At 36.0% G+C, this 55,523-nt stretch carries 58 protein-coding genes and 2 pseudogenes (1 of these 60 running past the window's edge); 34 read left to right on the forward strand and 26 right to left on the reverse strand.

Annotation, left to right across the window (positions count from 1 at the left end; translation table 11 throughout):
* Window positions 1-278, reverse strand: partial view of a M56 family metallopeptidase gene (locus tag BM361_RS11615; protein WP_074978960.1) — the start only. 2,119 nt of this gene lie to the left of the window's left edge; only the first 278 of its 2,397 coding nucleotides appear in the window; it begins with the start codon at window positions 276-278; the stop codon falls past the left edge of the window.
* Window positions 278-637, reverse strand: a complete 360-nt coding sequence (locus BM361_RS11620) for a BlaI/MecI/CopY family transcriptional regulator (RefSeq protein ID WP_074978962.1) — start codon at window positions 635-637, stop codon at window positions 278-280. Before BM361_RS11620 ends, BM361_RS11615 begins: the two co-directional genes overlap by 1 nt.
* A gap of 176 nt (window positions 638-813) precedes the next feature.
* On the opposite strand from BM361_RS11620, the gene BM361_RS11625 reads away from it, so the two are divergent.
* Window positions 814-1,740, forward strand: a complete 927-nt coding sequence (locus tag BM361_RS11625) for a calcium/sodium antiporter (RefSeq protein ID WP_074978964.1) — start codon at window positions 814-816, stop codon at window positions 1,738-1,740.
* Window positions 1,741-2,272: 532 nt separating this feature from the next.
* Here BM361_RS11625 and BM361_RS11630 read toward each other — a convergent pair.
* Complete coding sequence (locus BM361_RS11630) at window positions 2,273-2,536, reverse strand: hypothetical protein (protein ID WP_038261007.1); 264 nt, start codon at window positions 2,534-2,536, stop codon at window positions 2,273-2,275.
* Window positions 2,537-2,720: 184 nt separating this feature from the next.
* Between BM361_RS11630 and BM361_RS11635 the strand changes: the two genes are divergently transcribed.
* Window positions 2,721-4,079 carry an FAD-dependent oxidoreductase gene (locus BM361_RS11635; RefSeq protein WP_074978966.1) on the forward strand — a complete coding sequence of 453 codons (1,359 nt, stop codon included), beginning with the start codon at window positions 2,721-2,723 and terminating at the stop codon, window positions 4,077-4,079.
* 83 nt (window positions 4,080-4,162) lie between these two features.
* Here BM361_RS11635 and BM361_RS11640 read toward each other — a convergent pair whose 3' ends face one another.
* Entirely contained in the window at window positions 4,163-4,942 is a 780-nt protein-coding gene (locus BM361_RS11640) for a zinc ribbon domain-containing protein (RefSeq protein ID WP_038261012.1), read from the reverse strand.
* 5 nt (window positions 4,943-4,947) lie between these two features.
* Window positions 4,948-6,063 (reverse strand): Nif3-like dinuclear metal center hexameric protein, encoded by a 1,116-nt coding sequence (locus BM361_RS11645; RefSeq protein WP_074978968.1) that lies wholly within the window; start codon window positions 6,061-6,063, stop codon window positions 4,948-4,950.
* 45 nt (window positions 6,064-6,108) lie between these two features.
* On the opposite strand from BM361_RS11645, the gene lpxK reads away from it, so the two are divergent.
* Window positions 6,109-7,113: a tetraacyldisaccharide 4'-kinase gene (gene lpxK, locus BM361_RS11650; protein ID WP_074978969.1), complete on the forward strand. Its 1,005-nt coding sequence runs from the start codon at window positions 6,109-6,111 to the stop codon at window positions 7,111-7,113.
* Between the two features lie 91 nt (window positions 7,114-7,204).
* Here the strand turns inward: lpxK and BM361_RS11655 are convergent, their stop codons facing one another.
* From BM361_RS11655 to BM361_RS11705, 11 genes are all read right to left on the reverse strand, one after another.
* Window positions 7,205-9,406 (reverse strand): tetratricopeptide repeat-containing hybrid sensor histidine kinase/response regulator, encoded by a 2,202-nt coding sequence (locus tag BM361_RS11655; RefSeq protein WP_074978971.1) that lies wholly within the window; start codon window positions 9,404-9,406, stop codon window positions 7,205-7,207.
* Window positions 9,407-9,432: 26 nt separating this feature from the next.
* The gene (gap, locus tag BM361_RS11660; RefSeq protein WP_074978973.1) at window positions 9,433-10,434 is read right to left on the reverse strand and encodes a type I glyceraldehyde-3-phosphate dehydrogenase; all 1,002 of its coding nucleotides are present in this window, start codon (window positions 10,432-10,434) and stop codon (window positions 9,433-9,435) included.
* Between the two features lie 55 nt (window positions 10,435-10,489).
* Window positions 10,490-11,365: a lipoyl synthase gene (lipA, locus tag BM361_RS11665; RefSeq protein WP_074978974.1), complete on the reverse strand. Its 876-nt coding sequence runs from the start codon at window positions 11,363-11,365 to the stop codon at window positions 10,490-10,492.
* Window positions 11,366-11,414: 49 nt separating this feature from the next.
* Window positions 11,415-12,629, reverse strand: a complete 1,215-nt coding sequence (locus BM361_RS11670) for an Nramp family divalent metal transporter (RefSeq protein WP_175496579.1) — start codon at window positions 12,627-12,629, stop codon at window positions 11,415-11,417.
* A complete protein-coding gene (locus tag BM361_RS11675; protein WP_038261031.1) occupies window positions 12,629-13,192 on the reverse strand; it encodes an RNA polymerase sigma factor in 564 nt (187 codons plus the stop codon). The genes BM361_RS11670 and BM361_RS11675 overlap by 1 nt, the downstream gene beginning before the upstream one ends.
* Window positions 13,183-14,292 (reverse strand): glycosyltransferase, encoded by a 1,110-nt coding sequence (locus BM361_RS11680; protein ID WP_074978978.1) that lies wholly within the window; start codon window positions 14,290-14,292, stop codon window positions 13,183-13,185. The genes BM361_RS11675 and BM361_RS11680 overlap by 10 nt, the downstream gene beginning before the upstream one ends.
* Window positions 14,293-14,313: 21 nt before the next feature.
* A complete protein-coding gene (locus BM361_RS11685) occupies window positions 14,314-14,514 on the reverse strand; it encodes a hypothetical protein (protein ID WP_038261036.1) in 201 nt (66 codons plus the stop codon).
* A gap of 137 nt (window positions 14,515-14,651) precedes the next feature.
* On the reverse strand, window positions 14,652-15,428 hold the full coding sequence (locus BM361_RS11690; protein ID WP_038261040.1) for an anti-sigma factor domain-containing protein: 777 nt from the start codon (window positions 15,426-15,428) through the stop codon (window positions 14,652-14,654).
* Window positions 15,428-15,994, reverse strand: a complete 567-nt coding sequence (locus tag BM361_RS11695) for an RNA polymerase sigma factor (RefSeq protein WP_038261042.1) — start codon at window positions 15,992-15,994, stop codon at window positions 15,428-15,430. Before BM361_RS11695 ends, BM361_RS11690 begins: the two co-directional genes overlap by 1 nt.
* 113 nt (window positions 15,995-16,107) lie before the next feature.
* Entirely contained in the window at window positions 16,108-17,121 is a 1,014-nt protein-coding gene (gene murB, locus BM361_RS11700; protein WP_074978980.1) for a UDP-N-acetylmuramate dehydrogenase, read from the reverse strand.
* A complete protein-coding gene (locus tag BM361_RS11705) occupies window positions 17,121-18,311 on the reverse strand; it encodes a pyridoxal phosphate-dependent aminotransferase (protein ID WP_038261066.1) in 1,191 nt (396 codons plus the stop codon). The genes murB and BM361_RS11705 overlap by 1 nt, the downstream gene beginning before the upstream one ends.
* Window positions 18,312-18,463: 152 nt before the next feature.
* Between BM361_RS11705 and BM361_RS11710 the strand changes: the two genes are divergently transcribed.
* The 3 genes from BM361_RS11710 (at window position 18,464) to BM361_RS11720 (ending at window position 22,917) form a co-directional block, all read left to right on the forward strand.
* A complete protein-coding gene (locus BM361_RS11710; RefSeq protein ID WP_083425935.1) occupies window positions 18,464-19,789 on the forward strand; it encodes a PDZ domain-containing protein in 1,326 nt (441 codons plus the stop codon).
* 80 nt (window positions 19,790-19,869) lie between these two features.
* Window positions 19,870-21,729, forward strand: a complete 1,860-nt coding sequence (locus BM361_RS11715; protein WP_074978982.1) for a glutamate-cysteine ligase family protein — start codon at window positions 19,870-19,872, stop codon at window positions 21,727-21,729.
* Between the two features lie 12 nt (window positions 21,730-21,741).
* The gene (locus BM361_RS11720) at window positions 21,742-22,917 is read left to right on the forward strand and encodes a succinylglutamate desuccinylase/aspartoacylase domain-containing protein (RefSeq protein WP_074978983.1); all 1,176 of its coding nucleotides are present in this window, start codon (window positions 21,742-21,744) and stop codon (window positions 22,915-22,917) included.
* 185 nt (window positions 22,918-23,102) lie between these two features.
* Here BM361_RS11720 and BM361_RS11725 read toward each other — a convergent pair whose 3' ends face one another.
* Entirely contained in the window at window positions 23,103-23,492 is a 390-nt protein-coding gene (locus BM361_RS11725) for a DUF1573 domain-containing protein (RefSeq protein ID WP_038261783.1), read from the reverse strand.
* A gap of 132 nt (window positions 23,493-23,624) precedes the next feature.
* Here BM361_RS11725 and BM361_RS11730 point away from each other — a divergent pair, with 132 nt between their 5' ends.
* Window positions 23,625-26,261: a valine--tRNA ligase gene (locus tag BM361_RS11730; protein WP_074978985.1), complete on the forward strand. Its 2,637-nt coding sequence runs from the start codon at window positions 23,625-23,627 to the stop codon at window positions 26,259-26,261.
* Window positions 26,262-26,294: 33 nt separating this feature from the next.
* On the opposite strand, the gene BM361_RS11735 is transcribed toward BM361_RS11730, so the two are convergent.
* The 6 genes from BM361_RS11735 to rsfS all read right to left on the reverse strand — a co-directional run bounded on the left by BM361_RS11735 (window position 26,295) and on the right by rsfS (window position 31,119).
* Complete coding sequence (locus BM361_RS11735; RefSeq protein ID WP_074978987.1) at window positions 26,295-26,555, reverse strand: acyl-CoA-binding protein; 261 nt, start codon at window positions 26,553-26,555, stop codon at window positions 26,295-26,297.
* Between the two features lie 5 nt (window positions 26,556-26,560).
* A complete protein-coding gene (locus BM361_RS11740; protein WP_038261108.1) occupies window positions 26,561-27,208 on the reverse strand; it encodes a phosphatidylserine decarboxylase family protein in 648 nt (215 codons plus the stop codon).
* On the reverse strand, window positions 27,198-28,016 hold the full coding sequence (locus BM361_RS11745; RefSeq protein WP_038261112.1) for a phosphatidate cytidylyltransferase: 819 nt from the start codon (window positions 28,014-28,016) through the stop codon (window positions 27,198-27,200). The genes BM361_RS11740 and BM361_RS11745 overlap by 11 nt, the downstream gene beginning before the upstream one ends.
* Before the next feature lies 1 nt (window position 28,017).
* Window positions 28,018-28,626, reverse strand: a complete 609-nt coding sequence (locus BM361_RS11750) for an LUD domain-containing protein (RefSeq protein WP_038261114.1) — start codon at window positions 28,624-28,626, stop codon at window positions 28,018-28,020.
* A 93-nt stretch (window positions 28,627-28,719) separates the two neighbouring features.
* Window positions 28,720-30,729 (reverse strand): ATP-dependent zinc metalloprotease FtsH, encoded by a 2,010-nt coding sequence (gene ftsH / locus BM361_RS11755; RefSeq protein ID WP_074978988.1) that lies wholly within the window; start codon window positions 30,727-30,729, stop codon window positions 28,720-28,722.
* A gap of 21 nt (window positions 30,730-30,750) precedes the next feature.
* Complete coding sequence (rsfS, locus tag BM361_RS11760; protein WP_038261121.1) at window positions 30,751-31,119, reverse strand: ribosome silencing factor; 369 nt, start codon at window positions 31,117-31,119, stop codon at window positions 30,751-30,753.
* 196 nt (window positions 31,120-31,315) lie between these two features.
* On the opposite strand from rsfS, the gene BM361_RS11765 reads away from it, so the two are divergent.
* The gene (locus BM361_RS11765; RefSeq protein ID WP_074978990.1) at window positions 31,316-32,047 is read left to right on the forward strand and encodes a biotin--[acetyl-CoA-carboxylase] ligase; all 732 of its coding nucleotides are present in this window, start codon (window positions 31,316-31,318) and stop codon (window positions 32,045-32,047) included.
* On the opposite strand, the gene BM361_RS11770 is transcribed toward BM361_RS11765, so the two are convergent.
* Together BM361_RS11770 and pyrE are read right to left on the reverse strand one after the other, a co-directional pair.
* The gene (locus BM361_RS11770) at window positions 32,044-32,436 is read right to left on the reverse strand and encodes a hypothetical protein (protein ID WP_038261127.1); all 393 of its coding nucleotides are present in this window, start codon (window positions 32,434-32,436) and stop codon (window positions 32,044-32,046) included. The two genes, BM361_RS11765 and BM361_RS11770, sit on opposite strands and share 4 nt — an antisense overlap.
* Window positions 32,433-33,086: an orotate phosphoribosyltransferase gene (gene pyrE / locus BM361_RS11775; RefSeq protein ID WP_038261130.1), complete on the reverse strand. Its 654-nt coding sequence runs from the start codon at window positions 33,084-33,086 to the stop codon at window positions 32,433-32,435. Before pyrE ends, BM361_RS11770 begins: the two co-directional genes overlap by 4 nt.
* A 7-nt stretch (window positions 33,087-33,093) precedes the next feature.
* On the opposite strand from pyrE, the gene BM361_RS11780 reads away from it, so the two are divergent.
* Window positions 33,094-33,720, forward strand: a complete 627-nt coding sequence (locus BM361_RS11780; protein WP_074979067.1) for an NUDIX hydrolase — start codon at window positions 33,094-33,096, stop codon at window positions 33,718-33,720.
* Here BM361_RS11780 and BM361_RS11785 read toward each other — a convergent pair.
* Window positions 33,688-35,427, reverse strand: coding sequence for a M14 family metallopeptidase (locus tag BM361_RS11785; protein WP_074978992.1), 1,740 nt, complete (start codon window positions 35,425-35,427; stop codon window positions 33,688-33,690). The two genes, BM361_RS11780 and BM361_RS11785, sit on opposite strands and share 33 nt — an antisense overlap.
* A gap of 295 nt (window positions 35,428-35,722) precedes the next feature.
* Here BM361_RS11785 and BM361_RS11790 point away from each other — a divergent pair, with 295 nt between their 5' ends.
* From BM361_RS11790 to BM361_RS11910, 25 genes and pseudogenes are all read left to right on the forward strand, one after another.
* Window positions 35,723-36,484, forward strand: a complete 762-nt coding sequence (locus BM361_RS11790; RefSeq protein ID WP_074978994.1) for a hypothetical protein — start codon at window positions 35,723-35,725, stop codon at window positions 36,482-36,484.
* Between the two features lie 227 nt (window positions 36,485-36,711).
* Window positions 36,712-39,018 carry a glycosyl hydrolase family 95 catalytic domain-containing protein gene (locus tag BM361_RS11795; RefSeq protein ID WP_074978995.1) on the forward strand — a complete coding sequence of 769 codons (2,307 nt, stop codon included), beginning with the start codon at window positions 36,712-36,714 and terminating at the stop codon, window positions 39,016-39,018.
* Window positions 39,019-39,336: 318 nt separating this feature from the next.
* Window positions 39,337-39,552, forward strand: a complete 216-nt coding sequence (locus BM361_RS11800; RefSeq protein WP_394364645.1) for a hypothetical protein — start codon at window positions 39,337-39,339, stop codon at window positions 39,550-39,552.
* A gap of 191 nt (window positions 39,553-39,743) precedes the next feature.
* Window positions 39,744-40,343, forward strand: coding sequence for a hypothetical protein (locus BM361_RS11805; RefSeq protein ID WP_074978997.1), 600 nt, complete (start codon window positions 39,744-39,746; stop codon window positions 40,341-40,343).
* 91 nt (window positions 40,344-40,434) lie between these two features.
* Complete coding sequence (locus BM361_RS11810; protein ID WP_074978998.1) at window positions 40,435-41,091, forward strand: hypothetical protein; 657 nt, start codon at window positions 40,435-40,437, stop codon at window positions 41,089-41,091.
* Window positions 41,092-41,460: 369 nt separating this feature from the next.
* Complete coding sequence (locus tag BM361_RS11815; RefSeq protein WP_074978999.1) at window positions 41,461-41,784, forward strand: ArsR/SmtB family transcription factor; 324 nt, start codon at window positions 41,461-41,463, stop codon at window positions 41,782-41,784.
* A 3-nt stretch (window positions 41,785-41,787) separates the two neighbouring features.
* Window positions 41,788-42,255, forward strand: coding sequence for an SRPBCC domain-containing protein (locus BM361_RS11820; RefSeq protein ID WP_074979001.1), 468 nt, complete (start codon window positions 41,788-41,790; stop codon window positions 42,253-42,255).
* Window positions 42,256-42,258: 3 nt separating this feature from the next.
* Window positions 42,259-42,660 (forward strand): DoxX family protein, encoded by a 402-nt coding sequence (locus BM361_RS11825; protein WP_074979003.1) that lies wholly within the window; start codon window positions 42,259-42,261, stop codon window positions 42,658-42,660.
* Entirely contained in the window at window positions 42,653-43,117 is a 465-nt protein-coding gene (locus BM361_RS11830; protein ID WP_074979005.1) for a phage tail protein, read from the forward strand. The genes BM361_RS11825 and BM361_RS11830 overlap by 8 nt, the downstream gene beginning before the upstream one ends.
* Before the next feature lie 21 nt (window positions 43,118-43,138).
* The gene (locus BM361_RS11835) at window positions 43,139-43,510 is read left to right on the forward strand and encodes a VOC family protein (RefSeq protein WP_074979007.1); all 372 of its coding nucleotides are present in this window, start codon (window positions 43,139-43,141) and stop codon (window positions 43,508-43,510) included.
* 266 nt (window positions 43,511-43,776) lie between these two features.
* Window positions 43,777-43,893: pseudogene (locus BM361_RS11840) on the forward strand (tyrosine-type recombinase/integrase); the annotation flags it as partial.
* 142 nt (window positions 43,894-44,035) lie between these two features.
* A complete protein-coding gene (locus tag BM361_RS11845) occupies window positions 44,036-44,518 on the forward strand; it encodes a hypothetical protein (protein WP_074979009.1) in 483 nt (160 codons plus the stop codon).
* Between the two features lie 410 nt (window positions 44,519-44,928).
* On the forward strand, window positions 44,929-45,219 hold the full coding sequence (locus BM361_RS11855) for a hypothetical protein (RefSeq protein WP_074979013.1): 291 nt from the start codon (window positions 44,929-44,931) through the stop codon (window positions 45,217-45,219).
* Window positions 45,220-45,429: 210 nt separating this feature from the next.
* The gene (locus BM361_RS11860; RefSeq protein WP_074979015.1) at window positions 45,430-46,152 is read left to right on the forward strand and encodes a hypothetical protein; all 723 of its coding nucleotides are present in this window, start codon (window positions 45,430-45,432) and stop codon (window positions 46,150-46,152) included.
* A gap of 213 nt (window positions 46,153-46,365) precedes the next feature.
* Window positions 46,366-46,842 carry a hypothetical protein gene (locus tag BM361_RS11865; RefSeq protein WP_074979018.1) on the forward strand — a complete coding sequence of 159 codons (477 nt, stop codon included), beginning with the start codon at window positions 46,366-46,368 and terminating at the stop codon, window positions 46,840-46,842.
* Window positions 46,843-46,949: 107 nt separating this feature from the next.
* Window positions 46,950-47,288 carry a hypothetical protein gene (locus BM361_RS11870; protein ID WP_074979019.1) on the forward strand — a complete coding sequence of 113 codons (339 nt, stop codon included), beginning with the start codon at window positions 46,950-46,952 and terminating at the stop codon, window positions 47,286-47,288.
* Window positions 47,289-47,499: 211 nt separating this feature from the next.
* Window positions 47,500-47,634 (forward strand): annotated as a pseudogene (locus BM361_RS17260) (hypothetical protein); the annotation flags it as partial.
* A gap of 387 nt (window positions 47,635-48,021) precedes the next feature.
* Window positions 48,022-48,309 (forward strand): hypothetical protein, encoded by a 288-nt coding sequence (locus BM361_RS11875; protein ID WP_074979021.1) that lies wholly within the window; start codon window positions 48,022-48,024, stop codon window positions 48,307-48,309.
* 266 nt (window positions 48,310-48,575) lie between these two features.
* Window positions 48,576-49,892, forward strand: a complete 1,317-nt coding sequence (locus BM361_RS11880) for a TlpA family protein disulfide reductase (protein WP_074979023.1) — start codon at window positions 48,576-48,578, stop codon at window positions 49,890-49,892.
* Between the two features lie 158 nt (window positions 49,893-50,050).
* Window positions 50,051-50,641 carry a hypothetical protein gene (locus tag BM361_RS11885; RefSeq protein ID WP_074979024.1) on the forward strand — a complete coding sequence of 197 codons (591 nt, stop codon included), beginning with the start codon at window positions 50,051-50,053 and terminating at the stop codon, window positions 50,639-50,641.
* A 286-nt stretch (window positions 50,642-50,927) separates the two neighbouring features.
* Window positions 50,928-51,305, forward strand: coding sequence for a hypothetical protein (locus BM361_RS11890; RefSeq protein WP_074979026.1), 378 nt, complete (start codon window positions 50,928-50,930; stop codon window positions 51,303-51,305).
* A gap of 382 nt (window positions 51,306-51,687) precedes the next feature.
* Entirely contained in the window at window positions 51,688-52,389 is a 702-nt protein-coding gene (locus tag BM361_RS11895; RefSeq protein WP_074979028.1) for a hypothetical protein, read from the forward strand.
* Window positions 52,390-52,404: 15 nt separating this feature from the next.
* On the forward strand, window positions 52,405-53,316 hold the full coding sequence (locus BM361_RS11900) for a hypothetical protein (protein WP_074979030.1): 912 nt from the start codon (window positions 52,405-52,407) through the stop codon (window positions 53,314-53,316).
* Window positions 53,317-53,343: 27 nt separating this feature from the next.
* A complete protein-coding gene (locus BM361_RS11905) occupies window positions 53,344-53,955 on the forward strand; it encodes a hypothetical protein (RefSeq protein ID WP_074979033.1) in 612 nt (203 codons plus the stop codon).
* A 219-nt stretch (window positions 53,956-54,174) separates the two neighbouring features.
* A complete protein-coding gene (locus BM361_RS11910; protein WP_074979036.1) occupies window positions 54,175-55,170 on the forward strand; it encodes a dienelactone hydrolase family protein in 996 nt (331 codons plus the stop codon).
* Window positions 55,171-55,523 lie beyond the last annotated feature (353 nt).

Below are 55,523 nucleotides of genomic sequence, written 5' to 3' on the forward strand. Positions count from 1 at the left end.
ATAACCTCATATGGGGTTAATGAACTTTCTTCTGGAAGTTGCAAGGGCTGCGTTCCATGTGTGGTTGCTAAAACTGGGTCTACTATAGTAGGGGCATCAATATAAACTATTTCAGTAACGATCCAAAGTGGCAGAAATAATGCAACCAGAATGCCTGTTAATAAGAAGGCACGGTTGAGATTCAGAAAGGTGCTCTTTTGCAATAGAACACGATAACTAGCATAAAAAACTGCTAATAGGAGTGCGCTTTTGGACAGGTATATGTAAAAATCAGGCATTACTTCTTCCTTTCTATTTCGTTAATGATCTCCTTTAACTCTTCTACACTTATTTTTCTTTCATTCGCAAAAAAGGAGACTAAGCTTTTATATGAATTGTTGAAGTAGTCGCTCATGGCATTGCTCATGAATTTCTTCCTGTAATCTTCCTTCTTTACAACAGGAAAATATTGAAAGGTATTGCCATAGGCATTATGAGAAACATATCCCTTTTCTTCCAGATTCCTGATGATGGTTGAAAGCGTATTGTAATGAGGCTTGTTTTCTGTGAATTCAGCTAAAATGTCTTTAACAAAAGCTTTTTCAAGCTTCCAAAGCATTTTCATGACTTCTTCTTCTTTATTGGTGAGTTTCTGCATTGCCCGGCATTTTATAATTCCTTGTTTCCAAAGAATAATGGATTGATGTGTTCAAATGTATAACTAAAAAAATAGTTACGCAACTATAAAACTAGTTATTTAACTAAATAAATAGTTTTTATTCTGGATACATACAATGAAAACTTACTCCTATCTTCGCATAAATTTAAAAATACATGAATATACTTTTAATTGTTGGGGGGTTAGTATTGTTGATATTAGGGGGTAATTGGTTGTTGAAAGCTGCCGTTGCTCTTTCGTTAAAATTAGAAATACCAAAGATTGTGATCGGTATGACGGTGGTGTCGTTTGCAACATCCGCCCCGGAGTTAATTGTGAGTGTAAATGCTGCTCTTGAAGGTTTCCCTGATATCGCAATGGGTAATGTTATAGGGTCTAATATAGCCAATTTAGGATTGGTTTTGGGAATAACAGTCATGTTAACCACGATCGATGTAGAGCGAAGTTTTTACAAAACCGACTGGCCTGTAATGATGTTAGCGTCAATACTATTGTACCTGTTTGTGTTTTATGATGATGTTTTAAGCAGGGTAGAAGGGGTTATCCTTTTTACCGCTTTAATTGCATTTTTAGTATACCTGTTGAAGTTTCAGAAGCCTGCGGTGGTTGATGATTATGCTGAGGATGATGAGCCTTTAGAACTTTATAAGGTTGTGTTGTTTTTGGTGTTGGGTGGTGTAGCCCTTTGGGGTGGTTCAGAATCTTTAATTAGAGGAGCAGTTGGAATGGCAGAATCCTTTGGCGTTAGTAAAAGGGTCATTGCTATTACCGTGGTATCAATTGGAACCAGCATACCTGAATTAGCTGCATCAGTTATTGCGGTTATGAAACGGGAGAAAGCCATTTCTTTAGGGAACCTGATAGGGTCGAATGTATTTAATATCCTGGCGGTTTTAGGAATTACCTCTATGGTCCACCCTATTACCGTAGATAAAGCTTTTTCAAGTGATTTGTACTGGATGCTGGCATTTGCTTTTGTGGTGCTTCCTTTGGTATTTCTTCCTAAAGGTTTGCGCCTAGGGTGGCGAGATGGTTTGGTTTTATTGGGGAGCTATGTGTTCTTTGTCTACCTAACCATATAACGCCGGGACTAAATATTCTTTGAACAAGAAGAAGCCTTCTGTTGTAAACACGCTCGTCAGATGTTTTTCGGTCCATATAGAAGACAATATTCAGGCTTAGTATTCCTTAGATGAAATACATTAATAACTGCTTTAAGGTACTCTAGGCCCGGTGCAAAGGTATGGATACAGTATAGATAGAGTATGGATACAGTATGGTTGAAGTAAAGATAAAAGGATGGACAGCTTCAATACTTACAACATACAGAAAGCCCCCTAAAACATCGAAATATTAAAGGGGGCACTCAAACCTAAACCTACTTTATGAATATAAAATTACCTGCTATTTCTATAAAAACCCTTTGAAGTGATCCAAAGGGTTTTTGGAGAGGGTTATATAAAAACGCTTTAAAAAAGCGGTAATTTTCTAAAACTATTACAATTTATATACGGTGGCTTATAGGTCGTTGGACCACAGAGGAAGTGTTAAACTTTTATTAAAGAAAAAGAGGTCAATTAATGACCTCTTTAAGCGCTGTATTTTGTTGGTGTATTACTCCATTGCAGGAGGGTTTACTTTTTTATCTAATGCGTTAATTCGTTCTTGATATTCATTAATGGCTTCTCTTACCATATCAACATTGTCGGAGGCTCTTTGATGAGCGTCTTCCATAACTTTTTCGAGCTTAGGATCTGGGTGTTGGAAGAGGTCAGTGATTACATGATTGATCTTGTCAATACTACTTTCCTGCGTGTTTTTGATGTCTTCTAACTTTGAAATAATCTTACGCATTCTATTTAATTTCTCTGCACTCATAATGTATAAGTTTTTTTATAATATACGATTTTTTTAGCAAATGGTTAGATGTCAATTGTTTAAGGTTGTTCGCGTAATGGTTGTCTTGTGGGGTTTTAATAGCTAATAAATTATAAATCGCTACCTTTGCTAGGTACTCGTTCTGACGCTGATCATAACGAGACTTTTTATATAAAAACCAGAGATGCAGACACCCAAAAAGATTGCCATTGTTGGTAGTGGATTAGTAGGAAGCCTTTTAGCTATTTATTTAAGAAATAGAGGACATGTTGTAGATGTATATGATCGAAGGCCTGATATAAGAAAGGTAGAATTTTCCGGACGCTCCATTAACCTGGCAATGTCTCCAAGAGGCTGGAGAGCCCTGGAAGCTGTGGGGATTGATGAGGAGATTAAAAAAATTGCTATTCCGATGGATAAGAGAGCAATCCATACTCCTGATAAGCCTATGTATTATCAGTATTATGGAAAGGAAGGTGAGGCAATCTATTCTATTTCCCGTGGTGTTTTAAATCGAAGAATGATTGATCTTGCCGAAGCTGCAGGAGCTCGGTTTATTTTTAATAGTAAGGTATGGGATGTCTCCCTTTCAGAAGCTACCGTTCAGGTAGGCGAATCGGAAAAAGGGGAGTGGACTCCAAATAAATATGATCTTGTTTTTGGTGCTGATGGAGCGTTTTCTCGCGTTCGTCATAAAATGCAACGTCAGAGTATGTTTAATTATAGTCAGCATTTTTTAGATGTTGGCTATAAAGAATTAACCATCCCAAAAAATGACGACGGTACGCATAAACTCAATAAGAACTCTTTGCACATCTGGCCGAGAGGTAATTTCATGTTTATAGCCTTACCTAATTTAGATGGAAGTTTTACATGTACACTGTTTCTGCCGTTTAAAGGTGAGAATTCGTTTGAAGTATTAAATTCCGAAGCCAAAGTAGCTTCGTTTTTTAAAGAGTTTTTCCCTGATGTGGTTGATGTGATCCCAAATCTGGTTGAGGACTTCTTTAAAAACCCTACAAGCTTCTTGGTGACTACAAAATGTTATCCGTGGACTTATAAAGATAAAGTGGCTTTGATTGGAGATGCCGCCCATGCGATCGTTCCATTTTATGGTCAGGGAATGAATGCTGGGTTTGAAGATATTACTGTGCTGAATGATTTGATGAATTTGCATAATGATGATTGGAGCCAGATATTTAAATCCTATCAAGAAGCCAGAAAACCAAATGCAGATGCTATAGCTACATTGAGTTACAGGAACTTTATGGAAATGAGTAATAAAACGGCTGATGAAAATTTCATTCTAAGAAAGAAGATAGAAGCGTGGTTCTATGATAAACATCCTGAGTTATGGGTGCCCTTATATACGCGAGTTACATTTTCTGAACGATCGTACGCTGAAGCTTTAGAGTTTGGAGATTTTCAGAAAGAAATCATGGATGAGGTAATGGAATTGGAAGGGATTGAGGAAGACTGGAAGAATGAAGAGGTGGAGCAGTATATACTGAATAAGTTAAAGGAGAAAGAACATTTAGTTTGATAAAATTAAATGAATGTTTTATCCATTAAAAAAGCCACTAGAAATAGTGGCTTTTTTAATTGTATATGAATTTCTACACTATCTTAGATAGTAGCAAAAATACTTTCCATTTTTTCTTTTTCTTCCTCAGCTAAAGCAGGGTCAACAAGAATTCGACCACTATGCTCGTCGGTAATGATTTTTTTGCGAGAAGCAATTTCCATTTGAACCTGAGGTGGAATAGTAAAGAACGAACCTGCAGATGCTCCTCTTTCGATTGAAACTACTGCAAGACCATTTTTAACACTTCCTCTGATTCTTTTGTAAGCATTAAGTAATCGGTCTTCAATTAAGTTTTCAAACTCTTCACTTTTCTTGATAAGCGCTTCTTCTTCTTTTTCAGTTTCAGCTAAAATATCATCTAATTCACTTTTCTTGTGTTTTAGATGGCTTTCACGTTCATTAAGACGTTCTTTAGTTTGCTTAATTACTTCTTTCTTTTGTTCAATTTGAGCTTTGAACTCCTTGATGTGCTTTTCAGCTAATTGAATTTCTAATTCCTGAAACTCAACCTCTTTAGATAAAGAGTTATACTCTCTGTTATTTCGAACATTTTTTTGTTGTTCTGAGTACTTTTTGATTAAGCTTTTGGCTTCTTCGATCAGGTTTTTCTTGTTGCTGATCTCAGTGTTGAGGTTTTCAAGTTCTGAATTCAACTTTTCGATTCGGGTTTTTAACCCCTCAACTTCATCTTCAAGATCTTCTACCTCTAGTGGAAGTTCACCGCGTACATTTCTGATTTCATCTATTCGAGAATCAACTAATTGAAGGTCAAATAGTGTGCGTAATTTTTCTTCTACTGTTACTTCTTTTTTGGTTGCCATATGTTTTAAAAATACTTGACAGGATTCGTATTGCAATCTGAAATTATGATCTTACCTAAGGGTAAGGCAGGTGCAAAATTAGGAATTTTTTCCGTAAGATACTCAAATAAAAGATTTTTTGTGTACTGTTCGGTTTCATAATGACCAATATCGGCTATTATGATTTTATCCTCAGCTCTAAAAAAGTCGTGATATTTTACATCGCCTGTGATATAGATATCTGCTCCGTGTTTCTTAGCTGCTTCTATTCCAAAGGCGCCACTTCCCCCTAAAACGGCCACTTTTTTAATTTTATTACCCAATAATTTGGAATGTCGTATGCATTCGGTGTTCATTTTCTTTTTGAGTTCGTTTAAAAATGTAACCTCTTCGAGTGGCGTTTCAAGCTCTCCTATCATACCGATACCAATATGTTGATTTAGGTTCTCCAGCTTAGTTATTTCGTAGGCAACTTCTTCATATGGGTGGGTTTTAAATAATGCTTTCAAAATTTTTCCTTCACTATGTTTGGAATAGGTTACCCCGATCTGGGTTTCAGGCTCATAATGAGTTACACCTTTGGTTCCAATAACGGGATTTGAATTTTCATTTCCTTTAAATGATCCTTTTCCTTCAACATTAAAACTGCAGTTATCGTAGTTGCCTATGCTTCCTGCTCCGGCTTCAAATAATGCCTGACGAAGTTTTTCAGCATCTGCGGTAGGTACAAAAGTAGTTAGCTTTTTTATGGTGCTTTTTTGAGGAATTAATACACTTCTGTTTTTTAGACCTAATCGTTGGCATATTTTAGCATTAACTCCTTCAAAATGATTGTCAAGAGCTGTATGAATGGCATAAATAGCTATATCGTTTTTAATAGCTTTAAGAACCGTGCGTTCTACGTAATTGGAACCATTGATTTTTTTTAATCCGCTGAAAACTATTGGATGGAAGCTGAGGATGAAGTTGCAATCCTTTTCGATAGCTTCGTCCACGACAGCCTCCAGGGTGTCAAGTGTTATAAGAATTCCCTTGAGTTCTGCCTGGGCGTCTCCAACCAATAAACCGACGTTATCAAAGTCTTCAGCATAGGATAATGGAGCATATTCTTCAATATTATTAATAAGGTCTTGTATAATCATCTATTCCATTTTTTTTCAAAGATAAAATATTATACTTTCGCCTTCATGTGGCAATTTCGAAAAATACTTTTGCCTTTTTCATGGCTTTACGGATGGGTGATCCGATTAAGACATCTATTATACGATAAAGGATTCATAAAAGCAAAATCATATAGCATCCCTATTATATGTATAGGGAATTTAAGCGTTGGTGGTACGGGAAAGACTCCAATGACTGAGTACTTTATTAATTTGTTGAAGACTGATTTTAATATCGCCGTATTGAGCAGGGGTTATAAAAGGAAATCTAAAGGGTTTCTGCTTGCAGATCAAAAGACCACTGTAGAGATGCTTGGTGATGAACCGTTTCAATATTATACAAAGTTTAAGGGGGTTCATGTTGCCGTGGATGCTGATAGACAACATGGGATAGAAACGCTTCAAAAACTTTGTAATCCTGATTGTGTGATTCTTGATGATGCTTTCCAGCATCGCAAGGTTGTTGCTGGAATGAATATATTGCTTACCACATATAATGACTTGTATGTCGATGATTTATTATTGCCAGCAGGAAATTTAAGAGATGTGGTTAACAGGGCTGATAACGCGGATGTTATTGTTGTAACTAAATGTCCGGAAAAGTTGTCTAAAGAAGATAAGGATCTGGTGACAAAACGAATTGGTCTATGTCAACATCAGAAGATCTATTTTTCTAAAATAGTTTATTCTACCCTGATTTATTCAGAGCGAGAGCGTCATTCACTGGCTTTTCTCAAAGGGAAAACTTTTACCTTGGTTACCGGAATTGCGAACCCTCAACCTTTAACTTCTTATCTCGAGAGCTTAGGTCTTGTTTTTGAACATATCGACTATCCTGATCATCATCATTTTTCTGAAAAGGAGATAGGCATTTTAAAGGAGCGATCGCTTATACTGACTACTGAGAAAGACTATGTGCGCTTAAAAGGTCGGGTAGATAATTTGTTTTTCCTTCCAATTCACAATGAGTTTTTATTTGAAGAAGGGGGAGATTTTGATCATGAGGTGTTGAATTACATAAAAAAAGCGTAACAATATTGTTACGCTTTTCTTTTCTAGCTAACCAATTCAAATTATTCTTTGAGAACAAATCTGAAAAAGATAGCATCAAGTATTGTGCCAATTATAGGTTTACCTTGATGTTTTTTACCACATTGTGAGCAATTTTCTTGTAGAAGACTTCTGGTTTGAATGGTTTTGTGATGACATCATTACAACCTGCTTCATAAAAATCATCTTTACTTTCATCCAGGGATATTGCGGTAAGGGCAATGATTGGGATAGTTTTATTAAACTTTCTTATTTCCTGCGTAGCTTTCAATCCACTAATACCCGGCATGTGTATATCCATTAATATAGCATCGTATGAGCCTTTCTTGGCCTTTTCGATAGCCTGGTACCCATCACTCGCTATGTCGCACTTCATGCTTTTTTTCGCTAGCATCTTTTGAGTAATTACCTGATTGATCTTATTGTCTTCAACTACCAGGATATTCAGATTTGCGTAGAGCTCTTCCTGAACTTTGGTTGGAGCTTTAATCAATTCTTTTATTTCATTATCCGGTAATTCGAAGGTAATATCAAATAAGAATGTGCTCCCTTTACCTATTTCACTATTTACGGTAATTTGACTATTGTATAGTGTTAATAGGCTTTTTACAATAGTTAATCCAAGTCCTGTACCACCATATTTTCGGTTGATTTGCTCAGACCCTTGAGAGAAACTATCAAATATATTCTTTTGCATCTCTTCTGAAATACCAATACCTTCATCCTGAACTTCAAAATGGATCGTTGTTTCGGAGTTTGAGGTGTTTAATATTTTGGCTGAAAGGGTAACACTACCATTCTCAGTAAACTTTAAAGCATTGCCTACAAGGTTAATGAAGATTTGAGATAATTTCAGCGGATCTCCTATAATCATTTCCGGAATTTTCTCATCGATATCCAGAACGATCTTATTATTTCTTTCTTTTGCCGGTTGCTGCAGCGAATCAACGACCTTGGATAGTACCTGTCTGAAATCGAACGGATACTTATCTAAGGATAGTTTGTTAGCTTCGATCTTATTAATTTGGAGGATATCATTAATAAAATTTAAAAGATATTCACCAGAATATTTTAATGACTTTAAATGCTCTTTTTGACTTTCTTTAGGGTCTTCTTCCAGTAGCAGGTGGGTTAATCCTGTAACAGCATATAGTGGCGTGCGTAATTCGTGACTAACCGTTGAAAGAAATTGAGCTTTGGCCTGCATAGCTCTTTCTGCAGAATCTTTGGCTACCTGTAGCTCTAAATTCTTTTTAAGCAACAGATCATTTGTTTTAAACTTGATCTGATTATTTCTGTAAAGGGATATAGTCAATAATGAGATAATAATTAACAAGGCAGAGCTCAAAACTGAAGTGAGTTTAGAGATGTTTACGGTTTGTTCTTGTTTAACGGCATCTTTTTTCAGCTGATCATTCAGTCTGGTTAAAAATTCAAGTTGACTATTTTTAGCTTCTTGAGTTTGAGAGGTCAGAATTTTGTTTGAAAAATAGGTGCTATTAATAGCTTCTGCCTGTTTTAGATATTCCAGGGCTAATTCGTACTTTCTTTCTTTTTCGAAGAGTTCTGAAGCTAGTTTGCTTGCTTCATACTTTAATTTCATAAAGCCTCTTTCGTTTACGATTGTGAGTAGCCGTGTTAAATGTAGTTCTGTGTTTTCAAGATAATTTTTATGGAGATCTATTCTGGCAAGATGTATTAAAATCTTGGCCGTGAGATATTCTTTTTCCGGACCTGTTTGATATGGTAATAATTTTTGAAAATTTCGCTTCGCCCTATTTAGATTATCTAAATGCAGGTACATGATCCCTTCATTTAGAATCACTAAATCGTTTGTGGCAGCATCTCTTCTTGGAATATTCTTTTTGGCCTCCTCAATTAGTTGAAGGGCTTGAATCTCTTGTCCTTCCTGAGCTAAATATATGGCCTCATAACTTTTAGAAATGGCTTCACCTTTTTTATATTCATAGAAATTCAAGGCTCTCTTCGCCGTTTCGATGTATACCTTTACTTTGTCAAATTGTTCGTAATCAAGATAGAGCTCGGTGTAGAGATTGCAAATGTTAATCAAGGATTCGGAATCGTCTGCAGATGTAGCCGTTTCATAGGCATCACTTAGCGCCTTTATGGCCTTATTAAACTCTCCTTTGTTTTTATACTTATAAAAGCTGAAGTCTGAACTGTTGATGGTGTCTGAAGCAATATTGCCAGCATGAACCAAGCCCATCAGGGGCAGAATTAGAAATGCGGTAATATGTAGCAAAATTTGCTTCATTGGTAAGGTTTGTTCTGTAAATATAACTAATTCTTATTTATGTAATTAATTAAATCTACGATTCTGTTGCTATAACCGTATTCATTATCGTACCAACCGATAATTTTTACCATCTTTCCGATTACTGAAGTCATTTGTGCGTCAAATATACATGAGTGTGGGTTTCCTATAACGTCTACGGATACAATTGGGTCCTCAGTATAGCTTAAAATGCCTTTTAAATTACCTTCTGAAGCCTTTTTAAAAGCCTGATTGATTTCTTTAATAGTCACATCTCTTTTAACATTAAAGGTGATATCGGTAAGAGAACCATCAGGTACAGGAACCCTGATTCCGCATCCGCCAATTGCATCGCTAATTTCAGGAAATATTTTGGTGAGCGCTTTTGCGGCCCCTGTCGTAGTAGGTACTATAGATTGATTAGCCCCCCTTGCACGGCGAAGGTCTTTATGGGGTTGATCGTGTAAGCTTTGGTCTGTGGTATACGAATGTACAGTTGTGATATAAGCTTGTTCAATGCCGCATAACTCTTGAATAATCCTTATCATCGGAGCTGCATTATTCGTAGTACAGGAAGCGTTTGAAATGATACGCTCTGAGCCATCTAAAATGTTTTCATTTATGCCCATTACAATCATTTTAATGTCATCATCAATTGGCGGTACTGAAAGAATTACCTTCTTGGCTCCATTTTTAATATGATATTCTAATTCCTTTCGCTCTTTAAATTTGCCTGAGCTTTCAATTACAACATCAACATTGTAGGCATCCCAGTTTAGGTCTTCAATTTTATTGATCTGGGTTAAGGGGAACAGGACGTCGTTTACGATAATTCCTTTTTCGTTATAATCAACCTCTTTATCAAGTACTCCATGAACGCTGTCGTATTTAACAAGGTGACTTAGGGTTCTGCTGTCTGCTAAATCATTAATTGCAACGATATTAATATTGGGTTGATCAAGGAGAAGTCTGAATAAAGTTCTGCCAATTCTCCCAAATCCATTGATTGCTACATTAATTTCTTTCATATTCTTAATTAAAAAATCCCGCCTTAGCGGGATAAAAGTAATTAATTACATTTTTTTATTCGATGTGTTTGTGCGCTTTGTAAGAGGAGCGTACCAAAGCTCCACTCTCTACATGGCGGAAACCAAGTTCTAAACCTATTTCTTCGTACTTCTTAAATTGGTCAGGAGTAATGAATTGATTTACCGGCAGGTGTTTTTTCGAAGGTTGTAAATATTGACCAATGGTAACGATATCTACATTCGCTGCTCTCAAATCATGTAAAGTTTGAATGACTTCATCTTCTTTTTCTCCCAGACCTAACATGATTCCTGATTTGGTTCTGTTGATCCCTTGGTTTTTTAAATATTTAAGGACTTCAAGGCTACGATCGTATTTTGCTTGAATTCTAACCTCACGGGTTAGCCTTCGAACCGTTTCCATATTATGAGAAACTACTTCCGGAGCCACTTCTACGATACGGTCGAGATGTTTTTCAATTCCCTGAAAATCCGGAATTAAGGTCTCTAACGTAGTATTCGGGTTCATTCTGCGAATAGCCTTTACTGTTTCGGCCCAGATTATAGATCCCATATCTTTAAGATCATCTCTGTCGACAGAAGTAATAACAGCATGTTTGATATTCATTAACTTTATAGACCGCGCTACTTTTTCGGGTTCTGCCCAATCTACCGTTTCGGGCCTGCCTGTTTTTACCCCGCAAAACCCACACGATCGAGTACATACATTACCTAAAATCATAAAGGTTGCTGTTCCTTCACCCCAGCATTCCCCCATATTAGGGCAACTTCCAGAGGTGCAAATGGTATGCAGGTTATATTTGTCTACAAGTCCTCTTAGTTCTGTATATTTTTTTCCGGTTGGAAGTTTAACACGCAGCCATTTAGGTTTGCCTTTTGGAGGTGCTACACTTTCAGCTGTATTTATACTCATAGTGAAAATTTTGAGCTACAAAGATACAAACTAAACTTTGAATAAAGTCTTAAAGCGTTGTTAGATACCAAATGCTAAATACTAATAAAAATATAATGCCGAGATAACTTATAATTTTCAGAGGAATGCTCGGTTGCCATTCTTTTGGCGTGTGTTTAGAAGAGATTAATGCAAAGTTCATTATGGCGTAGAATGGGGCGGTAATAAAAGATAATATAGTGGCGATTTCTATAAGAGTTTTCATTTCCGATAAGAAAAACAATAGAATTGATATCGTGCCTACAACCAGTAATATAATCCAGAAAAGGTAGGCATTCTTATGTTGCTTGTTGGTTATGAGTTCGCTACATCTTACCATTGATCTCGGCGAAGCATCTAAGGTGGTCAATGTGGTGCTAAACATGGTTGTAAATGCTGCTATGGCAATGATTAGATAGCTGTAGCCTCCGAGATTCTCGGTGTAAAGATTAATGAGTTGGGAGGCAAATTGAGAGGCTCCGGATGCAAAGGAGTTCCCCGTGTCATGCATAACCAATGCTCCTAAACTTATAAAAAAGAGCCCCAGAAAAATGGTACTGGTATAGCCAATGTTAAAATCGAATAGAGACCTTTTGGTGTCATAACTCTGTGTTATTTTCTTTTTTTCCAAGACCCATAGAGATTGCCAGATTGATACGTCCAGGGGAGCTGGCATCCATCCCATAAATGCAATTAAAAATGTGAGACCGATAAGGTCAGTTGGGATTACTTGCTTAAAGCTATACGGTTCATGATAATTATAAATGGCAACAATTACGGCCATAATGGTACTAATGGAAAGAGTACAGACAATAATTTTCATCAAATTATCCAAAAGTTTATACTTCCCCAGGAGTAAAATGGATAAACAAATCAGGGTTATGATGATGCTCCAAATGACAGGATTAGGAGTGATTCCGAATAAGTTAGCGGCCAAACCTGCTGTAACTATGGTAACTGCAGTTTGAATGGTAAACATGGTGGCAAATGTTATAATGAAGTAAGCTATTAATGCCCATTTACCTATTTTTTTATAACCATCTAAAAGCGTTTCTCCGGTGGCCATTGCATATCTTGGACCATATTGAAAGAAGGGATATTTAAATAAGTGGACTAATAGCAGGGCCCAAACAAGTGTAAAGCCATAATCAGCACCTGCACGGGTAGATTGAACTAAGTGAGATACCCCGATAGCAGCTCCCGCAAATAGAAGTCCGGGTCCGAGTTTTTGTAAAAAAGATCGCATTATTTATTAGTGATAATTTCAGCGAGGAGTTTTTTAGCTCTTAGCAGCTTTACTTTAATATTGTTGAGAGGTTCGTCTAGTTTTTGTGCTATTTCTTCATAAGTGAGTTCCTGAAAATATCTTAAATTAATGACTTCCTGGTAATGAGGTTTAAGTTTTTTAATGTACCTGAGAAGTTTGCTTAAGTTCTGTTCACGAATAAGGATATCTTCTGCACTTGGCGTATCATCAGCGATGTTGTACATCTCGTCATCATTTTCATGAGAGCTATGATGGATGATGCGTGATTTTTGCTTCCTTAGGAGGTCTATATGGATGTTTTTGCCTATGGTGATTAACCAGGTTTTAAATTTGTAAGAATCATCGAAAGATTCAATTTTATCAAAAGCTCTAGAAAAGGTTCTGATGGTAATGTCTTCAGCATCATTTTCGTTCTTTGTTCTAAGAAGTAAAAAGCCGTAGACATCATTCCAGAATGTATCTAATAAGAAGTTAAACGCTTTTTGGTTTCCTTGTTTGGCTTTTAGGATATTTTCCCGGATAATTTCAGAATTTATCTCCAATTGGTAGGTTTTGAAATAATGTTAGATATAAATATAAGAAATTGAAAAAATATCAAAAGGATTTCATAAAAAGGAAGTGCCCAAAGTAACGAAGTTTCTTCTAGTTTTTTAGCTATAGGGATGTAAATACTGTATACAATAATCCAACGGAGTAAGATTAAGCCAATAACCACGGGGATCTTATATTGTAGAATGATAAGTAATATGGCTAATGGAATGAAAAGTAATTGGGATGTGTAATAGATGTTTATAAGAGCTCTGTGTTTGCTCTTGTATTTTTTAATTAAGGCGTATTCTGATTTTTTATGATCAATCCAGGTTTCGAAGGAGTCTGTCGATATGGACTCTGTGAAACTATCCTTGCTGTAGATCAACGAGGTGTTTTTTGAGGTTGCTGCCTGATTTATAAATAATTGATCTTCGCCATTGCTGATATCAATATGATTTATAAATCCACTATTGTTGAAAAATTCATCTTTATGATAGGCTAGGTTCTTACCATTTCCAGAAACGGGGATACCGCTTAAAAGGTAAGAAAATCTGTGGGTGGTAGCTACCAGGTTTTCAAAGCGAATGAATGCATTTAATAATGATTTTTTTATCTTTTTAAATGCGCTATAACCTAGAATTATGGTTTTTTCGGCATCAAATTTTGAGGCGATTTCTAATAACCAATGATCCGAATCAGGTTTGCAGTTGATTTCAGTAAATACCAAATGATTGTATTTGGCTGCTTTTATACCAAGTGTTAATGCGTATTTTTTCTTGCCCCAGAATGCTTCATTGTTTTTAACATTAACAATTTTAATTTGTGGGTACTTATCAGCAAATGACTCCATGATGTCTAATGAATCATCATATGAGTCGTAGTTGATTAATACGAGCTCAAACTCAGGATAATTTTGTGATAGAATGTAAGGTAGATTTTCCTTAAGATCTTCAGCCTGATTCTTGATGAATATAATTATGGATATAGCAGGTACTGATTCTTTTTTAGCAGCTGTTTCTTTGTGAAAAGCAAATCTTCTAAAGAAGAATAAAAGATAAAATATTTGAATTGCAATGACTGCTACAAAGGCGTAGAGTAGTGGTGCTGGCATATGTAACTTGTAACGTTACGGTTAGTTAAGTTGTTCTTTTTTACAATCTTGCTCTTCAGGCAATTTACCGCAAAAACCACAGGCTTCACCTTCTTTGTTTAAGAAAGGGGACTGGCTTGCGCAGGTGCCGGCAAATTTACCGTCTTTTTTAGCCCATATTTTAATGGCGATTCCTGCAAATGCAAGGCCTAATAATACTATGCTTATAAGTACAAGTTTCATGACAATTAATCTTTGATGCAAAACTACAAAAATTAACTATAAACGAGCGTTAAAAACTAGCAAGAATGGTTAGAAGTGCATTTCGTAAAAATAAAAAATCCCGAAGTAATTCGGGATTTTTTTATGTTATAGTGAGATTAGTCTAAATCAATACTTGCTACCATATTTTCTGCGGTAGCTTCTCCGGTAAACCCTTTTGGTACCATATAGATTTTATATCCTTTGATGCCTTCCTGGTAAGGTAGGGAAAGTAACTTCTGATCTGCTTTCTCTAAAGTACCTAAGTGTACTAAAACTCCATCTACATTAGCCCACATTTGGAACTCCTTTTCTTCTGATAGATTGGGAAGGGAAACGATATTAATGGCCGACAATTTTTCTTCGGGGTTAATATAGGCTACAGTTTTTAATTGTTTAGCTCTCTCGTTTCCACTAAGTACATATTTTTTTGTTTCAGGATTGTTGAGAACAGCATAATTGCTTTTCATGTCCTGAAGCTTAGAGTTCGTGGCAACAATTTCATTCTTTAAATTAGAAATTTGACTCGCTACACTATTCTTCTCGGTAGACAACAATCTGTTTTGGTTCCATAAAAGAACTGTAGTGGCGGCGAAAGCAATAGCAGCAACACTCGCAGCAACATAATACCAAGGCATGCCTCTTTTAGACGAATGATGGTTATCTTCTTTCTCTATAATCTCAAGAACCTTGCTTTTAATGTCAACCGGGATCGGTTTAGCATGTGCCTTAGCATAGATTTCCAGATTCTCTTGTAACTCATTATATCGTTCGGCAACTTCCGGATGCGTTTCAATATAGTGCTCAATTCGAGTTTCCTCTAAAGTGGTTATATCACCTAGAAGATACTTTTCTAGTAAATCACTTTCTAATAATATTTTTACATCTTTTTTCATTACAACATAGCATAAAATAATACAGATATCAACGGACCATAAATCTTTCGCAACTCCCTTAAGCCTATTTTTAGCCGGGATTTAATCGTTCCTAGAGGAATGTCTAGTTCATCACTTGCCTCCTGTTGGGTCATACCTTCAAAGAAAAGAGCCTCGAGTACGATTTTGTATTTATCTTCAAGAGAATCTAAATGGTCTTTAAGGTCTAAATGTTCAGGTGTAATGCTCTCAATTCCTACCTTATATACGTTCGATTTATCCATTTGGATTTCTTGATCCGTTTTTAGGTTCCTGCTTCTGATTTTGTCTATAGCAGTATTGCGGGTTATCCTAAAGAGCCAGGTGAAAAGTTTCGATTTGTCTTCATCATACGTGTGTATTTTTTTCCAAATCTTAATGAGGCTTTCTTGAAGTACGTCTTGAGCAAGTTCTTCATTCTTAGTTACTTTAAGCGCAATTCCATAGAGCGTTTCACCATAGTTGTCATATAGTAAACTCATTCCTTCTTCATTCTTGTCCTTTAGTAGCTGAATGATTTGTGTCTCTAATAAACTTCGTTTGGCCATTAAAACTTTTTTAAGTTGAATGCAGTTTTTACTAACGTCCTTTAATCTTTTTTAAGTATAAACTACACGATATCATTTTCTAACAGAAGCCGGCTGCTAATATATGATTTTTACTAAATTATATTAACCTCTTGTTCAAGTGTAATACCAAAACGTTCTTTTACAGTGCTAATAATGGTATTGGCAAGATTTAGTATTTCTTTGCCTGTTGCATTTCCGTGGTTTACCAGTACAAGAGCCTGATTTTTATGTACACCGGCATCTCCAAACCTTTTTCCTTTAAAACCAGCTTGCTCTATGAGCCATCCAGCAGGAATTTTCACCTGATTCTCTGAAACTACATAATGAGGGGCCTCGGGATGTTTGGATATGAAGTTGTTGAATTCAACATCGGTGATAACCGGATTCTTAAAGAAACTTCCACTGTTTCCAATTTTATCCGGATCCGGAAGTTTACTTTGTCTAATACTTATAACTGCCTTTGAAATGTCCTGGATACTTGGTTTAGAAATCCCCTTTTCATTTAAAGTGTTTTGAATGGCGCCGTATTCAGTATGCAGTTGATGTGCTGAAGTTGTAAGTTTAAGGGAAAGACTTGTTATTATATATTGTCCTTTGTGACTTGTTTTAAAAATAGAATTTCGATATCCGAACCGGCAATCTTCCAGGGAGAATGTCTTTATTTCCTGCGTATCGATATGAATTGCACGACAGCTATGAAAAACATCCTTAAGTTCAACTCCGTAAGCTCCTATGTTCTGGATGGGCGCACTCCCAACATTACCAGGAATTAATGATAGATTTTCAATTCCTCCAAAGTCGTTTTCAAGTGTCCATAATACAAACTGATGCCAGTTCTCTCCAGCATTGGCTTTAATCAACGCATGTCCATTCTTGTTTTCCAGAATGGAAATTCCCTTAAGATTAACCTGAATGACCAAGGCGTCTATGTCTTTTGTAAGTAGCATATTACTACCACCACCCAGAATAAACTTTTTAGGATAATTGTTGTTTTTAAGAATAGTGATAAGCTCTTCCTCTGAAGATACCGATACAAAATGTTTGGCATTGACATCAATGCCAAACGTATTGTATGGTTTTAAGGATATGTTTTTTAATATTTCCATTAAGCGTTGTACGCTTTTAATGCTTCATTTAAAATTTGAGCTGCTTTTACAAGGTTTTCTTTTTTAAGTACATAGGCAATACGCACTTGATTCAAACCTACATTGTCGGAAGAATAAAAACCAGCTGCCGGAGCAACCATTATGGTTTCTCCATTAAGGTCAAACTTCTCCAAAAGCCACTGTGCAAAATCATCGGCATTTTCTACAGGTAGTTCAGCTATACAGTAAAAAGCTCCTTTAGGTTTGGCCACTTTTACGCCTTCTATTTTTTGAAGCTCAGAGATCAATAAATCTCTCCTTTCGACATATTCTTCAATTACTTCGTCAAAATAGCTTTGTGGTGTGTCTAACGCTGCTTCACTGGCAATCTGAGCAAAGGTAGGAGGAGAAAGTCTAGCTTGTGCAAACTTCATTGCAGTTTGCATTACTTTTTTATTTCTTGAAACCAAACAACCAATTCTGGCACCACACATGCTGTATCTTTTAGATACAGAGTCGATCATTATAGCATAATCTTCTAATCCTTCTTCCTGAAGAATAGAGTAGTGTTCTGCTCCATCATAAGCGAACTCTCTGTATACTTCATCTGCTATGATGAACAGATTGTGTTTTATTGCAATTTGAGCTAATTTTTTTATTTCCTCTTTGGAATAAAGATATCCAGTCGGGTTGCCCGGATTGCAAATTAAAATTGCTTTGGTTTTATCGCTGATTAATTTTTCGAATTCCTCAATTGGGGGAAGAGCGAAGTTGTTTTCTATTGAAGAGATTACAGGGACAACGTTTAGTCCTGAAGCAGTCGCAAATCCATTATAATTCGCATAGAATGGTTCAGGAATAATAATTTCATCACCATAATCGGCAACAGTTCCTAAAGTGAACAGAAGTGCTTCAGAACCACCAGTGGTAATGATTATTTCATTAGCATCTACCTCAATACCTCTGTTTTTGTAGTAGTTTGCTAATTTGGTTCTGTATTCTTCAGAGCCTTCACTTCGGCTATATTCCAACACCTCTATTTCGGCATTTCGAACAGCATTTAAAGCTACCTCAGGCGTTTTAATATCGGGTTGTCCAATATTAAGATGATATACTTTAGTACCTCTTTTCTTTGCGTCTTCAGCATAGGGTACTAATTTTCTAATTGGCGATTCTGGCATTTTCATGCCTTTGTTAGAAATGTTTGGCATAGATTAAAATTTAGCAGTGCAAAATTGCAAAATATATTTTAAAAGTTGTTCTAAAACGTTATCGTATTCTCTTTAAATAATGTTAATGTAAAAGTATTAATGAATATAATTTTTTAACTTATTGTCTGATTAATAGGTAAAACCTGAATTCATTGAGGAAATTAGCTTCTTTTTGTTTGATCAGTTTATTTGTAATACAAGGGGTTTGTGCCCAAACTGGTTTTCGATTTAAAAATGGGGCCTCTGAGGAGACCATTAAGTTTGAGTTAATCAATAATTTAATAATTTTTCCCCTTAAGGTTAATAACGTAGAGTTGTCTTTTATATTAGATACGGGGGTAAGCAGTCCTATTTTGTTTAATATTTATCAAAGTGATTCCTTGCAAATAAGAAATGTAGAAGAAATCACCTTAAAAGGTTTGGGTGAAGGAGATCCTATTAAGGCATTTAAGTCTTCTAAAAATGTATTTGCAACCGCTGAAACGTATAATCCCAATCAAGATTTCTATGTTGTTATCGATGCGGCGATTAACTTTTCTCCTCGATTAGGAGTGCCTGTTCACGGGATAATAGGGTATGATTTTTTCAGGGATTTTGTGGTGGAAATAAATTATGCTTCGGAAAAGATTAAGTTATTTAAGCCAGATGATTATAATTATAGAAATTGTACCCGATGTAATTCCATTGATATCAGTTTGTTAAGGAAAAAACCTTATTTGAATGCTAAAGTTGGATTGGAGGGTAAAGAAATTCCAGTACGTCTTTTGATCGATAGTGGCAGTAGTGATGCCTTATGGCTTTTTCCAAACAAAGAAATGGGAATCAAAGTTCCTGTAAAGAATTTTGAAGATTTTTTGGGACGGGGTTTAAGTGGGAGTGTATACGGAAACAAGGCTAAAACCGATTACTTTGAAGTTGGAGATTACCAATTAGCGTCTACTAATGTGGCGTTTCCAAGTGAAGAATCGATTCAGCATTTAACCAATCCTGGAACTAGAAATGGCAGTGTAGGTGGGGAAATACTCAAGAGGTTTAATGTTGTTTTTGATTATCCAAATAGGAAAGTGACCATTAAGAAAAATAAACATTTCAATGATGATTTTCGCTTTAATTTAAGTGGAATAGAATTAATGCATAATGGCTTACGACCGGTTGAGGTTAAGGCTCGAAAATATGAGGGCGTGGTGAAGGAGGAGGATCCAACGGGTGCCATAAAAATACTATTGGATGACAGTACACGATTTGAATTGCATCCTTCTATTGAAATTGCTGAAATAAGAGAAAAGAGTCTGGCTGACGAGGTTGGATTAAAAGTAGGGGATGTTATTATATCGGTTAACGGAGATTCTGTTTATGACAAGTCGCTTCAGGAGATATCAGGTATGTTAAATGAAAAGGTAGGTAAAAAGATAAGATTGGTTATCGACAGGAATGGGATTGAATTAAAGTTTTCTTTTGAGTTGGTAGATGTTTTATAAGGTTTGTAAAGGGTAAACCACTGATAATTATCATTTTATATTGACGAGTTGCTTTATAACTTTCTGTATTTAAGAAAGGGATGGGTGAACACGTGGTAAAAAAGCTGCTTAGTGCGGATGATCGAATGATCTACACGCATCAGCTCCTAAACGATATAGCCGCCTTAGAAAAAATGTATCAGGAAGATCTTTTTGAAAAGGGAGTTATGAGAATTGGAGCCGAGCAAGAATTGTGTTTAATTAACAAGCGGTGGTATCCATCGGCTACAGCTATCGAGCTTTTAAAAGCACTTAATGATGAGCATTATACCACTGAACTGGCCTTGTATAACCTTGAGGTTAACCTGGATCCTCTTGAGCTAACCGGAGATTGCTTTTCAGTAATGAAAAAGCACCTGCATTATTTTCTGGAGAAAATTTCGAGGGTTGCTGATAAAATGGACTTAAAAATTATTCTTACGGGTATTCTGCCCACAATAGACACAAGATTTCTCACTCAAGATTATATGACACCGGAATTGCGGTATATGGCCATTAATGAGTCTTTCAGGGCACTTAGGAGGGATGATTTTAAGATGCATATCAAAGGGGTGGATGAGGTTGATATAATGCATAAGACGACGCTCTTTGAGGGGTGTAACACAAGTTTTCAATCACATCTTCAAGTAGAGGCCTCCGATTTTGTCAACCGATATAATTGGGCTCAGGCAATTGCCGGGCCAGTGATGGCCATTTGCGTGAACTCGCCTTTATTGTTAGGGAAGGAGTTATGGGATGAGACCAGGATAGCATTGTTTGCTCAAAGTGTTGATACACGTGCTACCTCATTCAAATTGAATGAAAGAGAGGCTCGTGTAAGTTTTGGTGAGGGTTGGGTAAAGGGCAATGCTGTCGACTTGTTCAAGCAGGATGTAGTGCGTTACCGAAGTATTCTTTCTACCGATTTTAAATCAAATAGTCTACAGGAGCTCGAGCGTGGTAAAATTCCGAAGCTTAAAGCTCTTGGTTTACATAATGGTACGATATATAGATGGAACAGGGCTTGTTACGGGGTGACTAACGGTAAGCCACATTTAAGAATTGAAAACAGGTATATTCCTTCCGGCCCTAGTGTTACTGATGAAATTGCCAATATGTTGTTTTGGGTAGGGTTGATGGTAGGCCAACCAAAAAGGTATGAGGCAATAGATGAATTGATGGATTTTAAGGATGTGAAAAATAATTTTATTTGTGCTGCGCGATATGGTATGGGGAGTCAGATGTATTGGGAAGGGCGCTTTATTCCGACTGACGAATTAATAAGTCAGGTTTTAATTCCTATGGCCGGCAAAGGTCTGGAAATGATGAAGGTTGATAAGAAGGATATAGATTTCTATTTGAACGTTATTGATCGAAGGACGCAAACCCATACAGGAGCCCGATGGATCAGAAATACTTATAGAAGGTTGCTCGTAGATTATAAAAGAGTTGATGCCACCAGGGATTTAGTTAGATCGCTGTATGAAAATCAAGTAAGAGATATTCCTGTTTGTGATTGGAAAGAGGTGGTTAGTGACCGGACTTTGTATTTGGAAGAAGATAAAAGAGTCTATCAGTATATGAATCGAAATGTTGTAACGGTTCATGTTAAAGATAATGCTAAACTGGTTGGTAAATTGATGCTATGGCGGAATATTCATCATATGCCGGTTATTGATGACACAGGGGAATTAAAAGGTTTGATAACCTGGACGGATATCGATGCAATAAAACACGAGGAAGTTGAGGTTCCTATTGAAAAGCATATGAAAACCGCTATTATAACTATCGGGCCGTCAGATTTAATGCATGAGGCCAAGCAGCTGATGGAGGATAGAGAAATTGGTTGCCTTCCGGTGGTGGAGGATGATACGTTGGTAGGGATAATAACCAGAAATGATATTAAAGATATCAATAATTGAGATTTACATGAGATGATCAATTCTACTTTAGATCGGGTATTGTTGAGAATAGAAGGGGAAGTTTCTGAGCCTTCCGTAATCTTCTTTTGTGGAATTCATGGAAATGAACCTGCAGGAGTGCTGGCTATACAAGATTTAAAGGAACGTTTGATTAAGATGTCTTTGAAGGGGTCGCTTTATGTTTTTAGAGGCAACATCAAGGCATTTCAAGAAGGGGTTCGTTATATCGATAAAGACTTAAATAGATTATGGAGTCGTCCGTGGATTGATAAAATGTGCAAGGGGGTTCTTAGGGGAGCGGCTGAATTTGAAGAGCAGCGAGCTCTTTATGAAGAAATAAAAAATATAATTAATACGAAGACGGGTCCGCTCTTTTTTGTGGACTTTCATACAACCTCAAGTAAAACCTTGCCATTTATAACCATTGATGACGCTATAATAAACAGGCGATTTTCAAAATTATTTCCTGTACCCACGGTGCTTGGGATAGAAGAGTATCTAAATGGGCCGCTATTAAGTTTTATCAATCAACTGGGTTTTTTATCGATTGGATTTGAATCAGGGGAGCATCATGATGCTGAAGCGGTATTAAATGCAAAGGCATTTATGTTATTGACGTTATGTTATTCAGGACTCGTGGACCCTAATGATTTGGAGGATTTTAATGATCATTTTAATCGGTTAAAGAAAGCTTCGGATGGTAAAGCTCATTTTTATGAGGTGATTGAGCGCTATACGATTAAAGAGAATGAGATGTTTGTTATGGAGCCCGGATTTAAAAGTTTTCAAGAGGTGAATAAAGGCGAGCTTTTAGCTAAGTGTAACGGGGAGCCTGTTTTAGCGAAGAATAATACTATGCTATTTATGCCATTGTATCAACCACAGGGAAATGACGGGTATTTTTTAATCAGGAGAATTTCAAGTTTTTTTCTTCGATTATCTACTTATTTGCGGGGGAACCGATTGGATAGTGTTTTGGTTTATTTACCTGGGGTTACCTGGAATTCTTTAAAGAAAGATGCTTTAAAGGTCAATTTGAGGGTGGCCAGATTCTTAGCAAGACCCATTTTTCATTTGTTAGGTTACAGGCATTATGAAGAGGAGGGGGCGTATTTAATTATGTACAATCGAGAGCGGACTACCAGAACTCACAGGTATAATGACTTAAAATGGTTCCAAGCCAAATAGCAGGAGTTTGTTTTGTCGGACTTTGTAGTTTAAGGAAATAGGAGGCAGGTTGTTTTTATAAAACTACTGCGTATGGTACAGGTCTTTTATATATATGGTGAGAAGCATATATTTTTTAGAAATACGTGCCGAAATCTAGATTTTATACAAAAAAAAACCGCTTCAATTGAAGCGGCTTTTTTTTGTTATTTTGAACTGTCTCCCGTGGTTACCGTTCCTTTTATTTTAAGGGCTACTGATTTCTTATCAGCATTTGTTATTACGGTAATGGTCTTTCTTATTGGACCGGGACGATTCGTGTCGTACTTCACTTCTATTTTTCCTGTTTTTCCAGGAGCAATAGGTTCTTTAGGCCATGAAGGCACTGTACAACCACAGCTCGAGTAGGCTTTACTAATTACCAATGGGGCATCACCGGTATTTGTAAACTCAAAAACTCTTACACCATTGCTACCTTTTGCAATTTTTCCGTAGTCAATGGTTTCTTCCTTGAATTCAATTTTAGCTTTTTTGTCTTGAGCTGTCACAGCAAAGCTAATAAGCCCAACAAACAAAAACATGACTAATTTTTTCATCATATTTGGTTTTATGGTGAAACGTAAAAGTAAATACTTTTCTGTCAATGTGCAAAATAAATGAAAACCTTTTTATAATCATGAGGTTATAATTACTTTTGCACTCTTAGTATTACAAAAAGCATTCCAAATATGAGTATTCCGTCTAAATATGACGCTAACAGCGCCGAAAATAAGTGGTATGATTACTGGATGAAACACAATTATTTTCATTCAGAACCCGATGAAAGAGAGCCTTATACTATTGTGATTCCTCCACCCAATGTAACAGGGGTTTTGCATATGGGGCATATGTTAAATAATACCATTCAGGATGTCCTTATAAGAAGGGCACGATTAAAGGGAATGAATGCTTGTTGGGTACCTGGTACTGATCACGCTTCTATTGCTACCGAGGCTAAGGTGGTAGCCAGGTTAAAGGAGAAGGGGATTAATAAAAAAGATATTACCAGAGAGGAGTTTTTAAAACATGCCTGGGACTGGACTCATGAGTACGGTGGCGTTATCCTAGATCAGCTTAAAAAGCTTGGATGTTCTTGTGATTGGGACAGAACTAAGTTCACTATGGATGAGGATATGTCTGCTTCAGTAATTAAGGTTTTTGTCGATCTTTATAAAAAGGGACTGATATATCGTGGTTATCGAATGGTTAATTGGGATCCTGAGGCAAAAACAACGCTTTCTGACGAGGAGGTTATTTATGAGGAAAGACAAGGTCATTTATATTATTTGTCATATCCGATCGAGGGATCTGATGAAAAGGTGACTATTGCTACAACCAGACCAGAGACCATTCTTGGTGATACGGCTATTTGTATCAATCCGAATGATGAGCGATACACTCATTTAAAAGGTAAGAAAGCTATCGTTCCGATCTGTAATCGCGTAATTCCAATCATTGAGGATGAGTATGTAGATGTTGAATTTGGTACGGGTTGTTTGAAAGTTACTCCTGCACATGATGAAAACGATAAAAATTTAGGTGACAAGCACGATTTAGAGGTGGTTGATATTTTTAATGAAGATGCTACGCTAAATAGTTACGGATTGCACTACGAAGGAAAGGATCGTTTTGTGGTTCGTAAAGAGATTGTAAAAGAACTAGAGGAAAAGGGGTTTTTAGTGAAGACTGAAAACCATTTGAATAAAGTGGGTACATCGGAGCGTACCAAAGCGGTAATTGAACCTCGTTTATCGGATCAGTGGTTTCTGAAGATGGAGGCTTTGGCTAAGCCTGCATTGGAAGCTGTTCTTGGAGATGAAAAGGAAATCAATTTATTTCCGAAGAAGTTTGAAAACACCTACCGTCACTGGATGGAAAATATAAGAGATTGGAATATTTCACGTCAGTTATGGTGGGGGCAACAAATTCCGGCGTATTATTATGGTGATGGCAAGGAGGATTTCGTAGTTGCAGAAACTATTGAGGAGGCGCTTAAATTAGCCCAGGACAAAACTGGGAATGCTGCTTTAAAAGCGGATGATCTCAGACAAGATGAAGATGCCCTTGATACCTGGTTCTCTTCCTGGTTATGGCCAATGAGTGTTTTTGGCGGGGTGTTGAATCCGGAGAATGAGGAGTATAAGTATTATTATCCAACCAGCGATTTGGTGACCGGACCGGATATCTTGTTTTTCTGGGTTGCCAGAATGATTATGGCGGGATATGAATTTGAAGGAAAAAAGCCTTTTACCAATGTATACCTGACAGGACTTGTACGTGATAAGCAACGAAGAAAAATGTCAAAGTCTTTGGGGAACTCTCCTGATGCGCTTGAGTTGATTAAGGATTTTGGAGCAGACGGTGTACGTGTTGGATTGTTGTTAAGTTCGGCTGCCGGTAATGATTTGTTGTTTGATGAGTCTCTTTGTCAGCAAGGAAAGAATTTTGCCAATAAAATCTGGAATGCCTTCAGGTTGGTTAAAGGTTGGGAGGTGTCTGAAGCGATTGAGCAGCCAGAGGCTTCGAAGGTGGCGATAGAATGGTATCAGGCTAAATTCAACCAGACGCTGAATGAAATAGAAGATCATTTTAGTAAATATAGGATCTCAGATGCTTTAATGGCAACTTATAAACTGGTTTGGGATGATTTCTGCAGCTGGTTGTTAGAAATGGTGAAACCTGCTTATCAGAAGCCAATAGATGCTCAAACGTTTAGAAGTGTCATTAAGTTTTTAGAGGATAACCTTCGCATTTTGCATCCGTTTATGCCGTTCTTGACGGAGGAAATATGGCAACATATTGAAGAGCGTTCGGAAGATCAGGCTTTAATTATTGCTGAATGGCCGAAACAGGAGGCTGTAAATGTTGATCTCATCAATGAATTTGCTTTTGCGGCAGAGGTGGTTTCCGGAATCAGAACGATCAGGAAGGAGAAGAATATTCCTTTTAAGGATGAATTGGCCTTATCGGTTTTAAATAATGAAAAGGTATCAGCTAAGTTTGATGCTGTTATTGCAAAACTAGGAAACATTGAGGCGTTAAGCTATGTTGAGGATAAGGTTGAAGGTGCCTTGTCTTTTAGAATAAAATCTAATGAATATTTCATTCCTGTGAGTGGTGCTATTAATGTGGAGGAGGAAATAGAGAAATTAGAAACAGAGTTAAAGTATACGGAAGGATTTCTTAAATCTGTCAGAGGTAAATTATCTAACGATAACTTTGTTAATGGAGCACCGGAGAAGGTTGTTGCCATGGAGCGCAAGAAAGAAGCCGATGCGGTTGCGAAGATTGCAACTATTAAAGAGAGTTTAGCTTCCTTGAAATAATAGAAAAGCCGCTTTAAAGCGGCTTTTTTTATATTATAAATTAAAATAATCGTTTACCAGATTGATGTATTTTTCTTTTGCCTCTCTTACGCTAATCCCCCTGGTTTGAAAGAGTGCATTCGCTTTAAACGCATTAATGAGGGCTTTTCTGCTACTGGGTGGATCAATATTGTGTGTCGCTTTTTTATAATACGCATAGAGGCGTAACAGGAAGTCGGCCGGAAAAGGCTCTTCACAACTATTCACCACATTAACGGCTTCTTGAAAAGCGATATCTAATTCTTCATCAGTCATATTCGTTACGAGGCTATTACGTCAATTCCTCCTTTTACTTTTTGTCCTACTTTTACCTTAATATCGGCAGTTAGCGGTAAAAAAAGATCTACTCTTGATCCAAATTTTATAAAACCTGCGTCTTCCCCTTGAGTTACCTGATCTCCCACTTTAGCATAGTTAACAATTCGTTTTGCTAAGGCTCCTGCAATTTGTCTGTATAAAACTTCGCCATATGAAGGGTTTTCCACAACTATGGTGGTTCTTTCGTTTTCTTCAGAGGCTTTTGGGTGCCATGCGACCAGGTATTTACCCGGATGGTATTTGCTGAACTTAACGATTCCGCTCAGTGCGTATCTGGTTACATGCACATTTACCGGAGACATAAAGATAGAAACCTGAATGCGTTTATCTTTGAAGTATTCATTTTCCATTACTTCTTCAACCACGACAACCTTTCCGTCTACCGGGGCAATTATATTTGCATCATTAACCTCAGTTTGACGTTTAGGGTTTCTAAAAAACTGCAGGATTAGAATGAGCAGAATAATCGCTGCTAACTGGATAACGATTCTAACCCAGTCTATACTCGCATAGTATTCGGCAAGTAGTGATACGACTACAGCAAAGAAGAATGTAATAAAAATGATCTTGAAACCTTCTTTATGAAACATGGTTGAAAATTAATAAAGTTAAATATGCAAAAGGAGCAGCAAATAATAAACTGTCTAATCTGTCGAGAAGACCTCCATGGCCCGGTAAAATAGCTCCACTATCTTTTACACCTGCCATTCTTTTAAATTTGGACTCTACAAGGTCACCAAAGTTACCTGCAAGTACCATTACAAGGGCTAAGATAAGCCATTGTATAAGTGATAACTCGTCGTTTGTATATTTAAATAGTAAATAAGCGGTAATCAGAGCAAATACAATTCCACCTGCGAAACCTTCGATGGTTTTTTTTGGAGACACTGATGGGAACAGCTTGTTTTTACCTATTGATTTACCAACCAAATAAGCGAATGAGTCGTTCACCCATATCAATATAAAAATACCAATAATCAAGGATTTAGCAAAATGATCTTTACTGTAAGGAATCATGGTTAAAAAGATACATCCTCCACCGATATAGAACAGACTGATGAAAAATTTATTCATATTGGTGAATCTTCTCTTTTTCTTCACATAGAGTTCTTTGAGTAAAAAGCTGTTTACAGTAATGCTCAGAAATAGCAACAGGTATATCAGCGGCTGTTTTTCGGAAACATCAGGAAGGATATAAATAAATACCCACCATAATGCCAAAAAGGCTATAAAGATGTGGTATCCGCTTAGTTTTATTATTTTTTTGAATTCATACAAACATATGAGGCCAAAGGCTAAAAATAAAAAGTCGAATGCATCTGTATGCAAAATAGCAGCAGACAGCAATAGGAAAACATATAATATACCTGTGATGGCACGTTTAGCAAGTTCTTTCATTCTATAGATCTTCCAATAGCAGCAAATATAGGTTTTTTGAACTACTTCCGTACGATAGGAAATCCTTTTCCTCTTTTAAGCTAAAGTGTTTTATGGTGGTAATGTTGGTAGGTATTTGATTTTTATTTTTAGATTTTATACCTCTCAAACCTTCTCCGATGGTTTCCACTAATTGACTCGTAGTGGCAAAGACAATGAAGTTATCGGGGAGTTCAAATAGCTTTTTTTCTCCGATTTGATTTGAATTAATAAGTATTGATCCGTTATCAGCAACTAAATTTTCACATGTGGTAATGAAAAAAGTAGCATTGCGACAGTTGGTAATGAAGTTTATATTGAAATTGGAAAAACGTTTTTGTAAAGCTTCAATTAAACAACAGGCATCGTGATTTTCCCAATCGTTTTCGGTAAGAATGTTTTGAAAATTTTCATTGACCTCCTCACCGTTTTCACAATACAAAAATTTACCACCGTTCTTTTTGAAGTTGATGGTAAATTTTTCATCTATAGGAAGCTTAATTTCCGGCATAAACTTCCCTCTAGATTCTAGTGACTTTTCAGAGGGCTGATCTTCTTTCTTTTTGCCAAAAATTTTTTTAAATATGTTCATTTACAATTTTGGGGTTTCTCCATTTCTAATTCTAAATGTAACGTAAAGTTATAAAAATCATTATTGCTAAGTTAACTAAACAATAAATAAATATTATTTAATCGTTTCCTCGCTCTGATTTGTTTCCTGATTCTGATCTTCTTCTTTCGTATCAGGAGTTGCATTTTCTTCTTCTTCTTTATCGAATGGACGTTTTCCGAAAATTCGTTCCAGGTCATCTTTAAAGATAACTTCTTTCTCAAGAAGTCTATCGGCTAATTCTGTTAGCTTGTCTTTGTTCTGACTAAGGATTTCGATAGCTCGTTCGTATTGTTTTTCTACGATGCTGGAGATTTCTTTGTCAATAACCTGGGCTGTTTCTTCACTATATGGTTTAGTAAACGAATAGTCTGATTGTCCTCGTGAATCGTAATATGTGAGGTTCCCTATTTTTTCATTGAGTCCGTAAATGGTAACCATTGCTTTGGCTTGTTTGGTTACCTTCTCAAGGTCGCTTAAAGCTCCTGTAGAAATCTTATCAAAGATTACCTTTTCGGCAGCTCTACCTCCTAAAGCGGCACACATTTCGTCCAGCATTTGTTCTGTGCGAACGATAAGTCTTTCTTCCGGAAGGTACCATGCTGCTCCTAAGCTTTGTCCTCTAGGTACAATAGTTACTTTTACCAGAGGGGCAGCGTGTTCAAGCATCCAGCTTACTGTTGCGTGTCCTGCTTCGTGGAAGGCGATGGTTTTCTTTTCTTCCGGGGTTATGATTTTATTTTTCTTTTCAAGGCCTCCTACAATTCTGTCGACTGCATCAAGGAAGTCTTGTTTGTCAACTGCTTTTTTACCTTTTCTTGCAGCGATCAGGGCAGCTTCATTACATACATTGGCAATATCTGCACCTGAGAACCCAGGGGTTTGCTTCGCTAAGAAGTCAAGATCTAAGGTTTCAGAGGTTTTAATCGGACGAAGGTGTACGTTAAAAATCTCTTTACGTTCTCTTAGGTCTGGCAGGTCAACATAAATTTGTCTGTCAAATCTACCGGCACGCATTAATGCTTTATCGAGTACATCTGCACGGTTGGTTGCTGCGAGGACGATAACGTTGGTATTGGTTCCGAAACCATCCATTTCTGTTAATAGCTGGTTCAGGGTGTTTTCACGTTCGTCATTACTTCCTGTGAAATTACTCTTCCCTCTTGCACGACCGATAGCATCGATCTCGTCAATAAATATAATTGCAGGCGATTTATCTTTGGCTTGTTTGAACAAGTCTCTAACCCTTGAAGCTCCAACCCCTACGAACATTTCTACGAAATCAGAACCTGACAACGAGAAGAAAGGTACTTTAGCTTCACCGGCAACGGCTTTGGCTAATAGGGTTTTACCGGTTCCCGGAGGGCCTACTAAAAGGGCTCCTTTAGGGATTTTACCTCCAAGAGAGGTATATCTTTCCGGGTTTTTAAGGAAGTCTACGATTTCCTGAACTTCTTCTTTGGCTCCTTCCAGCCCTGCGACGTCTTTAAAGGAAACTTTCATGTCTGTTTTTTCATCGAATAGCTTTGCTTTTGATTTTCCGATGTTAAAGATTTGTCCGCCAGGACCTGCTGAACCGCCACCTGACATTCTTCTCATTAAGAAGATCCAAATTGCGATCAGGATTATAAACGGGAGTATATAAGCCAGGACATCACCAAGTATATTGGTTTCGGTATCGAAGCTTACGAGATCTTTCGGGTTTGCCAGATTACTTTCAGCAATTACTTTATCAAGATCTTCTTCGAACTTATCTAAGGCACCATACTCACAAATGTATTGTGGGTTCTCTGTGGAAGAAGGAAAGATCGACTTATTAATAGCGTCTTTATGTTCTTCTTTTTTGAGGGCTTCGTCGGTAAGAAAAACTTTTGCTTGTCCGACATTTTTAATGATTAAAATCTTTTTTACATCATTGTCTTTAATGAAGCTCTCCAATTGGGAAGGGTTAATTTTTTTAGGATTTTGCCAGCTTGATCCTCCTGAGAAAAATTGGAAGCCTATTAAAAATAGAAAAATTATAGCGTAAAACCAGTATGAGCTGAATTTAGGCTTTTTAGTATTTTGATTATTGTTATTAGCCATTAAATATAGTCTAAGATGTTATTAATTTGAAGATATCTCTGTTATTTTGGCATCTCCCCAAAGTCCTTCGATATCATAAAATTCTCTAATATGTTTTTGGAAGACGTGTACGACAATGTTCACAAAATCAATAAGAACCCATTCTGCGTTTTCGCTACCTTCAACATGCCATGGCTTGTCTCCGGTTTCTTTGCCGACTGTTTTTTCAACAGAATTTACAATAGCGTTTACTTGGGTGTTAGATGAACCATTGCAGATAATAAAGTAGTCACAAACCGTATTCTCTATTTCACGTAGATCTAAGATACTTATATCATTTCCTTTTACCTCCTCAATACCTTTAATAATCGATGTTATTAATTGATCTGTACTACCGCTTTTTTTTGTCATTAATTATATAAATTTTCATCAATTGTTTTTAGTTTTTTATTTCCGGGATTAATTCAGAAAATAAAAAAATAGTTAATTTTGAGTTCGTCAAATAGCCAAAGGGTATTTCCTCAACTCATTTCACAAAATTATTATTTTTTGGCATTATAACTATTCTAATTAACATACATTTTAAGTAAATATACTGAATTAATACATGAAAATAATCAAACTTGATGCCATAGACTCTACAAATTCCTTTTTACGTCAGTTATATGCTCATAACGAAGTAGATGATTTTACGGTGGTTACCACAAAAAATCAAACGGCGGGGCGAGGACAGATGGGTGCCGTATGGAAAACGCAGGAGGGTAAGAACCTCACAGCTAGTGTGTTTAAAAGTGTGAGTTGTTTAAATCATGAGGATCAATTTTATGTTAGTATGGCGGTATCACTGGCTATTTATACCACGCTTGAAAAACTTTTAATTCCGGATCTTAAAATTAAGTGGCCAAACGACATTTTGTCAGGGGATAAGAAGATATGTGGGATTCTTATTGAAAATATCTTTAAGGGACATGCGCTGGAGGCTTCTATCATAGGTGTTGGTCTAAACGTAAATCAGACTGATTTTGAAGGTTTGCCACAGGCTTCTTCTTTAAAGGCATTAACGGGAGTTCATTATAATCTTGATGAAGTGCTTCAGGAACTGGTTTCTCAGCTTGAGGATTATTCAAAATATATAGAGCAACAGCAGTTTAAGATGTTGAAGGCAGCTTATGAAGAAAAATTGTTCAGAATTGAAAAGCCTTCCACTTTTAAAGATAAAAAGGGAAGGCTTTTTATGGGATTTATAAAAGGTGTTACCGATAGAGGGAAGTTGAAACTTCTTTTAGAGGATGAAATTACAGCAGAATTTGACCTTAAAGAAGTTCAGTTGCTCTATTAAAGAGCGCCCATCTTTTCTGATAATGTGTTAATGAATTTAGTGATAGGGCCTTTAACCATCATGGCCATCATGGCATTAAATTCACCTTCAAAAATCAGATTAGCTTCACTTTTATTTGATTCTAACTCGTTGATGTTGGCTGTCAGGCTAAAAGGAATTTTACCGCCTGCTGCACCAAGACTTACTTTGTCAAATTCATTTTTCTCTTCTAGTTTCAGGACGATTTCCGGCATTCCACTTAATGCAAACAGAAATTTATCATCTTCTAAAACCTCAAATTTACTAATGTTTTCGGGCATTAGTTTTTCAAAGTTCTTTACGTCCGTAAGAAAGTTAAAGAGTTCTTCGTTTGACTTGTTTACAGTTGTTTTTGGACTTTCTATCCTCATACTTTTGTAGTGTTATTCCAATTGGCAGGGTCAACGCGCCAATTTTGCAGTGTGTCTAAATCTTTGTTTGAGACGTAGTTTGTGTCGATTGCTTGTTCTAACAAGTATTCGTAATTGCTCAACGTGTATAAGTCTAAATGAGCTTTTTCAAAATTCTCTACTGCGACGTCGAATCCATAAGAGAAAATTGCGATCATACCTTTTACGTTAGCACCGTGTTCTTTAAGTGCTTTAACCGCATTAAGGCTACTTTTACCTGTACTGATTAAATCTTCAACTACGACTACGTTTTGTCCGCGATCTAAGAAACCTTCGATTTGATTTCCTCTCCCGTGTTTTTTAGGTTCAGGGCGTACATAAACAAATGGGAGGCCGAGGTATTCAGCAACCAGCATTCCGATACCGATAGCTCCGGTAGCAACGCCCGCGATTACATCGGGTGTTCCTATTTCTCTTTCTATTTGTTTCGCAATACTTTCCCTGATGTAATTCCTGATCGGTGGGAACGATAGTACAATCCTATTGTCACAATAAATTGGGGACTTCCAACCAGAAGCCCATGTAAAAGGATTTTTCGGATTCAACTTTATTGCATTAATTTGCAATAGAAGTTCCGCTGTTTTTTTAGCAGTGTCTTTATCTAAAACCATGATACAAATGTATGAAGTTTTTGTTAACGATCATCCTATCTATTTAACAAATAGTGTCAAAAAAGAGACTAATGATAAGTTGTTTCTTTTGGATACCTTTGATATTGAGTATGTTGTTAATCAGTTGAATAACGGCGAAATTTCCAGTGCTTTTTTGTATCATCCGGACCAGGAAAATCTTTTAAAAAAATTTAAAAAAAGAGTTCCTGTTGTTGTTGCCGGCGGTGGGTTGGTGGTGAATCCTAAGGGCGAGAAGCTGATGATTTTCCGAAATGGAAAATGGGATATCCCAAAAGGGAAGCTCGATAAGGGCGAGAGTATAGAAGATGCTGCTATACGCGAAGTAGAGGAAGAGACGGCCGTTTCGGGGTTAGAGTTGGATAAATTTATTTGTAAAACCTACCATATATTTAAGCGAAACGGTGCCTTTAAGTTAAAAGAAACTTATTGGTATGCCATGAAAACTGATTTTGACGGTAAACTTAAACCACAAAAGGCAGAGGGGATACAAAAGGCTGAATGGCAGACCGATTCTGAGATCGAGGTGTCTCTTAAAAACTCGTATCCGAACATTCGTGTCGTGATTAATGCCTACAATAAGTTATTCCATAAGTCGGTAGACCGGGTATTGTAAATGTGCCTTTTCGTAGTGATCCGATTTTTTATGAATCCAGTCTAATTGGGCATACCAGTTGGCTGCAAACTTTTCGTCTTCTTCTTTTTTCTTTTGGAATGCTGCTGCTAATTCAAGATTTTTCTCCAGTAATTCTTTAGCGATATCTTCGAATACATAAGGAGAGAACCCTTCTTTTTGTTGTAAAACGGTGTCGAAGAAGTTCCAGTTAAAAAAGGAGTCTACCGCTTCGGGCTCTAAGGTTTCCAATAGATATCTTATACCGGGTTGATCGGTTTTTACAAGAAGATCCCCTTTTCTAAAGGTCACCTGTTCGTCTTGCGCACTTACTGTGGTGTTGTAGTGGAGGTAATGACCTTCGTAAGCACTGTTTCTCGTTTTATAAGAGGCAATTCTATATCCCTGCACCGCAATGGTGGTATCTTTCTCCAGTGGTTGCATTGCGATGTTGTTAATTTTCATAAGGTTGATGATGTCCCACCAGCCTTGTGGAATAATATAGGCTTTAGGTATTTCAACTTCCTTGACTGCTTTAAAATGATCCTGGTAGGGGACTTCTTTGGTGAATGGTTTTGTTCTGTCGTATTTTAATCTTTTTTGTCCGGTGAGGTCACTTTCGATCATCTTTCCTTCATATCCTTTAAAGTTTAAGGTGGAGGTTTTGGTCGTGTCAATTTCCCATTGGATTGGATACCTATCGGCCTGATTGTAATACTCGAATGTGTTCTTTCTTAGGGTTTTGATCTTTTCATGGTCTCTTTCTGCAATATCGATCATGCTCACCATTAACTCATAGGTACCTTGAACTCTTTGTTTATAGGGTTTAAGCATGTGCGTTTCTACCATCATACCCAATGTATTCCATAGGGTAGTATACCCTGTTGAGTATCGTGGGGAGTCAAAAAATTGAGAAAACCCTGTTTCGGGTACACGGTTAAAGACATTTACATAGGGGGTAATATCCCATTCTTTTTTAGCGAGTTCATTTTCCAGAGCAGGGTGGAAATTTTCATGCAGGTAATTAGCAAGGGGTCCGCCTAGTTTATTGTGTTGGGTGAATAAATGGGTTAGGATATATTGGTAGTCAGCACCATTGCTTACATGGTTGTCAATGAAGATATCCGGGTTCACTTTATGGAATATGGTGGCGAAGGTTTGGGCATTTTTAGTGTCTGATTTGATAAAATCACGGTTCAGGTCAAAGTTTCTTGCATTTCCTCTGAAGCCATATTCTTTGGGTCCATTCTGGTTGGTTCTTGAAGCCTTGTTTCTATTGAGTGCGCCACCGATATTATATACGGGGATGGTGGCCAGTACTACGTTGTCAGGGTGTTTAATATCCTTTTGTGCCAGATCTCTGAAGAGCATCATGGTAGCATCAATACCGTCTGATTCTCCGGGGTGGATACCATTATTAATTAATATGATGGTTTTTTCTTTCTGCAGTTCTTCGAACCCGAATTTTCCCTGAGGGTTGTAGGTTACCAGGTGCAGCGGTTCACCACTATCTGTCTCTCCAATACTTTCGATGTTTACTTCGGGCGAACTTTTAGCGAGTTCGGTGTAGAAATTAATGACATTCTGATAGGTGTCCGTTTCTGTTCCTTCGCTTTTTTCATAGCGGGTGGTGAAATCAAAATCGGATGAATTGGTCTTGGGATTGCAACTACTAATAAGTAGGAGCAGGGCAAAATATCTTTTAATCATATGGCAGGTTATTCGTATCGTGATTTAGTACTGATGTTTTTAACGGAGGTAAATATAGTAAATGTAGTTTATTACCGATCCTTATAAGAAGATGATGATGGTATTTATAATGTTGGGGATGGTATGCTTAAAGACTGCCTTGTATGAAAAGATGCATAGGGATATTATAAGGATAAAATAGGGATAATATGGGGATAACATGGGGATAACTATGTTAAATATAAGCTTTTACCATGCATCATGTAGGAAATATCACTATATTTAGTAAGTACTAATCATTAATAAAAACGGACTTATGGCAACATTGATAGGAGTATTAAAATTCAGAGGGAGTGTTGGTAATCTAACCATATGTAAATACAAAAGTAAGAAGGGGCTGGTGGTAAGGAAAAAGAAGGATAAAATGGATAAGAAATATTATAAGAATAGTCCGACCATGGCACCTGTCCGAAGGAATAACAATGAGTTTAGTGTCGCTAAAAAAACGGCTATTCTTATTAATAATGCCTTTAGAATGAATTTTCAGGATTTTGAAAGGGGGCATTTGTATCAGCGGTTGTCGGGGCTTTTTAAAGTGGTTATGAGTAAAGATTTAAAGAGTGAACATGGCAAGCGGACGATTCGGGAGGGTTTATTGCATCCGGAGGGGAGGGAGTTACTCGAGGGTTTTGATTTTACTCCTAAGAGTAGGGCTTCAGATTTTTATACGGGAGCTATCCAGATGAATTCAGAATTGCCGGCGATTTCTCTAAAAGGTCTTACTTCGATTGGATCTGGAATGACCAAGGCCAGTCATATTGAATTTAAGGCTTTACAATTGAACCTGGACCTGAACAGTTGGAAATTCATAAGTTCTATGAGTGATCCCATTCTAGTAGAAAAAAAGGATATCATTAATGAAGAGGTAATGTTAACCTATCAGAATATTGATGGTCCGAGGCATCTTTCTTTGGTGTTTTTATGTTGTCGATCGGTGAAGGAAGAAGCGGGTGCTTACTATCCATTAAACGGAGGTCAAAACTTTAATTTACAATTGGTGGCCTTCACGGTGTTTTAGATCGCTTTGAACCGTGATTGGAACATTGGTAGTTCAGGCTTATTGTCATTAATACTGTTGAAGAAATACTCTTGTCTTAAATCCATCTATTCGTTTAAACGGTTTGATAAACTGTATGGGTGTCTTGATACTGATTCTTATTTTCATTTATATTTACCACCTGTTTAGGTCTATTGACCTAATTGATTTTGTTTGATGAAGTTCAATTATAATTTAGCTATATACAAATGAGTAACAGGGGTTTTAAAAAGGGATTATGTGCATTTTTCCTAGTGCTTTTTACAAGTTTCATACTGCCAGCTCAAACGGACGATCGCAAGGGTGCGGTTCCTTATAAGTTGGAGTTTAATGATTTGGCCAAACGATGGGATGAGGCTATTCCGTTAGGGAATGGAATTATCGGTTCGCTATTATGGCAAAAAGGAGAACATCTAAGAATGTCATTGGATAATGTTTATTTATGGGATTTGCGTCCTATGGAAAACCTGCAGACTCCTGAATTTAAATTTTCGTGGGTATATGAGAAGTGGAAGAATGATGAGTACAGGGATGTTCAGGAGAAATTTGATGTTCCTTATAATAAATCGCCGGCTCCTTCTAAAATACCCGGAGCAGCTATGGAGTTTGATGTTGCCGGTTTTGGTGCGGTTAAAAAGGTAAGTCTTTCGCTTGATAATGCTTTATGTACTGTAAACTGGTCTAATGATGTGACCTTATTATCTTTTGTACATGCCGATAAGAATGAAGGATGGTTTAAGTTTGAAGGGGTAGATAAGGGGTTTAAACCTGTTTTATTGCCGCCGGCCTATAATGTTGAGGGCGAGGATAAAGACGACTCACCGGTTACCGGGAAAGATTTAAGACACCTTGGATATTCGAAGGGTGAGTTTATTGAAGGGGCTAATGAATTAGTTTATATCCAGGATGGATGGGGCGATTTCAAGTATAAGGTTCACGTGGTATGGACTTACGAGAATGGTAATATGATCGGAAAATGGAGTATTGATACGAGCCTGGAAAGCCCAAAAGACCTGGATAAATCTGGTCTTTCTTTATCTGCTGATGAAAGTGATGCAGGATTTGAAAGTGCATTTAAGGAGCATGCTGACTGGTGGGAAGAGTTTTGGGGTAAATCTGCCATTCGTATACCTGATACTGTTTTAGAGAAGCAGTGGTATCTGGAGCAGTATAAGTTTGGGTCTGCTGCCCGATCGGGAGCGCCACCTATTTCGTTACAGGCAGTTTGGACTGCGGATAACGGAAAGTTACCACCGTGGAAAGGGGATTTTCATCATGATCTGAACACGCAGTTGAGTTATTGGCCGGCATATTCGGGGAATCATCTGGATTTGGAGATCGGTTTTGTGGAGTGGCTGGAAGCTAATAAAAAGAACTTTAAAAGGTATACGAAAACGTATTATGAAACTAAAGGGCTGTCTGTACCCGGGGTAACTACTTTAACCGGAGAGCCTATGGGCGGATGGATTCAGTATGCTTTTGGTCCGACTACCTCGGCGTGGTTAGGACATCATTTTTATTTACACTGGCGTTATTCGATGGACAGGGATTTCTTAAAAGATCATGCATATCCGTGGATCAAGGAGGTGGCTGTTTTCTTTGATGACATTTCGGTTAAAAACGAATCGGGTCTGCGTCAGCTACCCATTAGTTCAAGTCCGGAAATACACAATAATTCCAGAAAGGCCTGGTTTGGTGAGACTACCAATTTCGACCTGGCAGCTATTCGATGGACGTATGAAAAGGCGGCTGAATTAGCCAAGGAATTAGGGAAAGATAAGGAAGCGAAGCAGTGGGAGGAGACCTTAAAAGAGTGGCCTTATTTTGCAATTGATGAGAATGAGGGGTTGATGGTTGCTCCGAATCATCCTTATGCAGATTCGCATCGTCACTTTTCTCATATCATGGCGTACCATCCTTATGGGTTAGTCGATTATTCGAAAGGTGAAAAGGAACGTCAGATAATCGACAATACGATTGACAATTTATTGAATGTAGGGTCTGATTATTTTACGGGGTATTCGTTTAGTTGGCTTGGTAACTTACAGGCAAGAGCCTTTGATGGGGAAGGTGCTGCCAACACTTTACGGATTTTTGCTGAAAACTTTTGTTTGCCGAATTCTTTTCACGTGAATGGCGAGCAACATAACAGGGGGTATTCGAAATTTAAATACCGTCCTTTTACCCTGGAAGGTAATTTTGCTTTTGCGGCCGGAATCCAGGAAATGTTGATTCAAAGTCATACGGGTGTTATTAAAATCTTTCCGGCTATTCCTAAGTTATGGCAGGAGGTAGGATTTGAGCAATTAAGAGCGCAAGGTGCTTTTTTGGTTTCTGCACAGAGAAAAGGAGGAAAGGTTGATCGTATTACCATTGTTTCTGAAAAAGGGGGCGTTTTAAAACTTCAGAATCCTTTTGGTCAAAAATCATTTAAGGTTGATGTTCCTTATGAGGTTGAAAATGATGTGATCATTATAGAGATGAAGGAAGGGCAAACGATACAATTCACTTCTTAAGCTTTCGGGTTATTTTACTTTTTGATTGAGATTCTTGAATAAGATATAAAGATAGGTTTAGAGTGTTTGTTCTTTTAACACTGTTGGTGCTGTTTGATTTTTAAACAGGATCGGCAGTGTTATTTTTTTGGATCCATGTGGGGAGTTTTGAAGTATTCGGGAACAGGGTTCTTTTTGGATTATTCGGTTTCTTGCTGATGATTGTCTTGATGGTCGGTTATGTTTTACTAAATTACAACGAATATTATCGCCGCCGGGCCAATTGAATCTAATTCAGGCTGAGGTGGTGTAATTAAATCAACTGGAATTTTTACTATTATGCAAACTATACTTGGTGCCAACGGACAAATTGCTATAGCCTTAGCAGAGGAGCTTAAGCGTCATTATACTTCAGACATCAGGCTGGTAAGCAGAAACCCGAAGAAGGTCAATGAAACTGATCAGCTTTTTCCTGCTAACTTATTGGATGCTGTGGAAACTGATCTGGCAGTGAATGGCGGTTCAAAAATGATATTAACCTTTGCCGTACAATAGCATACTTAGATGGCCCCTTTTCTGAAGCCTGGAATGTGTTATCATAGTTTGTAGCATAGGACTTTAAGCTACTGCTTATCCTCCCATGTAGCAAGAAACAGTTTTTCAAATAAATCTATTAGATTTGTAGGAAACATACTAAATATAAACACCATATGGTGATTGTACAATTGTTAGCTAACATTTGAGAAATGACATTTGTATTAATATTTTTTGGTATTTTAATCGGACTGAATTTAATACCAGGGCTAATTAAGAAAGAATACCCCAAAACCGAAAAAATTATTACTCGAATTGTGTTTTATGCAACCATAATATTCCTGATTTTGATTTTGTTATCGTTTTTTGGAATTAGATTCAAAGGACTTTATACGAACACAATAATCGGTCTGACTTTTTTAATATCAAGTCTATTTTATTTCGCAACGAAAAAAAACACAAGGAATAAAATAAAATCAATAGTAATCTTATTTCCATTGATTTTAGCTGGTTTATATTTGCAGTTTTTTAATCAAAATTTGGGAACGTATAAAGTAAATGACGAACTCAATATAAACATCAGCCAAGAAGGATTTTTGGCTTGTGGAGAAATAATCCGACTGACTAAATCAAGGCTACTGATTTTTGAAAAGGAATTGATTTATGACAGTAACCAGTGTTTGAGAGGAATAGACCGAATTGAAATGATTGAATTTAATGATAAGCGTGCTGAATTTTTAATTTATCATAATAGAGAAATGGACTCTGAAAACCCTTATCCTTACGAAATTGAAAATAAAAACGTGTGGTAACAACTTGTATAGCTCATTGCGGCTGAGCATCCTCGTGGATATCCGGCAACGAGCCATACACAAAACTGTTGGCACTAATTTGAAAAAATCTATGAAAAGAAACTTAATTCATTTGACTTTAGTTCTGTTCTCCATATCAGCTTATTCCCAAACATTCTCTGAAAGCTACTATGACTTATTCAGAAAATCTTGGGAAAAAGAACCGACTAAAGAAATGATTGACCAAGTTGACCCGAAAATGGACAGTTTGTACAGAGCGACAACAGGAAAAGGATTTTGGGAAATGCAAGCAGAGGGATTAAAAAAAACTACAACAAACAATATCAATAATTATAAAAAAGTCTTTGACCTCAAAAACTTGGACATCGATAAAATTGACTACTTAATTATTATTGAGGAATCTATTAGAGGAACGAACTTTCCACCTGACTTTAGCCGTAAAGGATTTGTAGTAATTGGGTCAGATATGTTCACATATTACTATAATCCTGAGAATGGAAATTCCTTAAAATTGACAAGTGACTTTTTTGACGAATCTAATCCTAATTATAAATCAAGACAGGTTGTAACTGATATTGCAAAATCGAATAAAGTAGAGCAATTTTCGATTTTAGCAAAAAAGGAAATGGAAATAGAAATTGGAGAACCAAAAATAGAATACGAAATAGTTGTTTTTGATAAAAAAATGGGGGATAAACCACTCAAAATAATTTACCTGCACGATTTTATCACTGAACTAAAAGATTAATAAAAACTAGTGCTAACACCGTATAAAAATAATGCTTAAGTTTAATCTTAAATCAAAGGGTTAGTGCGTATTTGGTCACTCCGATTTTCATACGGAAAATCATCGGACACAAAACCGCACTATTCTTATACCAACCGTTGTAGCATAGACTTTAAGCTACTGCCTATCCTCCCATGTAGCAAGAAACAGTTTTTCAAATAAATCTATTAGATTTGTAGGAAACATACTAAATATAAACACCATATGGTGTTAGTCCAATTGTTGGCGGTAATATAACGGAACCGAAAAACCACTATTTCCAAAAAATTTAAAGTGAAAATTTGTGCAGTCAAATAGTTGCGCTTATATTTGCAGTCAAATAACTGCGTAATGAAATTAAGACGAGATGTTTTTCAAGCCATTGCTGACCCAACTCGAAGAACAATCATTTCTTTGGTTGCACTACAAGCTATGACACCAACGGCCATTGCCGAAAATTTTGACTATTCAAGGCAAACCATTTCCAAACACATACAAATACTAACCGAATGTGAAATTTTGGAACAGGAGCAAAAAGGGCGAGAAATTTACTACCAATTAAACCCAAACGGAATGAAAGAAATAGCAGAATTTATCGAGCCTTTCAGAAAACTATGGGACGACCGATTTAACAAATTGGAATCGGTAATGAAAAAATATCAATCAAAAAAATAAAATATGGAACAAAAAACGAACGTCATAGCCGAAGACGGCAAACAGGAAATACTTATAACACGAGAGTTTGACTTGCCAGTAGAACTTTTGTACAAAGCATATACCGAACCCGATTTTATTGAGCAATGGATGGGAACAAAAGTGCTAAAGTTTGACTTTCAAAAACACGGAAGCTACCAATTTTCAACTACCGACCCAAAAGGTAACCAAATTGGATTTAATGGAACGATACACGACTTTACAACAAACCAAAAAATCATACGGACTTTTGAAATGGAAAATATGCCATTTGGTGTTCAACTCGAAATTTACGAATTCGAGAAATTGACCGAATCCACAAGCAAATTAAAACAGCAAGTAATTTATCAATCCGTAAACCATAGAGACCATAATCTAAAACTTCCGTTCAAGCAAGGTATTAATTGGGCTCACAACAGATTAGAAGAAATTTTACAAAATTTAAATGCTTAAATAATGAATAAAGGAAACAAAATAATTTATTGGATTACCACCAGCTTATTGGCAATAGGTATGTTACAAAGCGGAATTTTTGCAATACTCAAATCAAAAGAATGGGTTGAAATTGTAACCGGCTTGGGCTATCCTGAATATTTTTTGATTTTACTCGGTGTTTGGAAAATACTTGGGGTAATTACTATATTAATTCCAAAATTTCCATTGCTTAAAGAGTGGGCTTATGCAGGTTTCTTTTTTGCAATGTCAGGTGCACTTATTTCACATTTAGCCGTTGGCGATTTTGCAATTAAATCAATTGCAGGACCTACTTTCCAAATACTTTTCATTATTCTGTCTTGGTATTTCAGACCTGTAAATAGAAAAATTATTTCCAATAGCAAAACACATAAAAATGCCTAATAAAGTAGATTTCAAAAATGTAACGTTAACAGGGTTAGAATCATCACCTTTTGCTGAAACACTTGCAGGTTTACGAGCACACGAAGCTCGATATTTTATGAACAAATATAAACTTGAATTTGAGACGGAAACTGCAAGTAAAAACCAAGTAACATTGGATTGGGTCAACCGTATTTTAAGAGACGAAAGAGATATTGAAATTGAAGCCAAACCCTTGGAGACAGCAAGTTTGCGAATTGAAAATATAAAATGGGATTTTGTGTTCTATGAAAGTGGACTTGCAATCAATGTTTTGTATCCATTGGACAATCCTAAAAAAAGAGCAGTCGGGTTTAAACTATCAGAGGGAATGGAGATACCGAAGGAATTGGAAAATAAGTTCAAATTTGCACGGCAAAAATCAAAATTGGCAGGAACAATTAGGGGCTCATTTTTTGTCATTAAAGGCGAATATTAAAAACAATAAAAGAGTAGTAAAATGATAAAAAATGAGCCCATAATTGGTGTAACCGATGTTGAAAAAAGTTCCGAATGGTATCAAAAATTGCTTAATTGTAAAAGTAATCACGGAGGATCAACATTTGAAATGTTAGCGGACGATAATGGAGATATTTTTCTTTGCTTGCATAAATGGGGAGAACACGAGCATCCCACACTTTATAGCCCTCAAATACTACCTGGAAACGGACTAATTTTGTATTTGAGAGTTGAAAATTTAAATAAAGTTTGGAATAATGCACAAGAATTTGATTTTGAAATTGAAGAGGCTCGGCATTTGAATTCTAATTCGGGAAAGGAGCAGTTTTGTCTGAGAGATTTAGATGGATATTATTTAATGATAACAGAATAAATACTACCGCCAACAAGGGTAGACGTTGCACAACCTATTAATTACATAAATACAGAATTAAAACAAGCCCTTTTAAGGGCTTTTATTTTACGCTTTAGTTCCGTTACAAACTAAAATTGAGAGGCTTATAAAGAAGTGAAATTCTTCGTAGGAGCACTTTTAGCACAAAACAAACACCTTGCATACTTGCTGCTCCACTTATGGTGTGTTTTTTAATGTATTTCAGGTGCTTTTTAAGGTTGTAAGCGATAGCAGAGAGCTGCATACATTTACTGGAGAATGGAACTGACTTAAGATATGTTCAGTTGCTATTAGAGCATAACAGCACCAAAACTACAGAAATTTACACTCATGTAGCCAGAAATAGTTTTATTAAAATATAAAATCTGTTAGATTTGTAGGTGAACATATATAAAATAAACACCATATGGTGTTTATGTAATTGTTGTGGCAAATTTGAATAAACTAACTATTATATCAATTTTAATTCTACTTTTTAGCTGTAAACATAAGGAGCAAAAGGTAATGTCGGAATTTACCGAGCAAGATGCGTATGAAATAATTAATGCTCACTTTATAGGACAACTGAAAGAAAATGATGGGGATTCAATCTTATACTGGAATAACAGACAATTGACAAGTCCCGAATTTGAACATACATTTATCGAATCTGATAGAATTTTAAACTTTACCGAAATGCCAGCTCCTTATCCAACCTTCACTTCTGAATATTGGAAAACGGACAAAATAAAAGGCATAACTATAATGGAATGGAAAGAGTACGATTCGTTCTTTAAAGAAAATGATTCTATTGATTTAGAAACCTTATGGGATTCAAAATTTAATGGAGAATTCGTTCATAATGTATCCTATCCTATTTACAATCCTGAAACGAAAATTGCGGTAATTCGAGATTATAATTATCGCCCATTTCTTATTTGTGGAACTGGATTGGATAACTTGTATTACTATAAAAAAACAGAAGTTGGATGGACAACGTTGAAATAAAAAACTGCCTATAACACGATGTATAAGTAATAGAGGTTTAAGTGATAAAATAAAGTATAAACATAAAACAAAGGTCTGTGCTAAATCGAAAAGTTAGGGCGTACAATCCCCAACTGCTCATAGCCCAACCGTTGCCAACAATATGAAAAAAAATCTCGATAGCCGAAAATACAACCTAATTGGAATTTTAGTCGGAACAATAATTGCGTGGATTATTGCAATGCAGACTGACTTACCAGCGAGCTCAAATCAGGGCGGATTTATTCCCTTTATTTATCCACCTTTCATCGGAATTTTGACTGTTGTCGGCTATTTAATCAGCAGATTGATAACGAAAAAATATAATTGGATTATAAGCATAATCGGAATAGTTTACATTCTACATTTTGCGATTGATTTTAATTTAAGTTATGCTTAAAAAAATAACCCAATGGACTTTTCTAAAAGGCTATTTAATAGTCTATCTGACTTGTTGTTTGATTTTTACAATTATCATGTGGGACACACTTTCTAACGCAGAAGGTTGGGGAGTTGTTTATATGGTTGGATTGTTTATAATCGGAATTTTTGGATTACTAATTGACTTTATTCTGACTTTAATAATCAAGAATAAAAAAATACTCAACGGAATTGGAATTTTTATAGCAATCGGATTTTCAATTATGTTGTTTATCGAATTGAAAAATAATGGATTTAATTAAAAATACTGTTGGCAACAATGTATAACCGCAATTTATTCAAGGCATATTATTTTATAGGAGTTCATCAGTCGCTGCGCTCGTGTCGGCGGATTCGACTACGTCCGAATCCACTCGGAATTACTAAGGTCAGTTCCAAACCGAAAAGTAAAACATATAAACACGTAACTGACGGTTATACGAAACCGTTAGCTGTAATTTAAAGCAACCTTTATGGTAGAAAAAAAAGAAATCGAAAAATTAATAATTCAGAACAAGAAAAGTAATCTGAAAAACCATTTGAATGATGCATTTTTTTACAATACAATAAAATACAGCGGAGAAATAAAACCGAATGAACTTTTGATTTGGCGTTCATCTCATTTCATACGTGGCGCTTATCCAATCTTCCATCTGACTTTTAACCAAAATAACCAACTGATTGGAATAAAAAAGCAGAAAAACCCTTACCACAAACTGCTGAATAAAATAACAATCGGATTTTTAATTGTGTTGATTTCAGGTTTGTTCCTCTCAACTGACTTTAAAATGGCTGTAATTGGAACAATAGGAATTTCAGTTATTGGACTTTTATTGAGTTTAGTTTTAGGAAAAGCCAAGAAATATGAAACCAAACTTCTGACAGATGAACTAAAAGAGGCAATTGAAAATTTAGAGCAGGCCAATTATCCAGAACTAATTAAAAAACCGAAATCGGAATTAAAAAAAGAAAAGGTTAAGGAATGGACTTTTACGAAAGTATTGACAAGGCTTATCCTCTACCCATTCTGTTTATTTCTCCTTTATTTATGTGTTCAAATGATTTTAAATCCTGACCCAAATCACATAAGACAAAGACCATTAGGCATTATGGGTATCTTAATTGTTGGAGGATATTTATTGGCTGACATAACAATTATTGTAAAAAAAATAATAAAAAATAGAAACTATAGCTAACACAATGTATAATTCATTGCTTCTGATTTTCCTCACGGAAAATCCTCGCAAATTTGCTATCTTAGTTTCTTAACCCGAAAATCCTGCGGATTTTATTCATGATATATTGATTGTTTAATTAGGTATTCATGAATCCTTTGGATTTCACGTACCGAAACCATACACAAACCGTTGTGTGTAATTTGAAGAAACACGAAAATCGAAAAATAAGAGTTGAATTTAACCGAGAATTATATAAAAATAAAAGAGTTTATTTCTGAATATTATTGGATTGCTGGAATACCATTTTTGATTTGGGGATTGATTCTTGTAATTGAGCAAAAGCAGGACGTAAAACAGAACGGAACTGAAACATTTGGAATGGTTTATGGCTCTAAATCGATTTATAAACAATACAGCAAACGGAGTTATAAATACAAATTCTATTATAACGGAAAAAAATATACAGGAACTTCGACTGCTTATAATTCGGAAAATGTAGAAAATGGGAATTTTTACAAAGTGGAATTCTCTGATAAAAATCCTGAACATAGCCGAATGAATTTTGACTTGGAATACGTTAGAGAAATAAAGATTAATGAAAACGGAAAAGTCGATACAACTTATGTTCCGAAAGAACAAAAATTGCGGAATGAAATGAAAGAACGATTAGAAAAATTTAAAATTGAACTGGACACTATAAAAAACTAAACACAACATGGGCTAAAATGCATTGCGGCTGAACAAAGGTTCAGCCAGTTTTGCTATCTCAGTGCGGCACAACGCATATTAGTCAAACCGTTGTAGCACATTAAAAAATGACTTCAGAAGCCATACATACAGAAATAATTGACAGAAAAACTGTGGATGACATAGAAATTATTCAGGAGAACCCTGATAACTATCCTAAAGGGAAATCAAACATTTATGCAAAAAACAGTGAAGGAAAAATTGTTTGGTATGCAGAATTACCATTAACAGGAGATATTTATCCTAATCCGATTCAATGGAACAAGTCTTTAAACGCAAAAGCTAAAAATTGGGATGAATTTTACGTTGACAATCAAGATACATTTACAGTTTCTTCTTGGCATAGCTACACAGTTTCAATTTCATATGAGACAGGTAAAATCATACAATCGGAATTTACAAAGTGAAATTAATCGGAACCTATTCGACTCGTAAAGTTTTTGGTTCGACTATGACCAATTTCAACTTGACCAATTGCTAAAATAAGATTGGTTATGCTTTGCAACTTCAGATATTGACCTAAATGACCAATAACTAGAAAAGTTCGTCAGATACTCAATTGATAATGGAATTTTGGAATTTAAATGACATGGTGAATATAGGGAAAAGCTTCATGACGTATTTGATGAAACTATGACCCAAATGAAAGTTGTTGAAAATCATGACCCGATTTCAGTTATGACCACTTGGCATAATGACGAAACTCTTGCAGACGCATTTTGGGAATGTTTGTTCACTACATGTTTACCATAAACTGCTGACTTGGAGAATATTTCAATAATCTGAACTGACCTAAAAGGAAATAACAAAACAACTGCATTGCAAGGGATAATCGAACGATTTGAAAAAGGATGGATACCTGAATGAAAAGAATAAATACGTGTTACAACAACATACTAAGATGGTCTCTTTTTTGGAGCCTGGATTGCGTTATCATAGTTTGTAGCATAGGACTATAAGCTACTGCCTATCCTCCCATGTAGCAAGAAACAGTTTTATCAAAAAAATCTATTAGATTTGTAGGTAAACATATTAAAAATAAACACCATATGGTGTTTATGCAATTGTTATGTGTAATACCGAAAAAAATTGAGTCAAAATTTTAGCATAAAGCATCAAGAACATTTTAAACTCTATGTCTTGCTCAAAGACAAAATCATCTTTGAAAATGAACTCGATAAAAATGGAGTTAAATTCTATCAGGACTCAAAAGAACAGCCATATATTGATAAAGGAGTCAGATACTTTTTGGCAGATAAAGACAGGAAAATTATAGATTCAATAATAATTGAAAATAAAATAGTTGCCTCAACTGAAACCATTCCTGGATATAACTATAATGATCAAAGCAAAGTCCTAAAAATGTTCCTATTGGTTTTAACTGGAATAATATTTATAATAATTCTTTTAAGCTTAATAATGAATTAAAAATAAAAGGTACTATAAACAACAAAGGGCTATAAAGCATTGCTGCATCCTACACGATTTAGACTATTTTCTTATATTGAGCAACAAGAACAAAAATGAAGCGTCACATTTCCAACGTGGCTCTGAGCCTCGCCAGAGGTAAAGGACAACGCCAGGCTCAGATCCACACTCCACAACGCTTCATAGCCTGACCGTTACCTGCAAGTGTAAAGAACGGCACAGCAACAAATAAACAGAATGAGAAAATTAATAATCTAACCCAAAAAATGAATTTTAAAGCATTGAGCCTATTAGCAACCTGTATTACAATTTTAATTAGTTGCTCGTCAGAAAAAACAATTAAACTTCCACTAACTCATCAGGATGGATATGGTTATTTTAACTCTGCCCTTGCAGGAATTTCTCCGTACTCCGAAGATGAGAATAATTCATGGAAAAAAACATATTTGTCAGCAAAAGGAGCTCCAGAAAATTGGACTGAAATTAAATTTGGAGACATTGAGACAAATATTTATCAATCAGTTTATCAAAACTATTTAGTTGGTAATATAACCCAAGAGAGATATGAAGAGTTACAAAAATCATGGGATTGGAAACCTGACACTCTTGAACTATCAAAAGAACCTTTGAAAACTAAGATAGCATTTGCTTTTGGTAAAGACTCAGCAGGAATAACAAACATGATAGTTGATGCAAATAACAATCTTGATTTTAGTGACGATAAAAGTTTTATTCCATTTAATTTCCCTTCTAAAGAACAAATAAATAAAGATTCTATTGTATCAAGTAATTCAATAAACGTATCATTTGAGAGGCTGATTGACAACAAAATAAAGTTAGTTACAACTCCTCTTTTTATAGTGCATATGAGTCAATATAATATGTTTATGTGCAATTTTCCACAACATTCAGTTGCTGATTTCGAAGGAAAAAGAATTGCCGTTTGTTCTGATGGTTTTACTAATTTATCATTTGAGAATCCAAATATTATCTTGTTGACAGATAGCCTAAAAGAGGGTGATAAAATCGGTGATGAACAGTTAATTGCAAAGAATGAATTCATTGAAATTAATGGAAAGATATATAAGAATAGTGGGGTAAATTTAAATAGCAATACTTTGGAATTAGAAGAAATGACATTGCCAAAGAGTGAATTGTATTCAACTCAGATTGGTTTTAAATCTTTTTCTTTTAAGGGTAACGATTTTATGACAGAATCTCAAATATCAACTGAACAATTGAAAGGTAAATATGTATTGCTTGATTTTTGGGCGACTTGGTGTGGACCTTGTAGACAAGAAATCCCAAACTTGAAAGAACTTTATGAAAAAACTGAAAGACACAAATTTGAAATTGTGGGAATAGTTGGAGATAGCCCATCAAAAGCTCTTAAAGAGATGATAGAGAAAGACTCAATTAACTGGACTCAAATACTTTCGACCGATTCCAACAAAATCAAGGAAACATTTGGAATTCATGGATACCCAACCACTTTTCTTGTAAATCCTGATGGAATAATCATAGCAAAAAACTTACGTGGAAAAGAATTAGAAAACAAAGTTCTTGGATTGATTAATGAATAAACTCCAGCAGGTTACAATAGCTATAAAGAATTGGGGCGAAAGTGATAAAATAAAGTATAAACATAAAACAAAGGTCAGTGTTAATCTGAAAAGTTAGTGAATAGAAAGCCTCTACTATTCATACACCAACCGTTAGCAGCAATTTGAACCAATACCAAATGAGAACATTTTTAATCTACATTTCACTAATCTTTATTACTTCTTGTGTTAGCGAAGAAGAAAAAAGGGCAACAGAATATTTGGAAAATTATGTGAAAGCAAAAAATGAATTTAATTATGATTTGACCGACCATTTCCCAAATATCCTAAAATCTAACCGACAATTGAGTGTAGGCTATCCAGCTGGCGCATATGGTAACGGAATGGCAAATATTATATATTCTCAAGAATTGGACTCAACCGAATTCAGAAATACAATTAAAAAACTGAGTTTAAATAAAATTTCTGCTTACAAACCGACAGATAGCCTATTTATAATAATTGGAGACACTCTGGATTATGGGAAAAAGGATTATGGAATACCAATACCAAGCTTTGAAAATTACGAGCGAGATTTTGGCTTGAACAGTAAGTATTTGACTGAAAACCACAAAATATATGTTTTGGAATATAAACCTGGGAAATTTATGGAAGAAAAGTATTTGACTTCAAACCCAAATTTGCCTGAAAAATGGAAAAACGGATTTTCAAGAGGAATAGCGACTGATGAAAAGGGAAATGAACTTATATATTGGCTTTGTGTTTGGTAAAAAGAAAAAAGAGCTGCTAACAATGTATAACCGCAATTTGCTTACGCCAGTTCTATATGATCGTGACGGCGGATTCGACTACGTCCGAATCCACTCGGAATTAGCTCCGCTGAACCTAAAGGTTTGCTAACGTCAGTGCTAAATCGCAAATTAACGCATATTAACCCGTAACTGACGGTTATACGAGACCGTTGTGCCGAATTTGAGAAAAGTGATAAAAAAAGTCTTAATCATACTATTCGTATCTCTAATTAGTTGAAAAAATGAAACTAAAAATCAAAATGTAATGAGTTGGGACATTGTACTTTTTAATTCAAAACAGAAAATAGAATCAGTTGCGGAATTGGACGAAAACCTACTCGAACCAACCGACTTTAGCAGGATTTTGGAAAGCTCATTTGACCGAATTAAAAAAGATGATAATCACAGAGAAATAATTGGAACTGATTTTACGATTGACTTTTTTGCCAACGACGAGCATTCGAGCAACATTATGCTCTCATTGTACGGAGAAAACGGACTTTATGAATTAATTGAGTTGGCTAAAAATCACGATTGGCAGATTTATGATTCTGGACTTGACGAAATGATTGACTTGGAAAATCCTGAAAATAACGGGTATGATAACCACAGAAAGTATGTGGAGCAAATAATGAAAAAATAAAAGGGGGGGACAACATTGTAAAACGCAATTTGCTTACGCCAGTTCTCTGTGCTCGTGTCGGCGGATTCGACTTCTATTCGATTGTGATCGGGATAAACCAAGCGGGTGGTGTATACGGCGGGTCAATAATAATATTAACCAATGTAATATAACAACATACTAAGATGGTCTCTTTTCTGGAACCTGGATTGCGTTATCATAGTTTGTATTATATGACTTTGAGCTACTGCCTATCCGCACATGTAGCAAGAAACAGATTTTCAAATAAATCTATTAGATTTGTAGGTGAACATATTAAAAATAAACACCAAATGGTGTTTTATGCATTTGTTGTGTGTAATTTAAAGAAACCCAAAGAACTAGCAATTCAAACAAAGACAAAGTGAGCATATTCTCTTATCATTTAATCGAACTTCCATTTTTTGAAGCTGTAAAGAGAATATTATCAAGTCCAATTTCCAAAGACATTAAAGGACTTATCCATTCCGAATACATGACTGCCATGACCTTAGGGGCTCCAATCTTTTCGACTTCTCGAGTTTTGATTGGACAAGTTGCTGTCTTTATGCAATGGAAAAATGAAAATGCACTTGAAAACTATTTGGAACAGGACAGTTTTGGAAGAATTTTAGCAAAAGGTTGGCATTTACGTTTGTCCTTTATCAGAGAATGGGGAAAGTTCAGCGGATTTAAATTACCAAATGATAAAGACCAATTAGAAAGTCCAAACTCTCCTGTTGTTGCTGTTACAATAGCAAGAATGAAACCTTTAGCTGTTCCTAGATTTATCCATTGGGGAAGACCCGTTGAGAAGCTTGTTAGAGACCACCCAGGAACAACTCTCTCGTTAGCCTCAGTTAAGTTCCCTAACACAGTCTCGACCTTTTCAATTTGGAAATCTGAAAAAGAAATGACCGATATGGTGCATGGTCATAGTAAAGTGGAAAAACCGAAAAGGCATTCTAACGTAATGCAAGAAAGGGAAAGAAAAGACTTTCATTTTGAGTTTACCACACTTCGATTTAAGCCTTTAGCGGAGTATGGAGAATGGAAAGGTCAATCGAATTTTATTCTAAATAATTAAACCTTGTTTGTGGAGATGGGAATAGCTAGGAAAAATCAAAACATTCAGGATTGGATTACTCAACAATGGGTTATACTGTTTGGACAAAGAATTGACAATAAAAAACACCAATGGCTTTTAGGCCCATTTGGTGGGACAAAAGGAATCGGGATAAAATTCGTTGAGCAGTTAGCTAAAAATGAGAGTTTAGTAATTGATAGCCAAAGAAAAAACAAAGGACTACTTGATTCAATTCTGAATCTAGGACTGCCAGAAACTGAGCTAAAAAGACTATCTCCGAACGTAATTGACTTCTATGAGAGCACGTCAAGTTATGACTTGCTTTTAAAGGCAAAATGGAACCCATTTTTCAAAATTTTCGGAATTGTAGTAAAAAGTGTTTTCAGTAAGAGAATTGAACAACTTAATGTCCCTATTGAAAACCTCGAAGATGCATCAGGACTAACGAATGAAATAATTAAACTAGTTGATAAAAAGACCAATGAAGCTAAAAGAACAATTTGGCTTCGGACTTTCAAATCTACAGGTCAAGTTGTTTACTCAGGAGTTTATGAGACCTGCTCTTTACCAAACAATCAGATTTGTATCAAGGCTATTTTTCCTTTGCCAAATGGAAACGCAACAGTGATATTGACTCCGAGTGTTGGTAAAAATGGAGAACTCATTTTAGATTCTTCGGGACAAAGAATTGGAGATAGTGGATTCTACTTCTTGCTTAGGGATTCCAAAGGACAATTATGGAGTAAATTTATCAAGTCCTTCATAGACAAATTAGTCGTAAAAAGCATAAATGATAGAATTAGTGCGACACAGACCTTGACTTTGTGGAATTTGAAAGTTCTCGAATTTGAATATGAAATAAAAAAACTACACACAACAAAACCTATAAGCAATAGCGCCCTTCGGGACGCTACTACTCATAGCTAAACCGTTAGCTGCAACTAAATAGACAAAATGAACAAGCTACTCAAAATCCTACTGATTATAATCGGAATCTTGATTACCGTATTTGGTGGATTTTATCTTTTCCTTCATTTAGCCTTTGATGGTATTTTCACGGGTCCAGCCTATACAAAGCAGGACTTGATTGAAAACTATGAAGAGAAACATACTCAAATCCTTGAAGTCAAGTCTTTCATTGAATCAAACCTTCCCTCAGACACATATATCGACATTGAATTTGAAAATGGCGACTTAGGTATTTTTCATATAAGGAAAAATGGCAACTACGATAGCAATTGGAATTTAGACATTGACTCAAAAAAAACAGACTCACTTCTAACTGTAATTGGATGGACGAAAAGCAACCTTGAAAATTTAGAAGATAAGCTTGATGAAGCAAATTGTATATCAGTTGCAAGTGGCAATCCGACCACGATTGGATGGCAAAGAAGCGGAATGGGAAAATTCTTCTATAAGATATTTAATGAAAATCTTACTGACAGCTTAATAAACGAATACAATGGTGGGTGCACTCATATCTATTACAAAGACAATATTGTTTTAGAGTATGGTGGCGGTGCAATTGGACCTCAATGCTTTCCAGGATTTGAAAGAAAAAAATAAAAGGCAGCAGCTAACACGGTATATAGCAAATAGGGCGTTTGGTAGTTTACGAAAGTATAAATATAAAACAAAGGTCAGTGCAAAACCGATAGGTTTGTGAGTAAAAATCCGCTACTTTTCATATACGAGACCGTTAGCATACATTTGAATAACCTTCCCAAAAATTATTATTGTAACATTCTGTTTTTGAATCAGTCTTTTGAATAAATTTAAGACTATATGAAATTATTAACAACATTACTATTATTAAGTATTTGTTCTATTTCTTTCGCACAGAGAACAAAAATTATAAAAGCATTTAATCATCATTCTATCATATTAAAGGGCGATACAATAAACTATCATACATATTCCAAAAAGAGTGTCGATTCAACAAAAAATCTGCTATTATATATTCAAGGCTCAAAAGCTATGTCTCTCTATCAAACAATGGAAGAAGATGGAAAAACCTACGTTGGAACTGTAATTCCCATTGATTTCAAACTCTTACCAGAGGATTATTTGCTTGTGGTAATTTCAAAAAAAGGATTTCCTTTCCTAACAGATATGGACAAAGAATTTCCCGTTCCAAAAGAATATTATGAAAATCAAACGTTAGTTTACAGAGCTTTTCAAGCCAATCAAGTAATCAACGACTTAACTGAAAAACATAAGAACCATTTTGAAAAAATAATAGCACTTGGTCATTCTGAAGGAAGTGATGTAATTGCTAAATTAGGGACAATAAATAAAGAAATTACACATTTTGGTTATTGGTCTGGAGGTGGAAATACACAATTTATTGACTTTGTAACTTTTATTAGAAAAGATGTTGTTAAAGGCAACCTGACAGAAGAGCAAGCGCAATTGAAAATCGATTCGTTATTCATAGATTTAAAGGACATTATGGCTAACCCAAATGCTACTGACAAATTTTGGCAAGGAGATAAGAACAGTTATAAAAGATGGAGTAGTTTTTCTGAGCCACCCATTGAAAATTTATTACAAATTGACAAACCAATATTTGCAGCAATTGGGACAAAAGACCAAGCAGTAGCTCTAGAATCGGCTTACTTAATACCAATAGAATTTATAAGACATCAAAAGGATAACTTAACTTTTAAAGCGTATCCAAATTTAGACCACGTATTTGGGAAAGAAATAGAAGCCAGAAAATTTGAAGAACATTTGAATGATGTCTTTATAGATTTTTTAAATTGGGTAAATGAAAACTGATAAAAACGTATGCCAACAATGGTAAACGTTGTACAACCTAATTAATTACATAAATACAAGCTCCAAATAAGCCCTTTTAAGGGCTTTTATTTTACGCTTTAGTTTCTTACAAACTAAAAATTTAAAGGCTTGTAAAGAAGTAAAATCCGTCGCAGGAGTACTTTTAGCACAAAACAAACACCTTTCATACTTGATGCCCCACTTTGTGTGTGTTTCTCTATAAATTTCAGGTACTTCTTCAAATTTTAAGCAATGGCAGAGAGCTGTATATATTTACTGGAGAATGGAACTGACTTAAGATATATTCAGTTGCTATTAGAGCATAACAGCACCAAAACTACAGAAATTTACAC

The organism is Zhouia amylolytica (genome assembly GCF_900116365.1).
In the GTDB taxonomy this organism is placed as follows: Bacteria; Bacteroidota; Bacteroidia; order Flavobacteriales; family Flavobacteriaceae; genus Zhouia; species Zhouia amylolytica.

What these genes read in the sequence shown, in the direction of transcription:
- BM361_RS11745 (WP_038261112.1), bottom strand. Translation starts at nt 28,016, where the DNA reads ATGAAAGAACTTGCTAAACGTGCCATCACAGGTATATTATATGTTTTC.
- BM361_RS11630 (WP_038261007.1), bottom strand. Translation starts at nt 2,536, where the DNA reads ATGAGTGCAGAGAAATTAAATAGAATGCGTAAGATTATTTCAAAGTTA.
- BM361_RS11860 (WP_074979015.1), top strand. Translation starts at nt 45,430, where the DNA reads ATGGTAGAAAAAAAAGAAATCGAAAAATTAATAATTCAGAACAAGAAA.
- BM361_RS11640 (WP_038261012.1), bottom strand. Translation starts at nt 4,942, where the DNA reads ATGGCAACCAAAAAAGAAGTAACAGTAGAAGAAAAATTACGCACACTA.
- BM361_RS11795 (WP_074978995.1), top strand. Translation starts at nt 36,712, where the DNA reads ATGAGTAACAGGGGTTTTAAAAAGGGATTATGTGCATTTTTCCTAGTG.
- gap (WP_074978973.1), bottom strand. Translation starts at nt 10,434, where the DNA reads ATGAAAGAAATTAATGTAGCAATCAATGGATTTGGGAGAATTGGCAGA.
- BM361_RS11720 (WP_074978983.1), top strand. Translation starts at nt 21,742, where the DNA reads ATGATCAATTCTACTTTAGATCGGGTATTGTTGAGAATAGAAGGGGAA.
- BM361_RS11880 (WP_074979023.1), top strand. Translation starts at nt 48,576, where the DNA reads ATGAATTTTAAAGCATTGAGCCTATTAGCAACCTGTATTACAATTTTA.
- BM361_RS11900 (WP_074979030.1), top strand. Translation starts at nt 52,405, where the DNA reads ATGGGAATAGCTAGGAAAAATCAAAACATTCAGGATTGGATTACTCAA.
- BM361_RS11815 (WP_074978999.1), top strand. Translation starts at nt 41,461, where the DNA reads ATGAAATTAAGACGAGATGTTTTTCAAGCCATTGCTGACCCAACTCGA.
- BM361_RS11635 (WP_074978966.1), top strand. Translation starts at nt 2,721, where the DNA reads ATGCAGACACCCAAAAAGATTGCCATTGTTGGTAGTGGATTAGTAGGA.
- BM361_RS11750 (WP_038261114.1), bottom strand. Translation starts at nt 28,626, where the DNA reads ATGAACATATTTAAAAAAATTTTTGGCAAAAAGAAAGAAGATCAGCCC.
- BM361_RS11785 (WP_074978992.1), bottom strand. Translation starts at nt 35,427, where the DNA reads ATGATTAAAAGATATTTTGCCCTGCTCCTACTTATTAGTAGTTGCAAT.
- BM361_RS11715 (WP_074978982.1), top strand. Translation starts at nt 19,870, where the DNA reads ATGGGTGAACACGTGGTAAAAAAGCTGCTTAGTGCGGATGATCGAATG.
- BM361_RS11825 (WP_074979003.1), top strand. Translation starts at nt 42,259, where the DNA reads ATGAATAAAGGAAACAAAATAATTTATTGGATTACCACCAGCTTATTG.
- BM361_RS11735 (WP_074978987.1), bottom strand. Translation starts at nt 26,555, where the DNA reads ATGACTGATGAAGAATTAGATATCGCTTTTCAAGAAGCCGTTAATGTG.
- BM361_RS11725 (WP_038261783.1), bottom strand. Translation starts at nt 23,492, where the DNA reads ATGAAAAAATTAGTCATGTTTTTGTTTGTTGGGCTTATTAGCTTTGCT.
- BM361_RS11800 (WP_394364645.1), top strand. Translation starts at nt 39,337, where the DNA reads ATGCAAACTATACTTGGTGCCAACGGACAAATTGCTATAGCCTTAGCA.
- pyrE (WP_038261130.1), bottom strand. Translation starts at nt 33,086, where the DNA reads ATGGTTTTAGATAAAGACACTGCTAAAAAAACAGCGGAACTTCTATTG.
- BM361_RS11780 (WP_074979067.1), top strand. Translation starts at nt 33,094, where the DNA reads ATGTATGAAGTTTTTGTTAACGATCATCCTATCTATTTAACAAATAGT.
- BM361_RS11855 (WP_074979013.1), top strand. Translation starts at nt 44,929, where the DNA reads ATGCTTAAAAAAATAACCCAATGGACTTTTCTAAAAGGCTATTTAATA.
- BM361_RS11790 (WP_074978994.1), top strand. Translation starts at nt 35,723, where the DNA reads ATGGCAACATTGATAGGAGTATTAAAATTCAGAGGGAGTGTTGGTAAT.
- BM361_RS11770 (WP_038261127.1), bottom strand. Translation starts at nt 32,436, where the DNA reads ATGAGGATAGAAAGTCCAAAAACAACTGTAAACAAGTCAAACGAAGAA.
- ftsH (WP_074978988.1), bottom strand. Translation starts at nt 30,729, where the DNA reads ATGGCTAATAACAATAATCAAAATACTAAAAAGCCTAAATTCAGCTCA.
- BM361_RS11620 (WP_074978962.1), bottom strand. Translation starts at nt 637, where the DNA reads ATGCAGAAACTCACCAATAAAGAAGAAGAAGTCATGAAAATGCTTTGG.
- BM361_RS11655 (WP_074978971.1), bottom strand. Translation starts at nt 9,406, where the DNA reads ATGAAGCAAATTTTGCTACATATTACCGCATTTCTAATTCTGCCCCTG.
- BM361_RS11820 (WP_074979001.1), top strand. Translation starts at nt 41,788, where the DNA reads ATGGAACAAAAAACGAACGTCATAGCCGAAGACGGCAAACAGGAAATA.
- BM361_RS11625 (WP_074978964.1), top strand. Translation starts at nt 814, where the DNA reads ATGAATATACTTTTAATTGTTGGGGGGTTAGTATTGTTGATATTAGGG.
- BM361_RS11905 (WP_074979033.1), top strand. Translation starts at nt 53,344, where the DNA reads ATGAACAAGCTACTCAAAATCCTACTGATTATAATCGGAATCTTGATT.
- BM361_RS11835 (WP_074979007.1), top strand. Translation starts at nt 43,139, where the DNA reads ATGATAAAAAATGAGCCCATAATTGGTGTAACCGATGTTGAAAAAAGT.
- rsfS (WP_038261121.1), bottom strand. Translation starts at nt 31,119, where the DNA reads ATGACAAAAAAAAGCGGTAGTACAGATCAATTAATAACATCGATTATT.
- BM361_RS11870 (WP_074979019.1), top strand. Translation starts at nt 46,950, where the DNA reads ATGACTTCAGAAGCCATACATACAGAAATAATTGACAGAAAAACTGTG.
- murB (WP_074978980.1), bottom strand. Translation starts at nt 17,121, where the DNA reads ATGGAAATATTAAAAAACATATCCTTAAAACCATACAATACGTTTGGC.
- BM361_RS11845 (WP_074979009.1), top strand. Translation starts at nt 44,036, where the DNA reads ATGTCGGAATTTACCGAGCAAGATGCGTATGAAATAATTAATGCTCAC.
- BM361_RS11690 (WP_038261040.1), bottom strand. Translation starts at nt 15,428, where the DNA reads ATGAAAAAAGATGTAAAAATATTATTAGAAAGTGATTTACTAGAAAAG.
- lipA (WP_074978974.1), bottom strand. Translation starts at nt 11,365, where the DNA reads ATGAGTATAAATACAGCTGAAAGTGTAGCACCTCCAAAAGGCAAACCT.
- BM361_RS11685 (WP_038261036.1), bottom strand. Translation starts at nt 14,514, where the DNA reads ATGAAACTTGTACTTATAAGCATAGTATTATTAGGCCTTGCATTTGCA.
- BM361_RS11810 (WP_074978998.1), top strand. Translation starts at nt 40,435, where the DNA reads ATGAAAAGAAACTTAATTCATTTGACTTTAGTTCTGTTCTCCATATCA.
- BM361_RS11680 (WP_074978978.1), bottom strand. Translation starts at nt 14,292, where the DNA reads ATGCCAGCACCACTACTCTACGCCTTTGTAGCAGTCATTGCAATTCAA.
- BM361_RS11670 (WP_175496579.1), bottom strand. Translation starts at nt 12,629, where the DNA reads ATGCGATCTTTTTTACAAAAACTCGGACCCGGACTTCTATTTGCGGGA.
- BM361_RS11890 (WP_074979026.1), top strand. Translation starts at nt 50,928, where the DNA reads ATGAGTTGGGACATTGTACTTTTTAATTCAAAACAGAAAATAGAATCA.
- BM361_RS11885 (WP_074979024.1), top strand. Translation starts at nt 50,051, where the DNA reads ATGAGAACATTTTTAATCTACATTTCACTAATCTTTATTACTTCTTGT.
- BM361_RS11740 (WP_038261108.1), bottom strand. Translation starts at nt 27,208, where the DNA reads ATGTTTCATAAAGAAGGTTTCAAGATCATTTTTATTACATTCTTCTTT.
- BM361_RS11765 (WP_074978990.1), top strand. Translation starts at nt 31,316, where the DNA reads ATGAAAATAATCAAACTTGATGCCATAGACTCTACAAATTCCTTTTTA.
- BM361_RS11805 (WP_074978997.1), top strand. Translation starts at nt 39,744, where the DNA reads ATGACATTTGTATTAATATTTTTTGGTATTTTAATCGGACTGAATTTA.
- BM361_RS11645 (WP_074978968.1), bottom strand. Translation starts at nt 6,063, where the DNA reads ATGATTATACAAGACCTTATTAATAATATTGAAGAATATGCTCCATTA.
- BM361_RS11705 (WP_038261066.1), bottom strand. Translation starts at nt 18,311, where the DNA reads ATGCCAAACATTTCTAACAAAGGCATGAAAATGCCAGAATCGCCAATT.
- lpxK (WP_074978969.1), top strand. Translation starts at nt 6,109, where the DNA reads ATGTGGCAATTTCGAAAAATACTTTTGCCTTTTTCATGGCTTTACGGA.
- BM361_RS11910 (WP_074979036.1), top strand. Translation starts at nt 54,175, where the DNA reads ATGAAATTATTAACAACATTACTATTATTAAGTATTTGTTCTATTTCT.
- BM361_RS11695 (WP_038261042.1), bottom strand. Translation starts at nt 15,994, where the DNA reads ATGGCCAAACGAAGTTTATTAGAGACACAAATCATTCAGCTACTAAAG.
- BM361_RS11730 (WP_074978985.1), top strand. Translation starts at nt 23,625, where the DNA reads ATGAGTATTCCGTCTAAATATGACGCTAACAGCGCCGAAAATAAGTGG.
- BM361_RS11830 (WP_074979005.1), top strand. Translation starts at nt 42,653, where the DNA reads ATGCCTAATAAAGTAGATTTCAAAAATGTAACGTTAACAGGGTTAGAA.